Consider the following 57,671-nt stretch of genomic DNA (forward strand, 5'->3'; position numbering starts at 1 on the left):
AGGCCGGCAATGTTGATGAAGCTAAGCGCCTCTACCCCGTCGCCCGTGAGCCCTATGAGCGCATCGAGCCGGTTGCTGAATCCTTCGGTGACCTCGACGCCCGCATCGACCTGCGCGAGGCAGACCTTGAAGATGGCGATTCCTGGAGCGGCTTCCACAAGATCGAAAAGGATCTCTGGGAGAACAACGAGATCACCGACAGCACCAAGAAGGATGCTCAGCAGCTCGCCAAGGACATCGAGGAACTCGCCCAGAAGGTCGATTCCAAGGATTACTCCTTGAGCGCTGAAGACATCGCCGCCGGTGCACAGGAGCTTCTCGACGAAGTCTCCACCTCCAAGATCACCGGTGAAGAAAACGTCTTCTCCCACACCGACCTCTACGATTTCCAGGCCAACGTCGAAGGCTCCAAGGCAGCCATCGATTCGCTTTCCCCGATCATCTCCGAAACCAAGCCTGAGCTCATCGGTGAGATCCAGGCCGAATTTGGCAAGGTGCAAAGCCTGCTTGGTCAGCTCCGCGAAGGCGACGGCTTTGTCAGCTACGACAAGGTCGACGATGCAAAGCGTAAAGAACTCTCCAGCGCCCTTGACGCCTTGACCGCCAAGGTTGCTCAAGCACAGGAGGCCGTGGAGAAGTGAGCCAGCGAGTAAGTCGGCGAGGTTTTATCACCGGGGCTTCAGCACTCGCGGGAGCCGTTGCAGGCGCAGCCGCCATTGGCACGAGCGCGTGCAGCACCGAAGAGAAGAAATCCAAAGATCACGTGGTGGATTTCCATGGTGCCCACCAGGCTGGCATCACCACCAAACAGCAAGACAGACTGCATTTTGCGGCCTTCGACGTGATCAGTGATAGCCGCGAAGACCTCGCCGACTTACTCAAAACCTGGACCGAAATGGCCAGGCGTATGAGCAAGGGGGAACTGGCAGAACCCGGCGCGATGGAAGAAGTAGGACAGGCCTCCGTGCCTGGAGATTCCGGCGAAGCCTATGATCTTCCCGCCTCCAACCTCACCATCACCGTTGGGTTTGGCCCCTCGCTTTTTGATAAACGCTTCGGTTTGGCCTCTGCTAAACCAAAAGAACTCAAAGATCTGCCCCACTTCGCCGGCGATATGACGCGAAGTGAGATCTCCCGCGGCGATCTTTGTATCCAAGCATGCGCCGATGATCCGCAGGTTGCGGTGCATGCGGTGCGCAACCTCGCCCGCGTTGGCACTGGTGTGGTGGAGGTGCGCTGGTCGCAGCTCGGTTTCGGCCACGCCTCGGCAACCACCAAAGGCCAGCAGACCCCGCGTAATCTCTTCGGCTTTAAAGACGGCACCAATAACGTCAAGGCCGAGGATGAAGATGTGTTGGATCAATACATCTGGGTCAATGACAGCAATAGCTGGTTCGATGGTGGCACTTATTTGATTGCTCGTCGCATTCGTATGCTCATTGAGAACTGGGATCGCCAGGTCTTGCGCGAACAGGAGGCCACCTTCGGGCGCGAAAAGCGCACGGGTGCGCCCTTGGGGGCAGAAGATGAATTCGATGCCTTGCCGCTGGATGCCAGCGATGAGCAGGGCAATCCCGTTGTGCCACTGGATGCGCATTCCCGCCTGGCTTCGCCGGTGGAAAACTCCGGCCACCATATGCTTCGGCGTGCCTATAACTTCACCGATGGCTCCGATGGTTTTGGCCACTTGGATGCGGGCTTGTTTTTCATTGCCATCGTGGCCTCGCCTGAGAAGACCTTTATTCCTATCCAGTCGAAGCTGGCCAAGAAGGACAAGCTCAACGAGTACGTGCGCTATGAATCCTCCTCGATCTTTGCGCTGCCCCCGGGGCTTCGCGATGAGAACGACTGGTGGGGGCGCACGCTGTTCGAGCAAACGGCCTAGCGCAAGCGGAATTTCTTCCTTCTCGCTTCTCGACGCTCCTCCTCGTCGAAGTCATCGCTGCTGACTACCCTCCTGCGCCTCGGCGCGGCAGGGACGCTGGCAGCGGGCGTTCCAGCCACCACGAGCGAGGGCTCGATGGCTGCGCCGCTCACGCTGATCCGATCGACTTCGAACATCGCGGAGAGGAAATCGGCGACCCACTGCAACAGGGCTACGTCGCGAAGCTGCTTATCGCTGATATTTGGCCCCTCTTTGGGCATGCTGAGCTGGATGGCCTTCGCTGCTGCGCGATAGGTAGCCGAAGGCACCAAACGCTTGAGCCTGACCTGCTGAGAATCTTTCAGCTCAACCGGGTGGACCTTGATCCGGGTGCCCTGGATGCCAATATCGCTGATGCCAGCGCTGCGGGCCAGCAGGCGCAAACGAGCCACGGCCAAAAGTCGCGACACCGGCTCGGGTACCTGGCCGTAGCGATCTTCCATCTCCTCAATCACGGCCTGGATATCTGCGGTATTGGCCGCTGCGGCGAGCTTTCTATACACCTCAAGGCGCAGGCGCTCCGCGGCGATATAGTCCTCAGGAATGTGCGCATCGACAGGCAGGTCGATGCGGATTTCTTTCGGCCCCTGCTCGCTGGCGTCTACCACCTTGCCGTCGGCCATGGCGCGGAATGCCTCGACGGCTTCGCCCACCAAGCGCACGTATAAGTCAAAGCCCACTCCGGCGATGTGGCCGGATTGCTCGGCACCTAAGACATTGCCGGCGCCGCGCATCTCCAGGTCTTTCATGGCTACAGCCATACCGGCGCCTAAGTCATTGTTCTGGGCGATGGTAGCCAGACGGTCATAGGAAGTTTCGCTGAGCGTCTGGCCTTTGGGGTACAGGAAGTAGGCATAGCCGCGTTCGCGCGAACGACCCACACGACCACGCAATTGGTGGAGCTGCGAAAGACCCATGTGGTGGGCGTTTTCCACGATCAGGGTGTTGGCGTTGGCGATGTCCAGACCCGTTTCGACAATGGTGGTGCACACCAGCACGTCGTATTCACGGTTCCAGAAACCTTGCACCGTTTGTTCGAGTTGCTCCTCACCCATTTGGCCGTGGGCTACCACGATGCGCGCTTCTGGTACGAGATCGCGCAGTTCCCGGGCCTTCTTTTCAATGGAGGCCACCTTGTTGTGAACGAAAAACACCTGGCCGTCGCGGAGCAGTTCACGTCGAATAGCTGCCGCCACCTGCTTTTCTTCATAGGTGCCCACATAGGTCAAGATGGGGTGGCGATCCTGCGGCGGGGTGAGGATCGTCGACATTTCGCGGATCCCTGCCATCGACATTTCCAGCGTGCGCGGAATCGGGGTGGCCGACATGGTGAGCACATCGACGTGGCTGCGCAAGGCCTTGATGTGTTCCTTGTGCTCCACACCAAAGCGCTGCTCCTCATCGACGATGACCAGCCCGAGGTTTTTCCACTGCACACCGGTTTGCAGGAGGCGGTGCGTGCCGATCACGATGTCGATGGTGCCATCGCTTAAGCCCTTGATCGTCGCTTTTGCATCAGCTTGGGAGGAAAAACGGCTCAACCCACGAATGGTCACCGGGAACCCAGCCATGCGTTCTTCAAAGGTGCTCAAGTGTTGCTGCGCAAGCAAGGTGGTTGGCACCAACACCGCAACCTGTTTGCCGTCTTGTACGGCCTTGAAAGCCGCGCGCACAGCCACCTCGGTTTTGCCGTAGCCAACGTCACCAACAACCACGCGATCCATTGGCGAGGATTTCTCCATATCCTCTTTCACCGCATCGATCGCCAGCATCTGATCTTCGGTTTCTACGAAGGGGAAGTTATCTTCCAATTCCCGCTGCCAGGGGCTATCGGGGGCAAAGGCATGCCCGGGAGCAGCCTGACGCTTGGCATAGAGTTCCACCAATTCCCCGGCAATTTCGCGCACAGCCGCGCGTGCCTTCTTCTTGGTGTTCTTCCAATCGGAGCCACCCATCTTGGATAGGGTGGGCTTTTCGCCACCGACATACTTGCTCAGCATGTCCAGGGCATCCATGGGCACAAAGAGCTGATCAGCCGGTTGGCCACGCTTGGAGGGCGCATACTCCAGCACGATGTATTCGCGGCGGCTGGTTTCATCGCCGGTGCTAATGGTGCGCTCAGTCATGGTGACAAAGCGCCCAATGCCATGGGTTTCATGCACCACGTAGTCGCCGGCCTTCAGTGCCAAAGGATCCACGCGATTACGGCGTTTGGCAGGCCTGCGTTTTGCGCCAGCAATATCACCGACGCGATTACCCGTCAGGTCGGTTTCAGTGATCACCACCAGTGGCAGCGCCTCGGATCCTGCCTTCTTTCGTACCTTGGGGAAGATCAATCCGGCATGGCTTAACGCCTGATAGAGCGTGACTTCTCCTACCGAGGGCTCCCAACCAGGGGTGGCTACTTTGGCTGGAATGCCCTGCTCTGCAAAACGCTGCTGCATACGCTTGATTGCGCCTTGCGCCGGGGCGATAAAGGCAGCGCGCCCACCTGCTTGGGTATGAGCAAGCAGTAAGGACATCATCTCCTCGATCTTGCCCAGATCACCGCGTGGGGTTGGACCGGGCTCAAATTCCAGCGGCAGGGTTGCTTGCTCATCGGCACCGAACATCCCGGGTGGGGCAAACGTCCACCACGGCAAAGCGGCGTTGCGGGCTGCTACTTCGAGTGCTTCATAGCTGCGATAGGAGCTTGCCTCCAAGTCCAGGCCCTGGGCAGCCACTGGCCCATCTGCACCCATGGCGGCGGCCTCCCAACCGGCGGCGAGGAATTCCGCGTCGGTGGCCTTGAGGTCTTCGATGCGCCGACGGATGCGCTCTGGATCCATCACCACCACATGGGTTTGTTCCGGCATCAGCTCCGGCAGGCTCAACATCGGCGTATCTACCAGCGCTGGAATCAATGCCTCCATGCCCGCAGCGGGTTGGCCTTCGGCGATGGTGCTCAGTAATTCCTGCAAGGTGGGGTTGCCCTGGTGCTCTAGGGCTAAGGCCTCGGCACGCTTGGCAATGTCTTGGCTAATGAGCAATTCTCGTGCCGGGAAGATCTCAACCGAATCCAGGGTCATGCCCTGGAATGCGCGCTGGTCTGCCACGGAGAATTCGCGGATCTCGCTTACCTCATCGCCCCAGAATTCGATGCGTACCGGCTGCTCAGCGGTGGTGGGGAAAATATCCAAGATGCCACCGCGGGTGGCAAATTCTCCGCGCTTCGCCACGAGGTCTACATGGCTATAGGCACGGTGTACCAACTCATGGCGCAGGGCGTCGAAGTCGTATTCTTGCTCTGCCTGAATCACCAGCGGGCTGCGCCCGGGGTTTTCGGCCAACAGCGGCTGGCAAAAACCGCGCGCTGCGGTCACGACTACCTGCAGCGTGTCCAGGTGGGCTAATACTTTGGCTCTTTGGCCGATGACATCCGCTGCGGGGCTCAGGCGCTCATGCGGCAGTGTTTCCCAGGCAGGAAACCAGGCCACGCGATCTCCGAGCATGGCTTTGAGCTCGGCGGTGAGGTCTTCTGCGTCGCGGCCAGTGGGCGTGACCACCAGCACCGGGGCGCGGTGAGCAAGCGCTGCGACCGCCCAGGGGCGAACCTGCTCTAAGGCGGTGATGTGCAACGTGGGCTCGCCTACATGGGCAAGCATGCCTTTTAGTTTCGGGTCGGTGGCGGCTACTTTGAGTAGGCCTGCAAGCATGGCTGGCTGCTGAGCCACGGGGGATCTCCTCACTTCAAGGACGCTGCATCAAGGGTGCTGATGGGGCGCCTGCAACGGCGCGCTGTTAGGTGGACTGCTTTAGGGTACTAGCTTCTGCCTCGCTGCTTGCAGGGTCGGCTGCGTTGGCCTGATCTGCAGTATGTGCCTGGCCCAGCGTGCTCGGCGTTTGGCCTTGGCCATGTACCCCAAGCTGCGGGTTTGCTTCCATCCCCGCCAGGCCATTCCAGCAGAGGTTCACAATATGGGCTGCAACCTGTTCTTTGGAGTATTCCTGCGCATCGAGCCACCACTGGGCTGTCATCGACACCATTCCCACGAGCGCTTGGCCGTAAAGCACGGCATTGGCGGGGTCGAGTCCAGAGCGTTCGAAGGCTTTGGCCAGGATATACGAGACTTGGTTGACGGCATCGTTGAGCAAGGTGGAGTAGCTGCGCGGGCGCGATTCGCCTTCGGCCGGCACCATGTCTCGCACGAGGATTTGGAAGCCATCGGTGTCGTTTTCCACATAGCTTAGAAGCGCCAGCACGGCCTGTTCGATGCGTGCTCTGGAGCGCCCCTGGGCCAAGGATTCGGTGATAACCCCTTCGAGATACTGCATCTCGCGATCCACCACCACGGCATACAGGCCTTCTTTGCCGCCGAAATGTTGATACACCACAGGTTTGGAAACCCCGGCGCGCGCAGCGACTTCTTCTACGCTGGCTCCCTCAAATCCACGCTCGGCGAATAAACCACGCCCGATGCTGATGAGCTGTTCCCTGCGTTCGCGACCCGACATTCGCTGCTTACTCATGGCCTCTAAGCGTATCGTGTCCTGGGTGTTTCATAAGCATTGATGATTGTTGTATGCTTATGTCCCGTCGCAAGCGCAAGCTTTTCGACGTTTCCCTGTGGTGTAATTGGCAACACTACGGTTTTTGGTACCGTCATTCTAGGTTCGAGTCCTGGCAGGGAAGCTTCTAGTGGTCGTGCTCAGTGGAGCCGGCCGCTTTTTCTTTTGTATAGGCAGTATCCAATTCCGCCTTCTGCCCTGGTCGGATCTTCATAAACTGACCCATCAACCCCTGATCCTCGTGATACAGCATGTGGCAGTGATACATGTACGGGTAGTGGTTATCGCTGTAGTCACCGAACTCCACCAGCAATTTCACCTTGGCCTTCGGCGGCAAGGTCACCGTATCCTTCCACCCCTCGGTATCGAATTCAGCATCGGTGCCATCCACATCGATCACCTTGAATGCACTGTTGTGGATGTGGAAGTTATGGATCCAGTCATTATTGCCATTGCTCACATGCCAAATTTCCGGCTGATCATGGGCGATCACTAAATCCACACGGTCCATGTCCATGCTTTGACCATTGATCTCAAAGCCATTGAGCTCGAAGTGGCGCTCAATGAGCCCATCGCTATTGGGCGCCGGGCGGGCAACAAAACTCGACGCTACTTTCGACGATCCTTTGAGCTTGTCAGCAGCGCGCAGCAATAACAGATCGTGGGAATCCTCTAACCCGAAATCAGGTGCGAACTCATCCTTGGGCACCCCTAAGTTATCTTTGAAGCCCACCGAACGCAGCATGACCTCTTCGCCCTTGTTCAGCTCCACCACGATTTCTGCGCGTTCTCCCGGTCCGAGCATGATGGAATCAACCTCACGGGGTGCGTCGAAAAGCCCGGTATCGGTGGCGATGTGCTGGAAACGCCTGCCATCTTCAAAGGCCAGGCGGTGAAACCTCATCGTGGATCCATCGAGGATACGAAGGCGCAGGCGCTGAGTCGAGGCCTCGAATACCGGGTCGGCGATGCCATTGACGTGGACGATATTGCCCAGGAGTCCCACATCAGGATCTTCCGTCTCATCCAGGCTGCCATCGTCGTTGATATTGGCGTCCATCAACACGACGGGAATGTCATCAACACCGTATTCATTTGGAAGCCCAAGGCTATTGCTGTGTTCATCGTCGATGATCATCATGCCGGCCAAGCCGCGATACGCCTGGACGCCCGTTTTGCCATGAGGGTGCGGGTGATACCAGATGGTGGCGGCAGGCTGATCCACCTCAAAACTGGCCGTCCACTCCTGCCCCGGATCGATGGGCGAATGCGGCCCACCATCGGCCTTGGCCGGCACAAGCGCGCCATGCCAGTGCACCGAAGTGCGTTCAGAAAGATCGCTGCGCACCTTCAAATCCACCTTGTCGCCGCGGCTCATCTTGATGGTCGGCCCGAGATGCGCGCCATTAAAACCCCAGGTGGGTGTGAATACTCCTGGCAAGATTTCCGAGGTTCCCGTTTGGGCTACCAACAGCGTTGTCAGGCGCTCGCCTTCTGTATCAAAGGTGGCTAAAGGAGGAATAGGCAGGCTACGGCGGGCATCGGGCTCAATCTGCGGCGCCGATTGACGCTGGCTTTGGTCTTGGTCTTGCCCAGCACATGCGGCCAGCACCGCCAATGCTCCCACCGAGGTCGCACCGAGGAATTGTCGTCTACTTGCCCGAATAGCCATCTTTATTCCAAACAAATCATTCGAAGGTAGGTGTTTTTATTCATTCAACCATGCGAGGTGGCAGCAGCGTTAGCCTCCAAGCCACGCCACGGCTTGATCAGCCAGGCCACGAAACGAAGCAGCCTGCTTGGCTGAAAAGCCTTGACGCCAGGCCTAAAAGCCCAAGGTGACAGCCCGCGCTCCCCCAATGCAGGGTGAGGGAATGGCGCGCAGTCATTTATTCTCAGACGTAGCTGCAAACGAGCGAGCAGCAAACAAGTAAGCTCGTGAAAGCGAATACCCCCAAACGCAAGGAACATTCCAACACCCGTGACTGAACACACTTCACCCTTGGCTGTGGTGGTGCTTGCCGCTGGCGCCGGCACCCGCATGAAGTCCAAAACTCAAAAGACGCTGCACCGCATCGGCGGGCGCTCCATGTTGGCGCACTGCTTATATGCCGCCGCTGGCATGCAGCCCGAGCGCATCGTCACCGTGATTGGGCACCGCCGCGAACAAGTTGAGCCTGCGGTTGTGGCCGTGGCAGAAGAACTTGCGAGCACCGCACCCCAAACCACCATCGAGACGGTGGTGCAGGAAGAACAAAACGGCACAGGTCACGCCGTGCAATGCGCCATGGCTGCACTCGAAGGCTTCGAAGGCACCGTGGTGGTAACAAACGCCGATGTGCCACTGCTGCGTTCTGAAACGCTCACGCGCCTGGCCGCCGCGCACAACGCCGCGCCGACCGCCGTGACAGTGCTCACGATGGACTTAGACGACCCCACCGGCTATGGCCGCATTGTCCGTTCGGATGATGGCGCAGTAACGGCCATCGTTGAGCAAAAAGACGGCGACGAGGCCACGCTGCAAATTCACGAGGTAAACTCCGGCGTCTTTGCTTTCGATGCCCAGATTCTGCGCAGCGCGCTCCAAGAACTGCGCGCCGATAACGCCCAAGGCGAGCTCTACCTCACCGACGTGCTGGGCATCGCCCGCGAACAGGGCCACCACGTGCGCGCCTACCAGGCAGAAGATGCGGGCGAACTCGCAGGCGTGAATGATCGCGTCCAGCTTGCTGCCGCAGGCTTTGAGCTCAATCGCCGCACCGTTGAAGCCGCCATGCGCGCAGGTGCCACGGTGATCGACCCGAACAGCACCTGGATCGATGTTGAGGTCACCATCGGCCAAGACGTAACCATCTACCCCGGCACCCAATTGCTTGGCCGCACCAGCATTGGCGATGATGCCGTGATCGGCCCCGATACCACCTTGGACAACGTGCAGGTAGCCGAGGGTGCCTCGGTGATTCGCACGCATGGGTTGGATTCGGAGATCGGCAAGCACGCCCAAGTCGGCCCCTTTAGCTATTTGCGCCCAGGCACCAAGCTCGGCGAGGAAGGCAAACTCGGCGGCTTTGTCGAGGCCAAGAATGCCGTGATCGGGCGCGGATCGAAGGTCCCGCACTTGACGTATATCGGCGATGCCACCGTGGGCGAGGAATCCAATATTGGCGCCTCGAGTGTCTTCGTCAATTACGACGGCGTGAATAAGCACCACACCACCATCGGCTCCCATGTACGCACCGGCTCTGACACCATGTTCATCGCACCGGTGAACGTAGGCGATGGCGCCTATTCGGGAGCAGGTACAGTGATCAAAGAAGACGTTCCCCCAGGAGCGCTCGTTGTCTCTGGAGGCAAGCAGCGCAATATCGAAGGTTGGGTCGCACGCAAGCGCCCCGGCACCAAGGCTGCTGAAGCCGCCGAGGCAGCACAGCAGGCATCTGGCCACCACACCAAGGAAGGTTAAAACCCCATGACATGCCAGAACGCGTCCACCAACGAGAAGAACATGATGCTGTTCTCCGGTAGGGCTCACCCCGAGCTCGCCGAGGCAGTGGCCAAGGAACTGGGCACGGAAATTACCCCCACCACCGCCCGGGACTTTGCCAACGGCGAAATCTTCGTCCGCTTCGAAGAATCGGTCCGTGGCTGCGATGCATTCGTATTGCAATCGCACCGCCAGCCGCTGAACAAGTGGCTGATGGAACAGCTCATCATGATCGATGCCCTCAAGCGTGGATCCGCCAAGCGCATCACCGCCATTTTGCCCTTCTATCCTTATGCTCGTCAGGATAAGAAGCACCGCGGTCGCGAGCCGATTTCCGCTCGCCTGGTGGCAGATCTTCTGCGCACCGCCGGCGCAGACCGCATCGTGAGCGTGGACCTGCACACCGACCAGATCCAGGGCTTTTTCGACGGCCCCGTGGACCACATGCACGCCATGCCCATCCTGACCGACTACATCCAGTCCAACTACTCGCTGGACAATATCGTGGTCGTCTCCCCCGATGCTGGTCGTGTGAAGGTGGCCGAGAAGTGGGCCAACACCCTCGGCGATGCACCGATGGCCTTCGTGCACAAGACCCGCAGCGTAGATACCGCCAACGAGGTTGTAGCCAACCGAGTGGTTGGCGATGTAGCAGGCAAGACCGCCGTGCTGCTCGACGACATGATCGACACCGGCGGCACCATTGCCGGCGCCGTCGGCGTGCTGCGTGATGCCGGTGCAGAAGATGTGATTATTGCCTGCACCCACGGTGTGTTCTCCGACCCCGCCCGTGAGCGTCTCTCGCAGTGCGGCGCCAAGGAAGTCATCACCACCGACACCCTGCCCCAAAACACCGAGGGCTGGGAAAACCTCACGGTGCTGTCCATTGCTCCGCTGCTGGCTAAGACGATCCACGAGATCTTCGAAAACGGTTCGGTGACCACCCTCTTTGAGGGTTCTGCCTAACCTCACTCCCTTTTTCTACGCATCCCGGAGCGCTTTGAACACGCGCCCCGGGATGTGCCTTATCTGCACGTTTTCACACCCCTTCCAAGGAACCCCGTTGCCTTCTCAACCTTCTTGGCCTGGTCTGTACGGTTTCCACCTCGGCGCCATCTTGAACCAAGGCTCCACCACCTTCCGCGTGTTCGCCCCGCAGGCACACTCGGTGCACCTCGAGCTCATCAGCGCCGATTCCCTATCGCCTGGCCGCTACCCTGCCGTGGCCTCCGAATACGCCGGTTGCTTTGAGCTCACGCTCGAAGGCGAGCTCGAACACGCCGTCTACCTTTGGCGTATCGACGATCAACCCAGCATCGATCCCTATGCCACGGCCTCATTGGTCAATGCCGAAGCCTCGGTCGTACACCGCAACGCTCCTGTGCCGAGGATGCCGGCCTTTGAGGGCAACCCGGTGATCTATGAGGCACATATCCGCGACCTCACCATCGGTGCCGATAACGGCATCGCGCACAAGGGCAAATTCTTAGGATTGTGTGAATCCGGCACCCGGACTTCCTCCGGGCAGATCACCGGCCTTGATTATCTGCGCTCTTTGGGCATCACACATGTGCAGTTGTTGCCCATCTACGACTTCGGTTCCGTCGACGAACGAGGCGATCTCGGCTGGAATGCCCAGTACAACTGGGGATACGACCCAGTGCAGTACAACGTGCCTGAGGGCTCCTATGCCACCGATCCTTTTGATCCCACCAGCAGGATCGATGAGTTAAAGACCATGATTCGTGCGCTCCACGATGCTGGGCTGCGGGTGATTATGGATGTGGTGTACAACCACGTGTACAAGGTGGATGAATCGAGCCTGCATCACACCGCCCCTGGCTATTACTTCCGCTATCGCGATGGTCATTTGCTCAACGGCACAGGGGTTGGCAATGAAACGGCCTCGGAACAACCCATGATGCGCAAGCTGATCGTGGACTCGGTGATGTATTGGGCCGAAGAATATGGCATCGATGGTTTCCGCTTCGACCTCATGGGCATTCACGATGTGGACACAATGAATGCGGTGCGCGAAGCTCTTGATCGCATCGATCCGAGCATCCTTGTTCTTGGCGAAGGCTGGGAGATGGGGCATCACCCCACAGGGGTGCTTGGCGCCAACCAGCGCAATAGCCACCTCATGCCGCGGATCTTCCACTTCAATGATCGCTTCCGCGATGCCATCAAAGGCTCGGCACTGCACGCCCATTCCTCCGGGGTGCTGTCTGGGGCGCGAAGCGAGCCGTTGATGCGCCAGCTTTTCCAAGAATTATCCGGCCGTGGCTTGCAACAATCGGTGATTTATAACGAGGCGCACGATAACGCCACGATGTTTGACAAGTTCGATGCCACCGTGCCGGGTGTGGATCCCGCGGATCGGGAAGCATCACTGGCCAGGCGCTGCATGTTGGCAACCACCCTGCAGTTTTTTGCCAAAGGCATTGTCTTTATCCACGCCGGCCAAGAAATGATGCGCACCAAAGGCGGCGATGAGAACTCCTATCGCAGCCCCGATAGCGTGAACGCCTTCGATTATGAGCGCGCTGCACGCTTTGAGCAGTACGTTCGACGCTTTCAGCGGCTGTGCACCCTGCGCCAAGACTACGATCCTCAACGCATTGATGCGGTAGAGATCACCGCCTCGCACATGGTGCTCAATATCGACGGCAGGTCGTTATTGATTGATGTTGAACGCTTGGCCATGATCGACTTGGAGCATCCTGATATTGATGTGCTACTCTGATCCAGGTCTCGGCGAGGGCTGGCATCATGCTGGCCGTTATCGACGCGATGCATCGCACTAAGGTGCTGGCTTAATACTTTTTGCCTGCGGTGACTCGACGAGAGTTGGCCGCAGGCGTTTTTCGTCTCGGCCGAGAGCAAATACCAAGAATTTTCTAGGAGAGACAATAATGGCTGGTTACCCCACCGTTTCTGCAAAACAGCGCGATGAATTTGGCAAGGGCGCAGCTCGTCGCCTGCGTCGTGCAGGCTTCGTTCCCGGCGTCATCTACGGTGGCGCTTTGGAGGATCCGATCCACTTCGCCGTGGACATCCTCGAACTGCACGCCCTGATCCGTAACAACGGCACCAACGCCGTATTCGAGCTCGACCTCGAAGGCGAGCCCCACCTGGCCATGGTCAAGCACGTTGATCAGAACGTGATCTCCCTGGATGCCGACCACGTTGACCTGCTCGCCATTAAGCGCGGCGAAAAGGTTGAGGTTGAGGTTCCTGTGGTTCTCGAGGGCGAAGTTGCTCAGGGCGCACAGCTCGTTCAGGATGCTGACGTTGTGCTCGTTGAAGCTGACGTGCTCTCCATCCCCGAAGAGATCGTTCACTCCGTGGAGGGTGCAGAGATCGACACCAAGATCCTGGCTTCCGACCTGCAGATGCCTGCCAACACCACCTTGATCGCCGACCCCGAGACCGTGATCGGTTCCGTGGGCCACGAAGAGGTTGCCGAGGAGCCTGAGGACGCCGAGGAGCAGGCCGCCGAGGAAATCGACGAGACCGACGCTTCCGATGTTGAGGCTACCGAGGAAGACGCTGACTAATAGCTTCTTTCAAGCTCATCGCCCCGCCCCACCGCAAGTTGTGGTCGGGGCGTTTTGCTTTTGATACGCCTGGATAGGATATTGCCATGCACGTGATTGTCGGCCTTGGAAATCCAGGCCCGAAATATGAAGGAACTCGCCACAATATCGGCGCCGCTGCGCTTAAGGAGCTCGCCGAGCGTTATGGCATGGGCTGGAGCAACCACAAGCGCAGCAATTGCGCCATCGCCCAGGGGCGTATTGCCAATAACCCGGTGTTGCTTGCGCGCCCGCGCAGCATGATGAATCTATCTGGCCAGCCGCTGAAAACGCTGATGCAGTTTTATAAGCTCTCCCCGGCGCAGCTTATCGTGCTCTTTGATGATCTTGAGCTCGACTTCGGTGATGTCCGTGCGCGCAGCGGCGGTGGGGATCACGGGCATAAGGGCCTGCGTTCAATTTCGCAGCAGCTCGGCACCAAGGAGTACCACAAGGTAGGCATCGGCATTGGCCGCCCACCTGGTCGGATGGACGTGGCGAGTTTTGTATTGAAGCCGTTTAGCAAGGCAGAACAAGCAAGTGTGCCGATTGTGCTTGCCGACGCTGCCGATGCGGCCGAAGCACTACTGCACCCTTAGCTCTTTGCGCAGCTACTTGCGCCAGCGGGCCTCAAGCACGGCGGCGGCGAGCGCTGCGTCGTCAAGCGAAATGGCATCGGCTTTTCTCAGACGATGCAGCACAACCGGGCAGCGGGTGCAGCGCGGTTTAGATTTACAGCACTTCGACTTAGGGCGGCCTTCTTCTAAAGCGCGACGAACCTTGTCCAGCTTGTCAGGCTTGAGCGCCTTGGCGCCTTTGTACTTCGGCTTGTGCTTTTTGCCATAGAGGCTCTTGTAGACGTTCTTCTTTTTCCCCACGTGCTCCAACTTAGCATGCCCTAATTCATAAAAAGCTCGCTAGGATACATCTCATGGGCATTTTCTCTAAGATTCGTGAACTTTTCGGTGCTTCCCAGGACAAAACAGCACGGCTGGAGGCCGATTACTTAGTCGTTGGACTCGGAAACCCCGGCGCTAAATATGCAAATACGCGCCATAATATTGGCGCCTTGGCCTTAGAGCAGCTTCTCGATGGCGAACAACTGCGCCCCTACCCCGGTGGTGCACCAGCGGAATTCGCCATTGTCGATATCGCCGGCAAACAAGTGGCGCTGGTTCGCTCCACCACCTATATGAATGTCTCCGGCGAAGCCGTCAGCCCACTGGTCCAGCACCTACACGTGCCGTTGGAAAACGTCATCGCACTGCATGATGAGCTCGACTTGCCCCGCGGCACCGTTCGCATCAAGCAGGGCGGCAATGAAAACGGCCACAAGGGCCTATTGTCCATCTCTCAGCACTTAGGCACCCGCGATTACCTGCGGATCCGCATCGGTATTGGACGCCCGGAAGAAGGCACCACCGTTTCCGACTATGTGCTGGACGCACTGCCCTCGGACGCCACCACCCAAACAAGCGTTGAGCGTGCAGCCCAGGCCACTCGTGCCGTTATCGGCAGTGGCGTGGCTCAGGCACAACAAGAATTCCACGGGAAATAAACACCATGCGCACCATTGTGATTACCGGGGCAAGCTCTGGCATTGGCCGCGAGGCCGCGCGCTTGCTTCAGCAAAAAAGCGAAGACAACCTCATCCTTGTTGGCAGGAACGAGGCTAAAACCAAGGCCTTGGCCGATGAGCTGGGTGCGCGAGCACTCGTGGCTGACTTCTCCCAGCTCGACCAAGTTCGCGAGCTTGCCAAAGCACTGCGCGATGAGCCCATTGATGTGCTAGCCAATAACGCCGGTGGTCTATTTGATGGGCCCAAAATTACCGATGACGGCTATGAGCTGAGCTTCCAGGTCAATCACTTAGGGCCGATGCTGCTGGTTCACGAATTGCTTGACACGCTCATGCAGCGCCGGGCGCGCGTGGTGGCAACGGCAAGCATGGCCAACCTCTATGCCCGTCCTTCTTTGGAGGATATTCAAGGCCTGAAGCGCTTTGATCAGCACCGCGCCTATGGCAACGCCAAATTGGCCAATGTGTTGTTCACCCAGGAATTGCATCGCCGTTATCACCCGCGGATCTCGGCCTGCAGTTTCCACCCTGGTGTGGTGGCCACGAGCTTTGCACGCGATGCCGATTCTTGGATGCAGAAATTTTATAAATCCCCCTTGGTCAAAGCGGTCGGCATTAGCGCTGCTGATGGCGGAAGCAATTTGGCCTACTTCATCGACGGCACTCCGGGAATCACCTGGGAATCCGGCCAGTACTACAACTCTCGGCGCAAAAAGGGCAAGGTGCATCCCTTCGCGCGGAAGAAGAATGCCGCGGCGCACTTCGATATTTGTTCCACGCTGCTTGGGACTGAGTGGCCTGCTTAAAGCCCAATTGGACACTGGCAGTATCGTTGTAAGCTATGAGTTCTTCTGCCACTACCGCCCAGGAAGCATCCAGGCGCCGTACCTTCGCCGTGATCGCACACCCGGACGCTGGTAAGTCCACGCTCACCGAGGCACTCGCGCTGCATGCCCACGTCATTTCCGAGGCCGGCGCGGTGCACGGCAAAGCTGGGCGCAAGGCAACTGTCTCCGACTGGATGGAGATGGAAAAAGACCGCGGTATCTCCATTGCATCCTCGGCATTGCAATTCGAGTATGCCCCCGAGGGCCATGAGGGCGAGCCCTACATGATTAACCTCGTTGATACCCCTGGTCACGCGGATTTCTCCGAAGACACCTACCGCGTGCTCACCGCCGTGGATGCCGCCGTGATGCTGATCGACGCAGCTAAGGGCCTCGAACCTCAAACCCTGAAGCTCTTTAAGGTGTGCAAGGCCCGCGGTTTGCCCATTATCACCGTGGTAAATAAGTGGGACCGCCCAGGTCGCACCCCCTTAGAGCTTGTCGACGAAATCGTGGACGAAATTGGGCTGCAACCCACCCCCTTGTACTGGCCGGTTGGCGAGGCGGGAGATTTCCGCGGTCTGGCCCGCCTCGACGTCGATGGCGAAGTCGAAGAATATATCCACTTCCTGCGCACCGCAGGTGGCTCCACCATCGCACCCGAGGAGCACTTCGACCCAGAAGCCGCTGCCGAAAAGGAAGGCGAAGCCTGGGAGGCCGCGGCCGAGGAAGCCGAGCTCCTTGTCGCCGATGGCGCAGTGCATGACCAGGAGTTGTTCTTGCAGTGCGTGACCTCACCGCTGATCTTTGCATCGGCAATGTTGAACTTCGGTGTGCACCAGATCTTGGACACGCTGTGCCAATTGGCCCCGGCCCCTGCAGGGCGTGCCTCTGATCCGCGCGCCGTGGAAGAAGCCACCTCGGCCATGGATGCCGAACGTGATGTCACCGATCCTTTCTCCGGTGTGGTGTTTAAGGTGCAGGCCGGCATGGATAAAAACCACCGTGATTCCCTGGCCTTTATGCGCGTTGTATCAGGTGAATTCGATCGCGGCATGCAAGTCACCCACGCGCAATCCAATCGCAGCTTTTCCACCAAATACGCCCTCACGGTGTTTGGCCGCACTCGCTCGACGGTAGAAACGGCCTTCCCCGGCGATATTGTCGGTTTGGTCAACGCCGGCTCCCTTGCACCGGGTGACACGATTTATGCTGGCCGCAAGGTGCAATTCCCGCCGATGCCGCAATTCGCACCCGAGCACTTCCGCACCCTGCGGGCCAAGAGCCTGGGCAAGTACAAGCAGTTCCGTAAGGCCTTGGATCAGCTTGCCAGCGAGGGCGTGGTGCAGATTTTGCGCAACGATGCCCGCGGCGATGCAGCACCGGTGATGGCGGCTGTAGGCCCCATGCAGTTCGAGGTGATGCAGGCCCGCATGGAAAACGAATACAACGTGGAAACCTCGGCGGATCCTATTCCCTATTCCGTTGCCCGACGCACCACCGCGGCCACAGCCCCTGAGCTTGCAAAGCAGCGCGGGGTAGAAATCTTTACCCGAACCGATGGCGAGCTCATCGCGCTGTTTAGCGATAAGTGGCGCCTGCAGTTCATTGAAAAAGAACATCCCTCCTTCGAGCTCTACCCCTTGGTGGCCGACTAAATGGGCGTTTTGAATTCCCTCCTTGAAGCCACACTGCTCATCGGCGGCGTGCCTATTTTGTGGCGCGAGATCATCGGCAACCTCTTTGGCCTCGCCAGCGCCTATGGAGGCATGAAGCGAGTGGTGTGGGCTTGGCCTGTGGGAATCATCGGCAACCTTTTGCTCTTTACTGTTTTTCTTGGCGGGGTGTTCAATACCCCTCAAAACCTCGATCTGTATGGCCAGGCCGGCCGGCAGGTGATGTTCCTTTGCGTCAGCCTCTATGGCTGGTGGCAGTGGTCTGCCGCCAAACGTCGCGGCCTGCGCGAATGCCAAGACGTTGATCCTTCCCGCTCCATCGTCAGTGAGCCCGCAGCGGTCCAACCCCACTGGGCCAGCAAGCGGCAGCGCCTTGGCATGGCGGTGTTCGCGATCATTGCCACGGTGGTCTTTGCTGCTATCTTCCAGGCACTGGGATCCTGGGGGCCGTGGGCAGATGCGTGGATTTTTGTCGGTTCCATGCTTGCCACCTTCGGCATGGCCAAGGGCTGGACGGAGTTCTGGCTTATTTGGATCGCCGTCGATATCGTGGGCGTGCCCTTATTGCTCAGCGCCGGTTATTACCCCTCGGCAGCGCTGTACGTGTTCTACGGGGCCTTCGTGCTCTGGGGATTCGTTACCTGGCTCAAGGTTCAACGCCAGCAGGATTCCCAGGAAACCCCGTCTGCGCGCTCTGCGCTAAGCAGCCATAACGCTTAGGCGCTGGCCTTTAGAGGTGGCCTAGACCGATCAGGATTAAGACCACCGCAACGAAGTAGCCGGCGCCGGCAGACATTTGTTGGCTATGTTCGCGCGCCCAGGCAAAGCCTCTTCCGGCCAGGCTGCGGGGGCGCCTGCGTACCATGCCCACGGCAATCGCGGCTAAGAACGGAAGGCTCAGCGCTAGGGAGGCATAGAGCACCAGGGCGGTATATCGGATGGCTACCGAAAAGCCACCCACGCTCAAAAAGCCGAGGCCGATATAAAAGGGCACTGAGGTCAGTGATTGCACTGCTCCGAGCACCATGCCTGTGAGCAGCGTGTTCGCGCTTGGTTCTCGCAACCAGCGCATCACCTTGGCCACGATTTGGCTAGAGTCGCCACCTCCGCGCCAGGTGAGCACGGCGCTTAGCGCACCTACCAGGATCAGCACCACCCCGAACCACGGGGATTCAATCGCGTGCCTGATTGGTTCGCCAATGGAATCGAAAAGCAGCAGCACCGGCACGGAGCTTAAGAAGACGCCCAACCAATCACCGCCGACGAGCAGTGCGATGATGCGACGGTATTTCCCACCGGGTGGAAGCACGACGCCGATGGCCACGATCACGCCAATGAGCAGCACGTTAATCGAGTCGAGCAATGCGTAGCTGACTGCTTGAAACATGCAGGCGTACCTTCACTTTCGACCGGGTGAGTAATAGAGACAGACTACCTGCTGGCCTTGGCACTACCCTTGGGGGTATCTCCGCTTGCCCCCAAATCTTGAAACTCGCCCCCACGCTTTCCAAGCGAACTACGATAGATGGGGGTATCAGCGGGCTACCCCTCCCGCACGACATAGATCGCTGTAAAGGACAGGCGCTTCACACATGGCACAGGACTGGAACGACAAGATCGAATCCGCAGGCCGCATGCTTCCACTCATTCACCAACTCCACCGCAATAACAATGTGGTGGTTTCGGTATTCGGCCGCTTGCTTATCGACGTCACCGACATCGATGTAATCAAGGCGCATCGCTATTCCCGCCTTGCAACCGAAGAGGAACTCTCCCCTGCAGACACCCTCCCGGTACTCGAGGCATTAAGCACCCTGGATTTGGGCACAGCCTCCATCGATCTCGGCCGTTTGACTGTTGCCCACCGTGAGCGCGGTGGCGACTTGCTCGAATTCCTCAAAGAGGAGCTCAAGGAAGTTATCGGCACCGAGCAGCAAATGGAATCGACTGATGTGGTGCTCTACGGCTTCGGTCGCATCGGCCGCCTGCTGGCTCGCATCCTGATCCAGCGCGAGGCTGCCTATGGTGGCGTGCGTTTGCGCGCGGTGGTGGTGCGCAAGAATGGTGACAAGGATCTGGTGAAGCGCGCCTCGCTGCTGCGCCGCGACTCGGTGCACGGCGCCTTTAATGGCACCATCACCGTCGATGAAGAAAACGACGTGATCTGGGCCAATGGCACCAAGATCCAGGTGATTTACTCCAATGATCCCGCCACCGTGGATTACACCGCCTATGGCATCAACGACGCCGTGGTGGTGGATAACACCGGCCGTTGGCGCGATCGCGAGGGGCTTTCCCAACACCTGAAGTCCAAGGGTGTGAAGCGCGTGGTGCTCACCGCACCCGGCAAGGGTGATTTGAAGAATATCGTCTACGGCATCAACCACGGCGATATCACCGATGAAGATCAGATCATCACCGCGGCATCGTGTACCACCAATGGCATCACCCCCACCTTGAAGGTGATCAATGATCACTACGGCATCGAGCATGGCCACGTGGAAACGGTGCACTCCTTTACCAATGACCAGAACCTCATTGATAACTTCCACAAGGGCGAGCGCCGCGGCCGCGCTGCTGGTTTGAATATGGTGCTCACCGAAACTGGTGCCGCCAAGGCCGTGTCCAAGGCGCTCCCGGAGCTTCACGGCAAGCTCACCGGCAACGCCATCCGCGTGCCCACCCCGGATGTCTCGATGGCGGTGCTCAACCTCAGCCTGAATCAGGAAGTGACTCGCGACGAGGTCAATGCCCTCATGGATCGTGTGGCACTGCACTCGGATCTGCGTCAGCAGATCACCTACATCCACTCCCCCGAGGTGGTGTCTTCAGATTTCATTGGCACCACCCACGCCGGCATCGTCGATGGTTTGGCCACCATTGCCGATGGCAAGCACTTGGTGCTCTATGTCTGGTACGACAATGAGTTCGGCTATTCAAACCAGGTCATCCGCATCGTCGAAGAAGTAGCAGGCGCTCGCCCCACCGTGCTGCCTGCACGCATTCCTTCTTCTGAGCTCTAAAACGCTCAAGCGCTGCCCCGGGGCCTGCTAGGCAAGCAGATCCCGGGGCATTGTGATGTCTCGGTGTAATACATCGCTGATGATCGGCGCCCACGGCAATTCCAAACCGGCGGCTTCTACGAATGCTTCGTCTTTGAGCATGCTGATATCACCGTGATAGGCCTTGCCCTGGATCAGCACAATCAGCCGGTGAGCCAATAAGGCGGCAACGTTGACGTCGTGAGTAGAAAATAGCAGCGCTGTTCCTGCTTCGGATTTCTTTTCCAACACGTCTAATAGTTGCCGAGTTCCCCGTGGATCCAGCCCGGCTGTGGGCTCATCCAGCAGCAATACCCCAGGGTGCATCGCCAAGGCGCCGGCGAGCGCCACGCGTTTGCGCTGGCCGAAGGAAAGCTGGTGTGGAACATGCTCACGCAAGTGGCTAATACCAGTGGCATCGAGGGCTTCGTCGACGCGCTCACGCACCACGGCTTCCGATAGCCCCAGGTTGATCGGCCCATAGGAGACGTCAGCAGCAACAGAGGTGGCAAAGATCTGGTCATCGGGTTCTTGGAGCACCATTTGTACCCGGCTACGGACCCGATCCCTTCCTTTGCGGTTGTAGGTCACCTCGGAGGCGTCGACAAGCACCCTGCCGGAACTTGGCTGCCACGCACCGGCAAGGATGCGCATGAGCGTCGATTTGCCCACGCCATTGGCACCAAGCAAACCAACCCGTTCCCCTGGGCGGATATCGAGGCTGACGTCTTGGAGGATCTGGCGTTGATCACGGTGAAAAGACACCGATTCTGCACTCAGCATTGGGTTCATCGTGCTCCAATCAATCCGAGGCTTAGCAGCACCACAAGCCAAAGAAGGCTCAGGGCCAAAAACGCTCGATTTAGGGTTCGTGTTTCCACCAAGACATTCATTGCGCTCGGGTCGGCGCGCAGCTCAAGGCCTGCTTCTAGGCGCCTGCCGCGTTCGAAGGCGTGCACAAAAAGGCTCGCCGCCTGGCTGCCGAGGGATCGCATCCAGCGGGACCTATTGCTGTGGCCAAGCCGCATGGCCTGGGCGTCCCACATCGTTTTCGCCGTCATGAGCAGCGTGGCCGTCATGGTGTAGGTCAGGGCAATCACGTGCACCAAATAGGCAGGCACCTTGATTTGGCGCAGCCATTGGAAAATCTCCGGCATTGGTGTGGTGAGCGAAAATACGATGGTGGCGCAGGTTGCCAAGGTTGAGCGAATAATGAGCATGCCCGCGGTGTGCGGACCGTTTGGCACCCACACCAGGCCGTGGGGTGAGATCGCCACGATCATGGGAATGACGCTGACGAAGATGAACACCAAGGGTGCGGCCATGAGGCCGGCGAGGATCTTGAGCGGCACCTTCGCTGCCCAGATCACCCAGAGCAAGGTGCCGGCGATCAACAGCGACACCCACCCGGGGCGAACGATCACGCAGACGATGACCAGTCCGAGCAAAAGCGCCGCCTTTTCGCCTACATGGCGCGTGGCCCAGGGGCTTGAAGCGGCGGCGCGTTCAAGCGGATTCACTTAGGTGCTTTGGCTCGAGTTGCTATTACCTGGGTGGCGTAGCTTTGCTTCACGACGACTGCGCTCGCGGTAGGCACCAAAGACATAGCCGAGAAGGCCGGCGCCCATCGCTGCCTGGAAGGCAAACAGACCGGATTCCACTTCGCCTGGCAACTCCCCTACCAGCGGGTTGAACCAGGCTTCATAACCGGGGTTGGTTTCTTCTACCAAGGTCTCGGCGGTGGCGTCGGTACCTGCGAAGGGTTCTTCCACGTCAGCGCCGTTATTAATCAGCATGGGGGCAGAAACGAGCATGAAGGCCAGAATCAGCAAGGCCCAGGTTGGAATCTTTTTCATTTATGCCACCTCCTGCGGCGTTGCACCTTTGGCTTCGGACTTCTCAGCATCGATCACGCCCAAGCGCAGCATGTCGCTGCGGGCGATAGTGGCCAAGGCGCGGAAGATCAACACCGTGACAATCGCTTCTGCGGCAGCGATGGGAAGCTGCGTTGGTGCATAAAGGCTCAAGAAGGTGATCCAGGCGTTGAAGAACCCTGCGTCGTGGTGAGCTGCGGCAAGCTGCGTGGCGGTGACGACGTAGGTGGAAAGATCAGCAAATAGTGCTGCGAAAAAGACACCGACTTCTGCCGAGACTCCCCAGCCGCGGCAGAGTTTCCAGGCGCCGTAGCCGATCCACGGTCCGACGATGGCCATGGAGAAGATATTGGCACCCAGTGTGGTGATACCGCCGTGGGCGAGCAGGAGGGCTTGGAAGAGCAAGACGATGGAACCTAACAGGGCCATCACCGGGGGTTTGAAGAGCACCGCACCTAGGCCGGTGCCGGTGGGGTGAGAAGAAGAACCGGTAAAGGAGGGCATCTTCAGTGCGCTGAGCACGAAGGTGAATGCGCCGGCAGCACCGAGCAGCATGCCGGTACCTGGTTGTTCTTTGAGTTGAGTTTTGACTGCCTTAGCGCCATAGAGCACAAAGGGTGCCGAGGCCGCACCCCAGGCCACACAGTGGCTCACAGGCAAAAAGCCTTCTGCGATATGCATAGAGCGTTTCGCTTCCTTTTGCTTGTGCACCCGAATCCCCGCAGGTGCGAACGAATAAAAGTTACTAGCACCTCAGCCGGTCTCCTGGCTTCTACGCACCTTCAAAGCTCATGTTCTCAGCCTTCCCACCCCAGCAATGCTGCTATCGAGGGGCAGTGACTCAGAAGCGGTGTGTTCTTCGTAGTTACAGTGGCGGGGTCCGCTGTCGGATTTTCACCGACATTCCCGATTGCTTCGGCACTGCATACAACCCTATCAGCGACGCAGTACCCGGCGAGCCCCTTTGATGGCAAGCACAACAAGGGCACAGAAGAAAGCGCACATCAACACACCACTGACCGAGCCAGTGACGATATTGAGCAAGGCGAGTTTCAACACTTTCGGGTGTGCAAGATTTTGCTGCATGATCAAATACACCGGCGCGAGCACACCACTGATCATGGGCAGCAGCCAGGGCCACCGCAGGAAGTGATATTCGGCGCGGGTGCGTTTCGGGGTGCGCAGCGAAAGATAAATCCAAAACAGCACCCCGATAAGCCCCAGAACAGAAGAACCGTGCTGGAGCAGACGAAAGAGTGAAAGCTTGCCAATGGTGTGATCCAGTGGCCCGCCGGGGCTGGTCAGTGGATAGCCTGCGTGCGTGAAGGAATCCCACAACAGGTGCGTGCAGATACCAAGAATGATCGAAGGAATGGCCCAGGCCATGCGGGATACATCGATAGGCTGCGGATCGGGCAAACGTAGCGCCAGGCTACGCGGCGCGCAGTAGCGATAGGCGGGAGCCAGCACGAACACCCAGCTCATCCACAACGCCATGCCTAGCGGCAGATTGAACAGCCACACCCCGAAAAAGCTGTGGGCGTCTGTATATGTCCAGGGCATGCGGTAGAAGGGGTTAATAAACATCACCGCGTCTGGCACGAGCGCACCGATGACCATCGCCGAGGTGATAAGTCGCAGCTTGGACTGCTGCAAGCACGGTCGCTTGAATGCCGCGACTGCAATGGGATGGGCAAGGGTGTATGGCACCGTCGAAACAATAGTCGATATGCCAGCAACTTTGCTAAGACTACGCTGGAACTCGTGTGCATCGGGGCCGTGGTGTTGCCTCGCGTGTGGAAGAAGAAGGAGCCTGAGATGGAACTGCCTGCACCTACCTCGCTTGAACAGATCTTGGTTGATGGATCAATCGCCCAGGCGGCAAGCAGCTATGCCCTAGCGCAGGCCTGCGATCCCTTACTCGATATCAGCTTCAACCCGGTGCCCGGTGGCTACCAGGTGAAGTTTCGCTCGGAGGCAACGCAGACAGTCCTGTTTGGCGTTACCGCAGCCCGCGTTCACGGCACGCAGTGGGAGTGGTTGCAGGAATATGCCTTCGATATTCCTGAGCTTCGCGGCATCCAAGAAGGCAGCGATGCGCTGGTCAGTGCAGCGCGCACCCTCAATGGCAATGGGCCAAGCTACTTCGTGCCCTTAGCCGATGGTTCCTTTGACCTCATCGTGATCAGTGATGCACTGCCCTCACTGCCTTTGGACACAGCTCTCACGGTCGGCTTAGGGGCAGTTGAACACACCCAAGACCTTCCCCGAGCGCTGATGGCCTTTGCCGCCGAGCATTCCCTGGGCTTTGAGCAACGCGGTGAGGCCATCGTTGTGGAAGATGATCAGCAGCGGGTGCAGGTAGACCTTGGCACGGGCCAGATTGCCTCCAGCATGCAGCTTGTCGACGTCCTCGCCGACGCCTTTTATTACTCCACCGAGCATCAATTGTTTTACGAAGGCCAAGGGCTTCCTCCCATCGTGGAGTACTCCCAGGCCCGTGGGGAGACCCCCTATGGCAAGGCCATGCTCATCGCCACGATCCGCGGTGGGACATTCCGCTTCTGTTTTGATCAAGCACCCGCTAAAGCGCTCCAGCAATTCGCCATTGACCAGCACATATCATCGCTCCTCAAGCCGAGCTGGGACGTGGATCAAGCCGAGGGGCTCTATTTGGAAAATGCCGCCAAACCGGTGCTTTCAAGCTGGACGCACGCATTTTGCCAACTTGATGCCGAGACCATGGGGCTGCTGTACTTCCATCACCCTTCCTCGCCACTGCCTCCTTTAAGCAAGGCGGCGGCCTTGGCCACCTTGCAAACACCGATCCCTGAAGCTTTAAACGCCAGGCGTGCCTTGGAGTTTTATGCCTCCAAGCGCGGTGCGCGCCTGCTTGCCACCGATCAGCACACCGCCGAGTTGGAGTGCGCGGATGGCCGGGTGCTGATTTCTTTTGAAGGTGATCGCATCGTCGCAGTGCACGACGCTTTCAAGATGGGCGCCTAGGCGAAGGTTTGCCCCTGGGCTAGGCCATGGTTCAAGCTGGTTCTATGACTTCTTTGGTGATCGCCAGCGACATGGACGGCACGCTCCTGAACCAACAGCGCCAAATTCCTGAGCGTTTTTGGCCCGTGCTCAAGCAACTGCACTCCCTCGGCGCGGTCTTTGCACCAGCAAGCGGCAGGCAGCTTTATACCCTGCTTGAGCAGTTCGAACCGGCCGGTTTTCCCATGAGCGTGATCGCAGAAAACGGCACCGTGGTGTATCACGAAGGCGAGATCGTCTCACTGTGCACCATCGAGGCCTCCCAAGCCCACGCGGTGATCGAGGCGATGGAGTCGCAAGCAGATCAAATCGACTGGGGCTTAGTGCTCTGCCGTGCCGATGGTGCTTTTGTAACCCGGCGCGATGAGCCTTTCTTGGCGCAGTGCCAGCCCTATTACGCCCGAATGGAGATCGTTGATGATCTCCACGCCTATGTCGATGATCAGGTAGTCAAGCTGGCGATTTATAGCTTCGCGGATGCTGAAAGCATCGCAGCGCCGAAGCTGCGAGCCGCCGCACCTGGGCTCAATGTTGTCGTTTCCGGTGCCCACTGGGTCGACATCATGGATCCTGCGGCCAATAAAGGAAAGGCGCTTGAGGCTTTAGCTCAAGCGCTTGGGGTGCCAATGGAAGACACCATCGCCTTTGGTGATTACCTCAACGACACCGAATTGTTGCAAAGCGCAGGCAAGGCTTATGCCATGGAGAATGCGCACCCTCACATCAAAGAGATTGCCGATGCCCTCGCCCCCAGCAACGCCGATGAGGGCGTTGTGGAGGTGCTTCGTGGGGTCGTCGAAAAGCTAAGAGCTTAACAGCGACCGATAAGCTGCGGCGTCGACCTGCTCATAGCTTTGAGGCTCAAAGTGGGCGTCTTTGGTCTTATCAATGAGCACCGCGCGAACCCCCTCCTGGAAATTCGGGGTTCGGCGTAGAGCATTGCCCATAATCAGCTCATAATCCAGGGCCTGGCGGATGTCCTTTGCTTGTGCCGATGCATGGATCAGCTCCACGGCCGCCACAACCGATGTGGGACAGGTGCCCTGGAGGTGCTTGTGCACCATCTGCACGAATGCTTCATCATCGTGCTGCTGCAGTGCGGCTTCGATCTCGCTCCAATGCGGCTGATCAAATACCGCTTGGATGGAGTCTTCGTAGCGGGCAAGCTCGGATTCCTGATCCGGAACTCCCGCATAGCGCTCGAGGGCTGCGTCAATACCTTCGGCGATGAGCTGCTGGGTGAAAGCCTCAAAGTGTTCCGAAGGCACAAAGTGGGTGGCAAAACCGGCCCAGAGCATATCGGCGGGGCTCATCCTCCAGGCGCTAATGCACAGGAATTTGGCAAGCGCAGAGGATGCGTAGCCTTTTTGGCCAACCATGTCGCTGAGCATCTTGGTGCTGCCGACGTCTGGCACAAACCCGATAAGCATTTCCGGCATGGAGGCAAAGGCACGCTCGCTGACGATGCGGTGGGAGCCGTGGGCACTGATACCGATGCCGCCGCCCATGCACACGCCATCAATAAGCGAGATGATGGGTTTGGGATACGAGGCAAGATGATTATTCATCCGGTACTCATGTGCGAAGTACTCGTCGCCTTGTTCATGCTCGCCTTGGGCATCCAGATCATGGATGGCGCGAACATCACCTCCAGCACAGAAGCCTTTTTCTGAAGTGGAGGTGATCAGTACCTGCTGCACCGAATCATCGTGCTCCCACTGCTGAAGTTCTTGACTCACGATGTCTACCATCGCTTGGTTCAGCGAATTCAGCGCCTTCGGGCGGTTGAGCTCAATATGGCCGGTGCCATGAGTGATATTGCTTAAAACCAGTGATTCGTTCATAGCAATAGTGTTGCACACCACGCCGATCTGTGCAGCAGATCACGATTAATCTTCGCGTTCGAGCTTCGCCGCCACATCGGGAACATAACGGAAATCCTCGCGCGGTGGGCGCTCATAGTTATTGCCCTCTGGGCGCTCAGGAATTTCCGGAAGAGGACGGTCGATCTTCTCATAGGGAATGGTGGAAAGCAGGTGAGAAATCACGTTGATCCTCGAACGCTTCTTATCTTCACTTTCCACGGTGTACCAGGGCGCGGTGGGAATATCGGTGTGCACGAACATCTCGTCTTTTGCTCGCGAGTAGTCTTCCCAGCGAGTAATCGACTGCAGATCCATCGGCGAGAGCTTCCAGCGACGCAGCGGATCATTCCTGCGCGACTCAAAGCGGGCAATCTGCTCCTCATCCGACACAGAGAACCAGTACTTGCGCAGCATGATGCCGTCTTCTACCAGGAGACGCTCAAAAATGGGCGCCTGGTGCAGGAAGCGACGGTATTCCTTCGAGGTACAAAAGCCCATCACGCGCTCCACACCGGCACGGTTGTACCAGGAGCGGTCGAAGATCACGATCTCGCCGGCGGTCGGAAGCTTTTCCACATAGCGCTGGAAATACCACTGGCCTTGTTCGCGGGAGTTCGGCGCAGGCAAGGCTTCAATGCGGCAGGTACGAGGGTTGAGGTACTGCGTGATGCGCTTGATGGCAGATCCCTTACCTGCGGCATCACGGCCTTCCATAATGATCACCACGCGAGCGCCAGTTTCCACCACCCACTGCTGCATATCAACCAGTTCTGCCTGGAGGCGCTTGAGCTCTTTCTCATAGGCCTTTTTATTCAGCTTTTTGGGTTTGACGTGCTGATCTTCCGTCGCATTATTCGACTTCTTGGAATCCTTTTTTGCCATGTTTCCAATCTACCGCGCACCACAGCTCTGCATCGTGGGCATCACTTATGCAATAAAAAGAATGCAGAGCAACAGCAGGCCCTCACCCCAATGCGGGGGCGAGGGCCTGCTGTTAGGCGTTGAAGCTACTTCACGGCAAACTCATTAAGCTTGTCCCACTCGGTCTTGCCCTCGATCAAGGTGTTAATCACATCGGGGGTCTCTACGAGATACTGGGGCATCTCTTCTTGCATCTTCTTAAAGTGGTCCGAATTCACATGGGCCTCAGCGGCGTCGTCCTTGAACGCCTCGACGAGCATGAACACATTCGGCTGCTCCACTGATTGGTGCCAGACAAAAAAGAGGTTGCCCTCTTCTGCGCGGGTGGCTTCGGTGAACTCAGCCACCTTCTCCATAAAGCTATCGACGTACTCGGGTTTGACGGTATGGCGGGCGTTGATCAAAATCATGCCCGCCATGCTAGATCAGAAGTGCGCGACTTGCCCACAATGAACGCAAAGAACACCGCAGATCCTGGAATAATGCCAGAGTATGAGCACCGAAGCTGCACCTGTGCGCCCCCAGCTAGCGATGCTGATTGCCCGCGCGCTTGGCAATGGCGCTTTTATCTTGCCGGGGCTTATCTTCGCCGCCTACGCCTTCGCTCATCCCGGAAGCGTGCACTATCTGCTTCCCTTGGTGCTCTTTGGCACCGCCGCCTATGCAGCGCCTTTTGCCCAACGGGCTTTTCAGCTTATCCACAACCCCATCGCCGGTGCCCGGATCGCTTTAAGTATCGGCGTGGTGGGAGTGCTCGGGATGCTGATTGCCAGCATCGCTGAACCTCATGGCGGGCTGAGTTGGGATATCTGCGCCATCATCATCGGTGCCTCCATGGGACTCATCCATCCCTTGCTGGCCACCATCGCCGATGATGCTGCCCCGCAACAGCAGCAGTGGCATCACCTCATCCTGCTTGCATTGGCAGTGCTGCTCTTATTGCTCCGGGCCACCCACCCAGCCATTGCGTGGGGTGTGCTTGCTGCGGTGCTAGCCTGCGCGCTATTGGCTGTGGCGCGCATCGAGCTCAAACCTGGCATCGATTGGCAGCACCGAGATGCCAGCCCCTTATACGCACTGAGCACCATCGCCATGGTGCTATTTGCCTTAGGGGTGCGCCTGAGCCGCCAAACAACGATGGTGTGGGTGCTGATCGGCTCATTCTTAGCCTTGCTGGTGCTCATCGCTTTTGAAAGAAAGCTCAAAACAAAAAGCATGCCGTTGGCATTGCGCGAATCCATCGTGGCTGCAGGTATTCGCAACTTCGCCTGGTTTTTTCCGACACTGGCCTGCATTGCCATGAATAATGCCGGGCTGCTCCTTGCCGTAATCACCTGCTATGTGGGCGGCCTGGTGCTCGCGCCACGATTTGCCCACACCGGAAGTACTCGCCGCCGCGTGGTGATAGGCACCATCGGGTTCCTCATCCTGGCAGTGGCGATGCCTGGGTGGTGGATGCTGCCTGGAGTATTACTCAGTTCCTTTGGCGCGCAGCTCTTGCGTTTGCGCGCACTGCAGGCACTGGAACAAGACCTCAGCATTCCTCGCAGCGAACGTCGCTTGGTGCTGGCTCGTTGCGAGGCCATTGGAGCACTCGGCCAGCAGTGGCTGAGCCTTGCGCTGCTTGCGCTGGGTTCGGCAGGCCTGATGCAGCAACCTGGCGCCGCCGTGAGCGCTTTTGTGTGGCACGCCGGCATTAGTGAGCAAGTGGCCACTATCTACCAGATCGTCGCGCTGCTGATGGTGCTGTCCTTTGCCGTATGCGCGCGGCTACTACTTAGTCACGGTCGTGCTGATTCTGGCTCTCCCGCACCTGAGCACTAAATTCCTTCGCGGCTTTGCGCGATGCTCCCGAACGGATATGCGCTGCTGCCGGTTCTTGGAAGCGATCAGCATTGGCGGTTTCGAAATCCTTAGCCCACGATTCCGAAGCCGTGCCCTCGAGGAGGGCACAAGGCTCAAGCCATTCGGCAATATCGGCGTAGGTCACCAAGTGGTACTCATCCACGCGGCGAACAACGTGGCGCGGTCCAAGCGCATCGAAATCATCCAAGCCCATGCTGGCTAAAAGGTGCATGGCTGATTCCACCGTGGCCTTTTGGTAGCGATATACGCGCTCGCCTTTATCGTCGATGTCGATGCCGTGGGCGAGCCACTTATTTTGGGTAGCAACACCGGTGGGACAACGATTGGTCTGGCATTTCTGCGCCTGGATACAGCCCACGGCCATCATCATGGGGCGAGCAGCATTGCAATAATCCGCGCCGAGTGCGAGCCGCTTAATAATGTCGTTGCCGGCGGCGACCTTTCCGGCCGCACCAATGGCGATCTTATCGCGCAAACCGCAACCAACCAGGGCGTTTTGCACCACGATTAAGCCTTCGGAAAGGGGTGTGCCCATGTGATCTGCATACTCCCCCGGCGCGGCACCCGTGCCGCCTTCTGATCCATCGACGTGAATGAAGTCTGGGGTGATCCCCGTTTCGAGCATCGCCTTGCACATGGCCAAAAACTCCACGCGCGAACCCACGCAGAGTTTGAAGCCCACTGGCTTGCCACCGGCGAGCTTTCGCACCTTGGCAATAAACTCCATGAGCTCGCGAGGGGTAGAAAATTCCGGGTTCGCCGCCGGGGAGATGACCGACTTTCCAGGCTCAACGCCGCGGGCCTCTGCGATTTCTTCGGTGACCTTCTCGCCGGGCAATTGGCCACCCATGCCAGGCTTTGCGCCCTGAGAAAGCTTGATCAAGATGCCCTTGACGTTTTCATTAGCGGCTTTTTCTTTGAACTGCTCCGGGTCGAAGCGACCATCTTTGGTGCGGGCTCCAAAAAAGCCAGAGCCCAGCTCCCAAATCAGCGGGGCGCCATATTCGAGGTGGTATTTGCTCAGCCCGCCTTCGCCTGTTTCTTGGATAAAGCCGCCCTTTGCGGCGCCTTTATTCATGGCCAGTACGGCTCGCGAAGAAAGAGCACCGAAGCTCATCGAGGAGATATTCAGCAGTGAGGTATCGAAGGGCTGGGTGCAGTCAGGGCCACCAATACGAATGCTTGGGGCTTGTTCCATCACCGGCACCGGTGACACGGTGTGCAGGAGGTGATCGTAGCCAATCGCCTGGATATCGAGTTCTGTACCAAAGGCCGTCACGGAGTGAATACCCTTGGCGCGCTCATAAATCATCGAGCGGGTGACGCGATCGAATGGGCGGCCATCGGTATTCGACTCCACGAAGTACTGCTGGATTTCTGGGCGAATCGACTCCAGCAGATATCGGGCATGCCCAATGACGGGGAAATTTCGCTTGATAGCGTGCTTACGCTGGCTTAGGTCCCAGGCGGCAATAGCCCCGAATGCTCCGGCAACTGTCCCGGCTGTCTTTTTGAATACTCCGGCCATTTCGAGTGCTCTTTTCTACTCCCGAATTTCCTCTCGCCCCGAGGACGAACTCGAAGCGCGAGCTGACACCACCGAGAATACCCAGATTCTTAGTTTTCCTCTTTAAAAGTTATAGCCCCTCGCATCTTCGATAGCCCCCAGTCAAGGGCAAAAAGCACAAGAATGGAAAGGCCAAACAGCGGCGCGATCACGCTATATGCGGCCAAAGCAGCAAGCAGCAGCGCACCTTTCTTTGTGGCGAGCGGACGAAGCGAACGCACCCTCGGGGCGTTGCCAAAGCCTCGGCGATACCAAATCTGATAGCCCCGGATCACTAGGAAGGTGATGCCTAAGGCCAACGCGACAAGTGCCAACTGATTCGGCAGACCAAACAGCGTGCCCATGTGCAATTGGATCAACCACACCGTTGCCTTGGCCGCCAGCGGCCAGGAATCAAAGTGATTGAAGGAAATCACATCACCTTGGCTATCGATGGCCACGGCATCGGTGGCCATGCGATAGGGCTGGCGCAATTCAGTGGCAACCCAACCCTGCTCGGGTGTTTCGGGCAGCATCAGGCGAACCGGAAGCCTGAGCTCCTGGCGCGTTGTGGCAGCAACTGCATCAATATCGGCAATGGGATCGTCGATGGTGATGGTCTTCGACACGGAGGCCTGGGTGCTTGGAGAGGTCCACCCCAGTTCTTTGCGGAGCTTGGCAATATTGTCACCGGCCACCAAGGACCAGGTCAGGCCAGTAACGCATAAGAAGATCAACCCTGCCGCGAGCACAGTTCCCACCACCCCATGCTGGCGGAGGTACTGCAACCTTCTTCCCGATCCTTTAGCTTGAGACCACCTGAGCATAGCTTTGAACTTGGACGTGTCTTTGCCCTGGAGCTGCCACCACAGCACTACGCCGCTGATGGCGAAAAATCCTAGCCAGCTTGCTGCCAGCTCCGAGTAGATGCGCCCTGGGGTGCCAAGCCAGAGGTTCTTATGCCCATAGGATGCCCACCGGGTAAGCGGCAGTGCTGAGGACTTGCCGTATTGCTCTAATTGGCCTTTGATCTCTGCGTTATAGGGATCCACAAAGACGGCGTGGAACACTCCCTCGCCGAGCTTGGGATCTGCAAAAAGTACGCGGGTGTTCTTCTCGGGGTCATCATAAAGCTGCACCCCGGCGAGGGTTCTGTCTCCTGCTACCGCTTTTGCTGCCTGGACTTGTTGCTGAACATCGAGCGCTTGGGCATCTGCTGGGACGGTAGTGGTGATCTCATCGTGATACACCCACTGCTCCAGCGTTGGGCAAAGGGCATAGAACAGGCCGCTGAGTGCAGCTACAACAATCAATGGTGCGATGAGGATGCCGGCAACGGTGTGCATCCGGACCACGATGGGCCTTAAGGCGGGGGATTTTCGCTGCTCACGCGGCTCGTGTTTGAGCGAGAGAGTCATAGTGAGAAGTTCTCCAACAAATTCGGCTCGGCATGGGCTACGCAGCGACAATGCTCAGCATTCAGGTTCAGTGCTGATGCTGGCACAGCTTTGGTAGCTCATGCCGAGAGGGGATGAGGATGAAGAACGCGTTCGGAAAGATTAGTCGTAGAGGTGTAAAAGAAAGTTCCCCCGGAAATGACATTCGTATTTAACGCGAGCTATTGAATTGCTCGCTGTTATCTACGCCGATTTCTTTTTCCGGGCCTTGGCCTTGCATGGCTTGTTCAAGCAGCGGGCGCTGTTGCTCCACAAAGCTTGTGCTAAATCGATCCTCATTGGAAATGGCAGCGAGCCCGTCCATGACGCCGGTGCCGTAGTTATGTCCGTGCCCATTGGGCACATTGGCGGCAACGGGAAGATCAAGGCTGAGTTGGAAGAAGGTGATGAAGGGATACCAGCGCATGGCTGGGCTTCTGTCGAATTGTGCTGGTTCTTTGAGCCAATCCGGTTCTTTGAGCAGCGTCGATGGCGACCACCACACCACCGGGTCGGTGGCGTGCTGGAAATACAGCACGCGGGTGGATCGCCACATCGGCTGCGGTCCGAGATTTTCTTGGACTTCTTGCCTGGTGCCAGCAAAACGCACCACCAACCCGGCGGCGTATTCGGGATCAGCCTCGTAGGTTCCCGGATCGCGGCGGGTAACAAAATCGCGCCAGAGAGTACTGGAATGCGGCGGGCCTACCCACAGCACACCATCGGCGGCTTGGGCAAGGCCATGCAAGCCGGAAAAGGCGCCTTCGCCTGCCACCACGCCCAAGGATTCGCCATAGATGAGCAGCTTCGGCCGCGTTGCCGGATCCAGGTTATTCCACCACTCTTGTACCGCCGAGATCAGTGTTTGTCCTGCTTCTCGTACCACGTCGGTATTGGCAATAAATTGCACGCCAGAGGGCAGGTATGAGTACTGTGCGGCGGCGATGGCGGTGTCTCCGTCGTAAAGCAATTCCAGTGCTTGAGCGGCGGTGGGATTGACCCAGCCGGTGCCCGTGGTGGTGGCGACCATCACCACTTTTCTTTCCTCCGCGTGGGTTCTTTGCAGCTCTGCTACAACCCTTTGGGCGCGCTCGCGATCATCGTGGCCATGCGCCAATCCTGAGTACACGCGGATCGGTTCCTTGGCCTCGCGGCCGGTCAGTGCCGAAAGTTCATCCTTATCCAGGCCCAGGCCAACAAAGCGCGTGCCAAAAGCGCCGAGCCCTTCCCAGTCATTGATGGAATCCGGGCTTCCCGATCGCTCGGGATTGCTGGGCTGTTGGAGGTCTTCGCGGATCTGCTGATTTCGTGGCGCAAAAATCGCTTCGCCCATGCCCACGATGGTTCCTGGCACCACCTGGTTGGCAATCACCAACCCGATAATGCCAACCCCGATCCAGGCGCTGACCGTGCGCACCCCCACATCGAGGCGCTTTGGGCCATGTTCGATGAGGAAGTCGGTGGCGATATTGATACTGCGGCCAAGAAGTACCAGCAGTAGCCAAAGACCAATGCCGATGGGAAACACCAGGAAGTATTCACTGGTAGAAAGCTCGCGGGCATCGGTGTACTGGGCTACTTGGCGTTGCCACCGCACCGAAAACAGCACCATGCCGGCAAGCCACGCCAGGGCGGCAAATAGCAGCGCGCCTTCGATGCGTCGCTTCCAGGTGGTGCTGAGATGTACCCGGCGCTTCTTCCACACCGGCAGGAGGAACTCTTGGACCCAAGCATTCCAATTCCAGCGGGCGAATACTCCAATGAAATACCCGGTTGCAGCGCATAGCCCGCACACCACACCCTGGTAGAGCGCATCGCGCGGCAAAAGTGAGGGGGTGAGTGCAAGGGCGAAAAAGGCCGTGCCGATGAGCAGCCCCACGCTATCTGGGTGGAGGCGATCCCAGAATATTTGTGCCCGGTTGCTGGCTCTTTGCGCAGCGTTTCGGCCTGTTTTTTGCGCCTGCTTGGCCTTCGAGGTGGGCGTGGTGGAGTGACTCACGCCTGCTCCAGTGCTTCTGCTGCCTCCAGCCAGATCATCGTGTGTTCTTCCCGTTCGGCTTCGAGGGCTTCTTTTTCTTCGGCCAGCGCCGCTAGTTGAGCGGTATCGAGTGCCTCCACGTCTTGGGCCAGTGCTGCCATCTTCGCGTCGATGGCGTTGATTTCCTCTTCTAAACGCTCCACTTTTCGCATTGCGGCGCTGAGTTGTTTGTTGAGTTCTCGGTACTGCTTATTGGATAACGCAGGTGCAGTGCTTTCAGGCTCGCTTGTTGCAGGCTCGGAGCTTGGCTTCGCCGGCGTTTGGGCAAGAGCTTTTCGACGTTCCAGGTAGGAGTCAATGCCGCCTGGAAGGTTGCTGAGTTTCCCATCACCGAACAGCGCCCAGGTGGAATCCGCGATGCGCTCGATTAAGTAGCGATCGTGAGAGATCACCACCAAGGTGCCCGCCCAGGAATCAAGCAACGACTCTAATTCTTGAAGGGTGTCAATATCGAGGTCGTTGGTTGGTTCGTCGAGAAGCAAAAGGTTGGGCTCGCTCATCAGCACCCGAGTTAATTGCAGGCGGCGACGCTCACCGCCAGAGAGATCCCCTACCGGGGTGCGCTGGCGTTTTGCGGAGAACCCGAGCCTTTCAGCTAATTGGCTGGCGCTGAGTTCTTTCTTGCCAAGCTGCACATAGCGTGCCACGTCTTCTACGGCATCGAGCAGGCGCTGGTTCGGGTCGAGATCATCGAGTTCCTGGCGCAACCAACCGAGGCGCACCGTTTTACCTTCGATCCTTTTGCCCGCGGCAAGTGGGTGTGCACCGGCAAGCGCGCGCAGGAGTGTGGTTTTGCCTGAACCATTCACGCCCACCAGGCCAATTCTTTCGCCCGGGGCAAGCCGCCAGGTCAAATCCTCTACCAGCACCCTGCCGTCTGGGGTGGTGATGGTGGCGTCTTCGAGTTCCACCACCACTTTGCCTTGGCGCTGTTTGGCAAAGGCCATGAGTTCCACGCTATTGCGCGGGGCCGGTACATCTTTGATCAAGGCCTCGGCGGCTTCGATGCGGTAGCGCGGCTTTGAGGTACGCGCGGGTGCGCCACGACGCAACCAGGCAAGTTCTTTTCTGGCGAGGTTTTGGCGGCGCTGCTCCGCTGCATCTGCTTGGCGTGCGCGCTCTGCACGGGCAAAGGTCCAGTCGTTATAACCGCCTTCATAAATATCAACGGCACCATCGTGGACTTCCCAGGTCAGCGTTGCCACGGTATCGAGGAACCAGCGATCGTGGGTGACCACCACCACGGCGATATTGCGCTGGAGCAGATGCTTGGCAAGCCATTCCACGCCTTCTACATCGAGATGGTTGGTGGGCTCGTCGAGGATCACCAGGTCGAGTTCCTGCACGAGGGCTGCTGCGAGATTTACCCTTCGGCGCTCACCGCCGGATAGGGCACCAACTTTGGCATCAAGCCCTAAAGCATCAACACCGATACCGCTGAGCACCTCTCGCACTTTGGCATTGGAGGCCCACTCATAGGTGGCAAGGCCAAGGGGTGCAAGAACCACGTCACCCACGGTGCTTTCCGGGTCGAGCTCGGCGCGTTGGGTCACCACCGCCATGCGCAATGAGGAATTGTGGCTCACCCTGCCGCTATCTGGGGGTTCAATGCCGGCGAGTACTTCTAGCAGGGTGGTTTTACCACCACCATTAAGACCAACCACACCGATGCGGTCGCCCGATTGCACGCCGAGGCTTACCTGATCTAGGAGCGTTTTCAGCCCGAAAGACTTGGAGACGTTTTCTAAGTTGATCAGATTGACCATGTAGATCCTTCAAGAACGGTTGCCCCGGGTGCGGGGCCTGTGGCGGTAGCGGTGCGATAATACACGCCCAGCTCGGCGGCAACTTCTTCGGCCACGGCAGCATCGGCGCACAGGAATGCGCAGGTAGGCCCAGAACCAGAAACAATGCCACGCAGCGCGCCGGCGCGCTCGCCCATGGCAATTACCTTGCGCAGCTCGGGACGCAACGACAATGCGGCGGCTTGCAGATCATTGTGCAGCGCATCAGCAAGAGCGTGCGCATCGGCCTGCAGCAAGGCCTGGGCTACTGCCTCATAGCTCAGGTGCGCTTCGCGCTGCATGGAGTCGAGTTTGGCAAACACCTCAGGTGTGGAAAGCCCCTGCTTAGCAAAGGCCAAAGCCCAGTGGTATTCACCCCGTGAGAGCAAGGGGGTCAAGGCTTCTCCCCTGCCGGTGCCCACCCGGGTTTCTCCTAGGAGGGTAAAGGGCACATCGGAACCGAGTTCTGCTGCAATCTCAAGCAATACTTCTTGGCTTAAAGGCCGCTGCAATGTGGCGTTTAAGGCCTTGAGGGTGGCAGCCGCATCGGCGGAACCTCCGGCCATGCCTCCTGCCACGGGAATGCCTTTGTGCAGTGCGATATTGATGCGCGGGAGCGTTTCACCAGAACGTCGCGCTAGTGCCTCGGCGGCCTTCCATGCCAGATTCGATTCATCTTCGGGGACTCCCGGTGCATCTGCTTGAAGCGCTGCTACCAGGGATGTTCCAGGTGAGCTCGCCGGGGTGATTTCTACGATGCTTGAAAGCGATAGGGATTGGAACACGCTGACAAGATCGTGGTAGCCGTCCTCACGCAGGTGTCCAACCCCGAGGTGGAGATTGATTTTGGCGTGTGCACGAGCGCGAATGCTATTGCTCACCAGCTACCTCCTGGGCAAGCCGAACATAGTCGGCGGTAGACAGTGTTTCGCCACGAGCAGAGGGTTCGATCCCTGCTCGAAGCAGTGCTGCTTCTGCCGCGGCGGCGGAACCGAAATGCCCCTTGAGCGCGGAGCGAAGGGTTTTTCTTCTTTGGGCGAAAGCGGCGTCGATCAATGGGAAGAGTTGCTTCCTTAACTCGGCATCGCGCGGCCAGGGCTGATCGGGGCTTGCAAAGCAGTCGATGCGCACCAACCCGGATTCGATTTTCGGCGCAGGCCAAAAAACGTTTTTGCCAATCGATCCTGCGCGGCGAACCTCGCCATAAAAGCCCGCCTTCACGCTGGGCACCCCGTAGATTTTGCTGCCTGGTTTGGCCGCGAGGCGATCAGCGACCTCCGATTGCACCATCACCAACACCCTGCGGATGCTGGGGAAAAGCTCCAAGAGGTGAAGCAGCACGGGCACCGAGACGTTATAGGGCAAATTCGCCACCAGCGCTGTGGGGGTTTGGATATCTTCGGCGCGGATCTTAAGCGCGTCGCTGTGGATCAATGCCAGCCGGTGTTCCAGCCCCGGCGCGCGGGTGGCCACCGTGGTAGGCAGCAATTCGGCTAAGCGAGGGTCGATCTCTACTGCAGTGACACGCTCGACTGTTTCGAGCAGGCCGAGGGTCAGCGAGCCGAGCCCCGGACCTACCTCCACCACGTGATCGTCTGGGCGCAGATCTGCGGCGGCAAGAATCATGCGCACGGTATTTGGGTCGTGCACGAAGTTCTGGCCGAGTTTCTTGGTTGGCGTGACGTCGATGCGTGCCGCCAACTCACGAATATCGGCAGGGCCTAGAAGATGCGCGTGGGAGGGATCCATGAAGATCAAATCTACCGCCGGATGAGCAGTGCAAGAAATGCTGCCTTCCGGCCTATCCCTTGAAAGCGTTAGCGAATTCCAAGCTGAGAGGTACACGCCGGCCATGCGCCCCAGCCCTGGGAGGCTTGAACGCGCTCTGCCACCGCGATTTGCTGTTCGCGAGTAGCCTGCGATGCGCGTGGCGCATAGGCGGTTCCGCCGTGTGCTGCCCAGGTGGAATCGGCAAATTGCAGGCCGCCGGAGTAGCCATTGCCGGTATCGATGGCCCAGTTGCCGCCGGACTCACATTGGGCAATCTGATCCCACACGCCACCATTGGCCACTGCCGGTGCCGAAGCCTTCTGCTTCGTGCCTCGGGCGATGGTGGCTGGGCGTGCTGGAAGGAGTTCCTCTTGCTTTTCTGCGGTCTTTTCCTGCTCCTTGCCGTTTACACGCACCACCTTGTAGGTCACTTTGCGCTTACCCGGCACGGCAGGTTCCAACTCGCGCTCTTCGCCTTCAAAGCTTTCTGGATCTTCAACGATCTTGGGTTGCACGTTGAAGGCTTCCTCGACGGTCTGGCGCTGAATATCTACGCGATCGATGGTGATCTCGGTGTCTTCAGTGACCTTGGTGTCTTTAGAGGGAGAAAGGCGATCGTTCTTGCCCAGCTTGATGCCGCGCTGGGAGAGCACATCACCGACGGTGGCTGCAGCGATGCGCACATAGGTGGTCTTTGCGCCATCGTTGAGCTTGACCAGCTTAGGGGTCACAACATCGACTTTTTCGCCTTCGCTAGCAAGCTTGGCGTCTTTTGCTTCGGATACCTCAAGGGCATCCAGCGGCGCACCCACGGTGCCCATCTGCTCAAGCATCTCGCCCACCGTGGCCGCGGTGGTGTTAATGGAGCGTTCCTTGCCATCGACAACGACGGCAACCTGCTTCATGGTGCGAACCTTGACCACGTCGCCGTCGCTGATTGGCTGATCCAGCCCGGGGGCTACGAGGTCTTGATCGCCCAGTTCCACCTTGGCTTGGTTGAGCACACCTTCGACATCGCCACGCAAGGTGACCATGTTGAGCTGCTCGCCGTTGAGATCAACAACAACGTCCTTCTTCTGCTGCGCGATGGCCACACCGCCAACTGCCAGCGATGCAACCACACCGCCTGTAGCAAGGCGCAGTGGCATGGATCGAGTGTTGTTGTTCAAACGTGATTTCTGGTTGATACCCAAGATTCTTAGCTTCCCGCCGGGTGTAGGAGTTGAGAACGCAAGTAACAATACGGTAACGAAGCGCCGATGCCAACCATCTACGCGAAATTCACAGGAGTTTCGGTAGGAAACATTCTCGCAGGTAGAACCACACGAGTCACAACAACACCATCGGAAAGCTTCGCCCTCATACGTCCCAACCGTATAAGGGCAAAAGCCTTAAGCCTCCAGGCCGTACACCCGATCAAAGTTGTGTGCCACGGCCGCTGCGAACTCAGCCGGGTCTTCGCCGCGCACCTGGGCAAGCGCCAAATAGGTATGCCCAATCAGGGAAGGCTCATTGGGCGATCCGCGAAAAGGCTCGGGCGTCATATAAGGAGCGTCTGTCTCCACCAGAATCTGCTCAATCGGCGCAATCCTGGCTGCTTCGCGCAACATTTCATTGCGCTTAAACGTGGCATTGCCTGCAAAACTCAGCACATATCCTCGCCCGAGGGCTTCTTCTGCCACCTCAAGCGGGGATGAAAAGCAGTGCAGGATCGTATGCGGAGGCTTTGGTGCCGCAGCCAGCAGGTCCATCAAGGGCTGATCTGCCTCACGGTTGTGAATCATCAACGCCTTGTTGTGCTTGATAGCAAGATCAATATGCCACTCCAGCGCCGCTTGTTGGGTAGCCAGATCCGCGGTGTTGTCGGGGTCGTGGTGAATCCAGTAGGTATCAAGGCCTGTTTCACCAATAGCCACACACGCCGGGTCGGCTGCCATCGCCTCAAGGCGTGCCCGTGCCTGCTGATCAAGCTGATGCGCCTTGGTGGGATGCACCGCGCAGGCAGCCACCACATTGGGTTGCGCTTGGGCAATCGCAAGCGCCTGGGCAGCTTCTTCTACCCCATCACCCACGGTGCACATGCGCTCAACGCCGGCTTTTTGGGCACGCTCAAGCAGCTTTTCGACGTTATCGCGCGCACTCGTTAAGTGCGTGTGCGCATCGACCATGCCGCCTGGATGATCAGCAGGCACCGGCGTTGGACGTGGCTTCTTCTTGCCCATCGCGCTACTTCACCACCGGAGCCCACTCGGGGCCGGTTTCTGCCAGCTCGGGATCAAGCTTGGCAATCAGCGGCTTCGGCTTCTGCAGCGCGGTGCCAGCCTGCACCTCAATGCGCTGCCAACGCGCCTGCGCGGCTTCGTAGTCACCGGTGATGATCGGATAGTGAGCCCCAGCCTCAGGCAGGCCGGCGCCAACAGGTTGCACGTCCATGTCATCGGCAACTTCTTGGATTTCCGGCATACCGGACCACACACCCTCGCGGCCAAGTGCCTCATGCACACGCTGAGCGGTATGCGGCAGATACGGGGTCAGCAGCGTGTTGCAATCGCTTACTGCCTGCAAAGCCGTCCACAGCACGGTGGCTAGACGCTGGCGCTGCTCGGGATCCTTCGCCAGCTTCCAGGGCTCCTGAGCTGCGATATACGCATTGGTTTCACCCACCACATGCATGGCGTGGGTAATGCCGGCTTTAAAGCGGTTCTTCGACAACGCATCGCCCACCACCTCGAAGGCCTGGGAAGCCAAATCGAGCAGGGCCTGGTCTTCTGCCTCCAATGGGCCGGGCTCGGGTACTTCGCCGAAGTTTTTAAAGGCCATGCTGACGGTGCGGTTGACCAAGTTGCCCCAGCCATTGGCAAGCTCATTGTTATTCCTGCGGACAAACTCATCCCAGGTGAAATCAGTATCCGTGTTTTCCGGACCTGCCACGGCAATGAAATAGCGCAGAGGATCTGGGCCGAACTCTTTGAGGAAGTCCTTAACGTAGATCACCACGCCCTTGGAAGAGGAGAACTTCGAACCACTCATGGTGAGGTACTCGGAAGATACGACCTCGGTGGGAAGCTGCAGTGCGCCAAGCTCGTGTTCATTGCCGCCACGCGCCCCCTTGCCCTGGTAGCCGAGCAACTCAGCCGGCCAGATTTGGGAGTGGAAGGTGATGTTGTCTTTACCCATGAAGTAGTAGCTCACTGCCTCAGGGTTGGTCCACCATTCGCGCCATGCATCGGGGCGGCCTTCGCGATGCGCCCACTCAATGGAGGCGGACAAGTAGCCAACGACTGCGTCAAACCAGACGTAGAGCTTCTTGGCGTTATTGTCTTGCCACCCTTCGATCGGGATGGGCACACCCCAGTCGATATCGCGGGTCATGGCGCGTGGGCGCAGATCATCTAAGAGGTTCAAGGAGAACTTCAGTACATTCGGACGCCACTGCTCACGCCCGCGCAGCCATGCGCCAAGGGCCTCTGCCAGCGAGGGCAGATCGAGCAGGAAGTGCTCTGTTTCTACAAATTCCGGGGTCTCCCCGTTGATTTTAGAAACCGGATCAATCAGGTCTGCCGGGTCGAGCTGGTTGCCGCAGGTATCGCATTGATCACCGCGGGCGCCATCGGCACCACAGATCGGGCAGGTGCCCTCGATATAGCGGTCCGGCAACGTGCGGCCGGTCGAAGGCGAGATCGCACCTTGGGTGGTTTCTTTGAGCATGTAGCCGTTGTCATACAGACCGCGGAAGAGCTCTTGCACCACCGCATAGTGGTTGCGGGTGGTGGTGCGGGTAAAGAGGTCGTAGCTTAAGCCCAACCCAGCCAAATCCTCGACGATCTGGCGGTTGTAGCGATCGGCGAGCTCTCGGACGGTCACGCCTTCTTTATCTGCCTGCACCAGCAAGGGGGTGCCGTGCTCATCGGTACCGGAGATCATCAGCACATCTGCCCCACGCATTCGCTGGAAGCGAGCAAAGACGTCGGAGGGAACACCAAAGCCGGCCACGTGTCCGATGTGGCGAGGTCCATTGGCATAAGGCCATGCAACAGCGACGAGCACAGGAGAATTCATAAGTTCTGAGCTTAATTTACTGTGCACCCCGAATGCGATTCGGGGGTTGGCAATTATTGGCGTTGCTGATGCGCAAGGTAGGCGTCGTAAAGCTGCTTCTTGCTCACCTTATGCACCGTGGCCACCTCGGCTGCGGCGGCTTTGAGGCGCATCCCCGCCTCCACCAGGCGAGCTACTTGCTCAACCAACTGCTCCGGATCACCCTGGGTGTGGCTCGAACCTTCAATCACCACGGTGATTTCACCGCGAACCCCGGATTCGGCCCAGTGGGCGAGCTCCTCAAGCGTGCCCCTGCGCACCTCCTCATAGGTTTTGGTCAGCTCGCGCGCCACCGCTGCTCGACGCTGCGCGCCCAACACCTCTGTTGCGGTTCGCAGTGTTTCTGCAAGTCGGTGAGGAGATTCGAAAAAGCACACCGCGCGAGTCTCATGCTGCAAAGACTCCAACCAGGAACGACGCTGGCCTTGTTTCCTGGGAGCAAAACCATCGAAGATGAATTTGCCAACGCCCAAGCCTGAAAGCGCAAGCGCTGTCGTTACCGCAGAAGGGCCGGGGATGCAGGACACCGGGATGCCAGCATCATGGGCTGCGGCCACCAGAGGCAGGCCGGGGTCGGACACGATAGGCATTCCAGCATCGGTGACCACCAACACCGTCTGCGTCCTGGCGGCCTGGAGTAGCTGCTGGACGCGCTCGGCCTCGTTGTGATCAAAATTGCTAATCACCTTGCCGCGGATCTCCACGCCGAGGGCCTGTGCCAAAGCTCTGGTGCGGCGGGTGTCTTCCGAGGCAATCACCGGCGCGTGTTCGAGAGCGAAGCGGAGGCGTTCGCTTGCGTCTTGGGGGTTGCCAAGCGGAGTTGCTGCTAGCACCACGCCTTTGGGCAGTTGAGCTTCACTATGCATAGCTTTTAGTGTGGCACAGCCAAAAGCCAGCCAGCAGCAAGGGCATGCTGCGCCGGCTCGTTTTTGCGCCTTGGGATATAAAAAACCAGCAGGACACCGCCATGAAGCGATGCCCTGCTGGTAGAAGAAGGCTCTGGTTAGGAGTCTTGCTCCTTGTCCTTCTTTTGTTCTGCTTCTTCACCCAGGTGGTGGTGACCTGCGTGATCCGGCAGCTTCAGCTTGCCCTCATCAGGCACAGCCTCTTCTGCAGTTTCTTGGTCGTGGTCGGAGGCAATGTCGTGCTTGACTTCCTCGCGCACCGACTCTGCAATCTGCTCGGTTTCTAGCACCGACTCTTCGGTGTAGCGCTCCAATTGTCGAGCCTGCTTGGAGCTAAAGCGCATGTTCGGATCCAGCTTGCGGCGCACCAACTCGTGGATCTTTTCGCGGCGATTACGCTCTTCACGGATCTTTGCCAGGCTGCGCATCCAGGCAATACCCACCACGGCAGCCAGGAAGATGCCCATGTAGCCAAGGATTGGGTAGACCAGGCCGACGAGGGTCCTGAAGCCGAGGAAGGAGCAGCCCCAGCCCACCACGCAGCTTGCAGCAAATACTGGATAGAACAGCTTGGTGCGGCTTGAGGTGGCGCGCTTACCAAAGGCGTAGAACATCGAGATCGCGGTGTTGAAGATCATGCCGATGATCACGATGGACATGATCAGACCCAAGGTTGGGTTAATCATGTTCACGATGGTGAGCATGGGCACATCGTCTTGGCCCACGCTATCCACCACGGAGTACAGACCCCAGGTGGAGATGATCATCATGATGCCGTAGATCAGGCCGCCGAGCATGCCGCCAAGACCAGCAGCGCGGGGGTTGAAGTTATTGCCACCGATGATGATGGACATAGAGCAGCCCATCATCAGGGCAAGACCAACGTAGTTCAGCGCAGAAACCAGCCAGTTGGGGGTGGCGGAGTTAATTTCGCTCGATGCCGCGTTGAGTACTTCTGCGTCACCGTTGCTGTTGATAATCGCGTAAACCACGGCCACTGCCACGAAGATGATGATCAGCGGGGTGATCGAACCGATCACGTTGGTGACCTTGTCTACGTTGAGCAGACCGGCCAGCAGCACCAGCACGAGCATCATGAAGGAGCCGGCCCAGATTGGCCAACCGAATTGCTGCTCCATGTTGGAGCCTGCACCAGCGAACATAACGAAGCCGGTACAGAACAAGGTGATGAGCACGCCGACGTCGAGGATGCGGGCAACGATCGGGTGGGCGATGCGGCGCAGCACCACCGAGTGATCATTGGCCAGGAAGTAGCTGCCGAGCTGCAACGCAGCGGTGCCGGCAGCCACCATGACGAGTCCGGAGACAAGTGCGCCCCAGATGCCCATCGAGCCGTGTGAGACGAAGTACTGCAACACCTCCTGGCCGGTAGCGAAACCAGCACCAATCACGATGCCGACGAAAGCCATCGCGGTGCTTAGCGTTCTTTTGAGCATGGGTTAGCTCATCCTTTCTCAAGGTGAAGGTTTCCCGAGCAGCAAGGGTGGTACGCCGTCGGGATGCCAGCGAAGCTGGGAAATCAATGAAAGTTCAATAATGTCAGCGCGCTGCTATCAGTGGAGCCTTGCATGATCGCTGCGTTGCCGACGCAGCGCGCTTAGGAAAAACTCAGGTGAATATCGTGCTCACAACCGCGACCCGATCCATCACAGCGTGTGTCGATGTCCGGGTCGTGGAAGGAAGACTTAAAAGCTAATGCTACTTCTTATGAGCCTTGCGCTCAGCCTGGGCGGCTTTGCGCATCTCACGCATGCCGCTTCGGCGCTGGCGTGCCTGGGCACGCTTTTCACGATCAACGTGGATGCGACGCTCGCGTGCCAGGCGGGCTGCGAAGCGCTGCTGCTCACGATAATCCAGGTAGATCTCGTCATTTCGCAGATCCTTCAGGATGGCGAACATCAAGGCGATGATCACCACGAGGAAGGGGCTCGCCGCGATAATGGTGAGGTTTTGCAGGTTGCTCAGCACGTCGCTGCCGCCGGTAAGCAACATGGTCATACCGATCAGGCCAACCATCAGACCCCAGATGGCGGAGACGTAACGGTTTGCATCAACCTGGCCGGACTGGCTCATTGAACCCATCACCGTGGAGGCGGAGTCCGCCGAGGTGATGAAGAAGGTGGCCAGCAATACCACGGCGATCATGGCGATCACGTGGCCGCCCGGGAAGTGCTGCAGCAGATCAAAGAGCTGGTATTCAGCGTTGCCGTCTCCGAAGATCGACTCGCCAATCTGCTCGAGGTGGATGGCGGTGCCACCGAAGATGGCGAACCACACCACCGATACACCCGAGGGCACGAGCATAACGCCAAAGAGGAACTCACGGATGGTACGGCCGCGGGAGATGCGGGCCAGGAACATGCCCACGAAGGGGCTCCAGGAGATCCACCATGCCCAGTAGAAGATGGTCCAGCTACTCAGCCACTCACCAGCGGTGCCGTCGGAGGACTCCGCGGTGCGGCCAATCATCTCAAAGAAGTTGGACAGGTACGCGCCGATAGAACCCGGGATGAAGTTCAGGATGGTCACGGTCGGGCCAACGACGAACACGAAGATGGCGATCAGCGCTGCCAGCACCATGTTCATGTTGGATACGTACTGAATGCCCTTGCCAACGCCTGACATTGCAGAGATCAGGTATGCCAGGGTGAGCACGGAGACGATCAGGATGATGGTCTTGGTGCCCGGGTTGTCGATCAGACCGGAGGCATCCAGGCCAGCGGAGATCTGCGTTGCGCCAATGCCTAAGGAGCAGGCGGTACCGAAGATCGTGGCCACAATGGCAACGAAGTCGATGAAGTTACCCAGTGCGCCTTTAGCGCGGCGCTCACCGATGAGCGGGATAAACGCCGAGCTCAGAAGCTGGCGACGGCCCAAGCGGAAGGTCGAGTAGGCGATAGCCAGACCGAAGATGCCGTAAATGGCCCAGGGGTGCAAGGTCCAGTGCAGCAAGGTCGTCGACATTGCCTGGGAGACGTTGCGGGGCTCATGGCCTGGGACACCGTTGAGGTAGTCGGTCAGCGGTTCGGCCACACCGTAGAACATCAGGCCGATGCCCATACCGGCAGCGAACATCATGGCGATCCACGAAACGGTGGAGAACTCCGGGGCTTCGTCATTGCGGCCAAGTTTGATGCGGCCGAATTTACTCAGCGCCACACCGAAGCCGAAGACGAGGAACACGGTGCTAAACAGCACGAATGCCCAACCGAAGTTGTCCACCACGAAGGCCAAGGCTGTAGAGGAGAAGCTAGAGAAGCTCTCACGGCCGAAAATGCCCCAGATCACCACGATGAGCGAGACGATCACTGCTGGTGCGGTGACGTGCCAGTTTACTTTGGCAACGCCCTCGCCCTTATAGGAGCGGTCTTCTTCCTTGTAGGTGCTCACACTCTGGTCGACTTCATCCGCCTCGCTGAGCAACGCAGCCAATTGTGCGGTGGCAGATGAGCCTTCGCGCTGCTGCTCAAGCTGCTCATTAGGAGTGGATGAAGCTGCACCAGAGCCCGAAGACTCAGCGCGAGGGACGCCGCCTCCGGATTCTTTCATTTCACCCTGCGCAGGGTTATTTTCGGCAGATTCGTTCATGGTTTCAATGATCCGTATATACCGTGCTAATTCAAATTGAACTCCAAGGTTCTGCCTAAAATTGCCAGTATCTTTCATACAAATGCACATTTTCTGGCGATGTATAAGCGCAGTACGATCCATAAAAGCACCGCATGAACGTAACAAAACTATAACAATTGCAGAATACGGTGCATTTTTCTCCTCTCCGGGCTGGAGGCAGGGCGCCAAAATTGAGCTGCCCGCCCGGCCTTGAAGCCGCCTTTTCCTAGGGCACGAAGGCGACAAAAAGAGGATGGGTAGGCGCTCGGGGGTCGTGTCGTACACTGCTACCCATGGCATTGAAGCAACGCAGCCTCGCCCGTAGGCCTTTCGCACGAACCCCTCGCGGTGCCTTTGCCAGCGATGCTGCCTTGCTTGCTTCTTCTCAATATCGCTGGACTCGCGGCGATACGGTGAGCACCGCCATCATTGCCGTACTGGCGCTGATCACGCGGTTTATCAAACTCGGTGCCATCACCGATCACGGGACACCGATTTTTGATGAAAAGCACTATGTGCCCCAGGCCTACGACATTTATGAGTCCACAGACAACCTGCTCATTGGCGGCAGCGAACTCAACCCGGGTTTTGGCTTGGTGGTCCATCCCCCACTAGCGAAGCAGGTCACGGCCATTGGCGAGGCCATCTTCGGCTACACCCCGCTTGGTTGGCGAGTAATGAACGCCCTCATCGGCGTGGCGGTGGTGTTGCTGATTATGGCGCTGTGCCGCAGGCTCACCCGCTCGCCTTTCGCCGCAACCGTGGCGGGCCTTTTGGCCGTATTCGATGGCGTCTTATTAGTCACGTCTCGTTTTGGCATGTTGGATATTGTGCAGGTGGCCTGCATTGTTGCCGCCGCCTACTTCCTGGTCTTAGACCATCAGCAGCAAAACCGAGCCGTGGCCGCAGCCTGGGCCAAGCAGGTGCCGATGTCGCGTTATGGGTATCGCATTGGTTTTCGCTGGTGGCGTTTTGCCTGCGGCATCAGCCTTGGCCTTGCACTGAGCGTGAAATGGTCGGGGCTGTATTACATGGCCTTTTTCGGGCTCTTAGCTGTAGGCCTCGATGCTTTTCGACGCCACCGCCTAGGTGCCAAACGTCCTATCCTTGGGGCTTTAGGTCTCGATGCCTTTCCGGCTTTTGCCTCGCTGGTGATTGTGCCGGTGGGCGTGTACTTGGCTAGCTGGCGTGCTTGGTTTAGCAGCGAAACCGCGGTGTATCGCCACGCCCTTCGCGATGGCACCATCGCCGCGGATAGCGCCTTGCAGTGGCTCCCCGAATCCATCGCGGGCTTTGTGCACTACCACGTCTCGGTCTTGGAATTTCACTCCACGCTGACCAATTCTGAAGGCCACCACCACCCTTGGGAGTCCAAGCCTTTCGATTGGCTGGTTGCAGCACGCCCCTTGCTGTACTTTTCCTCCACCGATCAGCGTTGCGCCGGTACTACTTGCCAGCAGATGCTCTTCTTATTCGGCACCCCGGCGATCTGGTGGATGACGATCCCGATCGTGGTGTGGGCAGCGTATTCGGTGATCATTCGCAAGCACTATAGCTATGGCATCCCGCTCGTTGCCTTCCTCGCGGGCTTTTTGCCTTGGCTAATCAATTACGACCGCCAGATGTACTTCTTTTACGCCACCGCCCTGGTGCCGTTTAGCATCTGCATGCTGGCGATATGCTGCGATGAATTGGCGCAACCTCACCAAGGATGGCTTGGGCGAGCCAAGCGTGTGCGCTTTGCACCTGCCTGGTGGAATCGACTGAGCAATGGCAGGCGCATCGTGGTGTGCTACCTGGCTTTGGTGCTCGCGATGTTCTTCTACTTCTTGCCCATCTTGTACGGATTTTTAATTCCGAGCAGTTGGTTCGATCAATTGATCTGGTTGCCGAGCTGGTACTAGTTGGTAATAGTTGGTGCTAGCGCTGTGAACGTGGCGTCGCGCTCAGCGATGCCAGCGTCTCTTTGATCAGCACCCAACCTTTTTCGCTTAACCACGCCAACAGCATGCTCAGCAAGGTGGCGAAAAGCAGGAGTAATTGCATCACCATACTGCCGCCAATATTGCCGGTGATCAGGTCGCGCATCGACATACCGAAGGTAAACATCCACAATCCCCCAACCACGGGAAGCAGCCCTGGGATAAAGCGGGGTTGCCAGGCGCTAAACATCAGCCCGAAGGCTAAGGCGCAGCGCAAGGAGACGGCCTCGATCACAAGCTGTGACTCATAGGGGTCGGCATCGACAATGTTGGAGGTAGGACGTAAGAGCACCACCACTGCCCAAATGATCCACGCGCAAGCAACAATCACCATTGCCACGCGCGCGAGTGCGGCTCCTGCGGCTCGACGAGCCGCTTCTTGTTGGAAGGTGGATTCCACGCCATCCAAGATGGCCGCTGAAAGATCGGGGGCTTGGGGTTGTTCCTGGTTGAAGGTGAGCTGCCGGTTGAGCATCGCGGCTTGTTCATAGAAAGCCTGGCATTGCTCGCAGGCATGAACGTGGGCGTCGAGGACGTCTTCGCTAATGCCGGGGTCTTCCCCGTCAAGGCGTGCAGAAAGTGCGGCCTTGACTTGCTCACAATTCAGCACGGCTGAGTACCCCATCAACGCTGGCGCGTCCGCTGCCGAAAATCACCACGATGAATAAGGCGGCGATTAAGACGAGCGGGTATTCGATGCCGCCATCTTCAAGGAAAAATCCCGATCCCATGTGCACAAAGTACATCGCAGCCATCATCAGCAAGGCAAGGGCGCCGGCCACGAAGGTGGTGAGCAGGCCGACGATCAAAAGGGAACCACCGATGAGTTCACTGCTTGCTGCTAACACGGCACTGAGTTTTGGTTGCGGTATGCCAAGGGCGCTGAATTGGCCGGTGACTTCGGTGATTCCTTGAAGGAAGAATTTTTGATAGCCGTGGGCGACAAAGACCACGCCCAATACCAGGCGAAGGATCAATAGCGCCGCGTCGCGTATCGCCGGACGATCCATGGGCAGTCCTTAGCCAGCCCGGCGGGCGTGCAGATCATCAACCTCGACCGTTTCAACTTGCACAGTGTCAAGGTGGCCGAAGTCTGGGCTGTCATCGTCAATTTCTAAGACCACTGCACCTGGGTGGCGCAGGCGATCCGGAACGCCGAGCGCTCCATCGTCTGCATTCCTCACACCCATGCGTGCGCGTCGTAGCTGGCGGATCCTGCGACGGCGCAGTGCTTCTTCTGCAAGCACCTGGCGGCGCAACGCCACCAAATAGGCCGCGAGCAACGCCGCTGCCAAGGCAAACAGTGCCCACACCCAACCGCCGGCAAAGATAGCGGCAACCAAGGTGATCACTGCTGCTGCGCTAAAGCCTGCCACGCATTGTTGGCGGCGGCGCAGGCGCTGTTGGCGATAGGCTCGAGCAGCCTCTGGGTCCCAACCGCCGCGGCCGACGCGACGGGCCGCGAATTCAAGATCGGTCTGGTCGAGTTCTTCAACCTCGTCTACTGGATCTTCGCTGTAGTCATCTGCGGCAACGGGCTCTGCATCCTCTGCTTCAGGGTGCATCCAATCAGCGGGGCCTTCGTAGGCATCGCCATAGGTGTATTCGCTGGCTTCGTCTTCATAGTCGTAGTCGTCTACCACTGGCTGAGCTTCAGGCTCTTGCTCAACGTCTTCGGTAGTTTCGGCTGCTGGTAGCTCGTGAACAACTTCGCCATCGACCACGGCCGGGATTGGCTCTGCCGCTTCGTCTGCACCGCGCTTCTTTTTGAACTTATCCTTGGCATCGCGCAGCAAATCGCCAAGCGTTGCCCCTGGGGCATCCTCGAGCACATCTTCGGTGTCCTCGGCAAGGACTACCTCGTAGTCTTCGTGTTCATCGTGGACGTGAATATCCTCTTTGCGCACGCGGGGTCGACGCTGCTGAGGCAGCTCTTCTTCCCCACCCTGGTACACCACTCGGGTTTCTTCGAAGGCGCCGCCAGCTTTAGAAATGGGTCGATGGCCACGCAGCAGCCACGGGGCGAGCACGAAAAGCCACACCGAGGCGATGAGGATGATTGCGATGGTTCCAGACACGAGCCACTTGCCTTTCTCAATCCACGACCCACAGACTGCGGGCGAGTTTTATCGAAATTCCAATGTAGCCCGCTTCACCACCGCGCTCCTGGAGGCACGCCGTAAAAAGAATGCTAAAAGACCCGGCCAGCGCGCTTTAGGCGTTCGACGGCCGTGGAGGTGTATCGGTCGCGGTTGAGGCCGACACAGAAGTGATCTTGCCAGCGCCCATTGATATGCATATTGCCGCGCAGCAGTCCTTCTTGTTCAAAGCCAACGGATTGCAGCACTGCTCCCGATGCGGGGTTATCGGGCAGGTAGGTCGCTTGGACCCGGTGGACGCCGACACGTCGAAAAGCATGATCGACCGCTAAGGCACACGCAGCGGTGGCAATACCTCTGCCCCACAAAAGAGCGTCCACCCAATAGCCCACCACACAGTCTTGCCACGGCATGCCGCGAAGCTCATCCAAGGTGATCTGACCTGCAAAATGGCCGTCCACCACAATGGCAAAAGGCACAGCACGGCCCTGGTACGCCGCCTGGTTGAGCGGGTAGAAATACTGTTTCCACCCTTGCATGGAATGAGCCTGCTCCCAGGAGCCTTGGATGGTTGGTTCTACTGCTTCTAGTACTGCCTGGTTGCGTTTTCTTTGCTCACTCCACGGTTGAGCATCGCTAAATTCCAAGGGCCGCAAGGTCACTCGGTGAAATTGCGCTGGGCTTCCCACACGAAGGGTTGGGGTGTATTCCTTCCAACCGGGATGCCGTGGATGCCGCGGGCCCGTTGGGGCTTGTGCCGAGGGCTCAAGCCAGTTAAAAAGGCGCTGCATGGTTTAGCGTCCCTGGGATAAGAAGATCACTTCTACAATATCGCCGGGGCGGATCTCGGTTACTTCCTCTGGGATCTGGATCATGGCATTGGCCTCAGACATACCGGCGAGCAAATGCGCAGGAGCACCATTGGCGGCACCGAGGCCTTCTACCAGGTAATCCTGAGTTTCCGCATCGCGCATGAGTCGGGCTCGCACGAAGCCTCTGCGGCCTGCCTTGGAGCCAACATGATTCAACGCCCTCGCCCTGACCGTGCGGCGTTTGGGGTTTCGCTTACCCAAACAGAGTCGAATCATGGGGCGCACGAAGGTTTCAAAGATCACCAGGGAGCTCACCGGGTTGCTCGGCAAGAGGAACACTGGGGTGTCATCGGCGATCATGCCAAAGCCCTGCACCGAACCCGGGTGCATCGCCACGCGGGTGGTATCCACTTCGCCAATCTGCTGCAGCACCTCGCGCACATGCTCAGAACCGGAACCTCCCACGGCACCGGAGATCACGATGATTTCGCTTCGGACGGCCTGGGCCTCAATAATGTCGCGAATTCTTCGGGGCTCGCCGGCTGCAATGCCAACGCGGTGCACATCGGCTCCCGCATCGCGCCCAGCGGCAGCAAGAGCATAGGAATTCACATCAAAGACTTGGCCAAGGCCTGGGTCGCGATCAATATCGACCAGCTCGTGGCCGATAGAGATGATGGAAAGACGCGGGCGCGGGTACACCAATACCTTCGAGCGACCAACGGCTGCCAGCAAGCCAATATGCGCAGGACCAATGATGGCACCGCTGCTAATGGCTACGTCACCAGGGGTGATATCGTCGCCGGCTTTGCGCACGAATTCCCCCGAACGCACCGGGCGGGTGGCAGTCACGCGTTTTTTGCCACGGTCGGACCACTCCAACGGCAATACGGCATCTGCCAGGGCTGGAATGGGGGCACCGGTATGCACCCGAACTGCCTGTTTGGGCTGGAGGCGGAGTGGCTTTTGAGAACCTGCCGCTACTTCGCCAACCACCGGCAAGGAGGTTTCCACCGCAACGGGGCCTGATCCGCGGGCAAGGCCGCGCTCGCCACCGATATCAACGGCGCGGATTGCGTACCCGTCGATCACTGCCTGATCAAAGCCCGGCAAAGGGCGCGTGGCCTGTACTTCCTCGGCGCACATCAGCCCGAGTGATTCCGCAATGGCGATGCGGACAGGCTCAGGAACCACCGCTGCTTGTTCAACGATGGCGAGTTGCTGCTCAACTGAGCGCACTGAGTACTCCTTCCGGGGGTTTGTGCAAGCACCAATCCATCAGCACCGGATGCCGGTGCCCCAAAGTGGCCTGCAACTACCCCTTTATTAACTGCCCTTTTTACTGTAATGCAGCCGCTGGTGCCAGAGGCTGAAGTCACCACAGATTGTGCTGCAGTTTAGACGCCGTGCTCTTCGAGGATGTCTCGCAGCGCCTGGCGCAAACTCGGGCCGTACACCGGGTGCGCGAGCCCAAAGTCCACCACTGCCGGGATATAGCCGCCGGGGTTGCCAAGATCGTGGCGTTTTCCTTCATGCACCAGAATATGCACGGGGTGGCCTTCTTGGATGAGTAGATCGATGGCGTCGGTTAATTGCAGTTCACCGCCGGCACCTGGGGTAATGCGCTTGAGCGCATCGAAGATGGCGCGGTCGAGCAGGTAACGGCCGGTGGCCACAAACGTCGATGGCGCCGCTTCTTTGCTTGGCTTTTCCACCATGCCGCGAACACGTTTGACGGTGTGCGGGCCTTGATAGTCCACTTCTTCGATTTCGAAAACGCCGTACTTTACTACTTCGTCTTCATCTACATCGAAGGCGCACAGCACGCTGCCGCCGAGTTCCTGTCGCACCTCAAGCATCTTTTCCACCGCGCCGGTAGGCAAGACTAGGTCGTCGGGTAGCATGACTGCTACTACGTCTTCTTCGTCATCGAGCACGGATTCTGCAAGGCCTACGGCATGCCCAAGACCCAAGGGTTCTGGTTGCTCCACGGCAACGGCCTCGATCAATTCTGCGGCCCTTCGCACCTTGGCAAGCTGTTCGTCTTTGCCGCGGGATTCCAGGGTCTTTTCCAGGTGTGGGAAGCGCTTGAAGTGTTCGAGAACCTCTTGTTTATTCGGTGCAGTAATCACTGCCAGGCGGGTAGCCCCTAATTGCGCAGCCTCTTCAGCGATCAGCTCGATGCCCGGAGTATCAACTACCGGGAGCAACTCTTTTGGCACGGTTTTCGTGGCCGGCAGGAATCGGGTTCCCATACCTGCTGCGGGCACCACGACGGTTTTCACCGCGCACTTATCGTGTTCGCTGGGAGTGTTCATAGGGGGAAGTGTACAACGCGGTGGGGGTGATTCCGGACTTCGCCACTGTGGCTAGTGCGCATAATTTTCAGCACTTTTGCGGTAGCTTCTTCACCCCTTTTTACCCACGCCATCGCTACCGCCTGAGCTCTCAGCGGCGTTAGCATAAAGCTCATGCAGCCCGAAAGTGCGAACGTAGCAACTCAGAAATCTGAACAGCGCAGGCATTTTTCCTCGGCGCGCCAAGCCATGACTGAACAGCAGCGCGAAAGCGCCAATGCGGCAATCCTGGCACATTTGGATCACCTGTTGCGCTCCACCCAAGCCCAGCGGGTAGCCGCCTATGTGCCAGATGCCGTGGAGCCGGGTGGCAAGGATCTTGTGCCGTTTCTTGCTTCTCGTTGCCAGCAGCTTTGGCTGCCTTGCTGTTTACCCAAGGGCGTGCTCCAGTGGGGGCAATACCAGGGCGATTCGACCCTGCTTCCGGGGCGCTACAACATCCCCGAGCCACCTCAGCCTCATCACTCAAGTGCCATCCTGGAAGATTTGGACTTGATCATCGTCCCGGCCTTGGCCGCTTCTGCACAGGGGATTCGCTTGGGCAAGGGAGCCAGTTTTTATGACCGCGCTCTTACAGGAATCACCACTGCATCGGCCTTGCTGCTGTTTGGTCATGAGTATCCAGTCGACATTGCCACTGAAGCCCATGATGCTGGCTGCGATTGGACCATCACCCCAGATAAACTTTGGCCAAACGAGTGCTGAATTTTTAGCATCCCTATGGAACCTCGGGCCGAGTTTTTCGTCTAAGTATGGTGTGAGCATTTTTCAACGCCTCCGGCACCCAGGTTTTGCCCGTACCCTTTTGCTTCGCCGAATCTTGGCAGTATCCCTACTACTTGCCGCGGTGCTGATCACCGTGAGTTCCCGATCGTCTGACCAGGCTTCGGCCTTCCGCTATACCCGTGATCTCCACGCCGGCGAGGTGCTGCAAGAAGGCGATATTGAGCGCGTCGATGTGCCGGAAGCATTGGCCCAAGAGCTTCGCAAAGATGATCTGCTTGGCAGGATTACGCTGCTGGATCGCAAAAACGGAAGCCTCGCAGCCGTGGGTGATGTGCTCGATCCAGAACTCACGAGCGCCGCTGTGGGCGAAATCTCCTCGACGGCACCGGGGCAGTCGGCTCACATTGTGCCTTTAACGCTTGTCGACGCCACCGTGGCCACCATGCTCGTGCCAGGCGATACCGTCACTGTGCTCAGTGCCGGCGATGAGCACGCACCGGCGCGGATCATTGCCGAAGGAGCGCAGGTCATTTTCGCAGGCCACCAGGCAAAAGCGGGCAATACTGGCACCCAACGTGAGCTCCAAGGAGTGCTGTTGCGCCTCGATGCACAGGCAGCGCAGGCTGTGGCTGCCGCCTCGCTGGCCCAACCTTTGGCGGTGGTGATTACCGGCGCGAGAGCCCAATAAGCCGAGATTCTTGGCCCACAAGGTTGCACGAGGATTCGCACAGTTCTTGCCAAAGCCCCTACCCTTGTCAGGATTGCGCTCATTTTCCCAGATGTGAGCCTGCCTTATATCACTGAGACCTCAAAAGGAATGGAGAACACCCGTGCTCAAGGGCTTTAGAGACTTTATTTTGCGTGGCAACGTTGTTGAGTTGTCGGTTGCCGTGGTGATTGGTTCTGCTTTCACCGCAATCGTTACGTCTTTTTCGGATCATTTGATTAATCCAATGATCGCCTCGCTCGGCGGCGCGGACGTGACTGGCCTCGGGTTTTATATCCGCCAAGGCAATGAAGCCACCTTCATGGACTTCGGCGCCGTGATCACTGCCTTTATTAACTTCCTCATCGTCGCAGCCGTGGTGTACTTCGTACTTATTGTGCCGATGAACAAGCTCAGCCAATTGCAGCTTCTGCGCCGAGGCGTAGATGAGCAAAGCGAAGATGAAGCCCCTGTGTCCATCGAGGCGGAGTTGCTCACCGAAATCCGCGATCTGCTGCGTAAACAAGAAGGTCTGGAACCGCGCCACAGCGACGCCCCCGAGACGAACTAGGTGCTAGCTAAGCCCACACCCCCGCTCACATCATGTTTGTGAACGGGGGTGTTTTTAGCTTTCGCCGCCATAGTGCGGGGGTCGCTGTTCCTTCCAGAATTGCGACTCGCTAAGCTCCGGGGATTCCGCATCAAGTTCGACCACCCTTTGAGCATCAGCGCTGTGGTTTGATTGCACCTCATCGGCGTTGCGGTCATATGCCTCAGGGCAGGTGCGGGTGATTCTTCTGCGTTGTTTTCTTGCGGGCACTAGATATCCATAGAGGCGCGTCGCAGTTGGTCGATCAGGTGATGCACCAAGGGCGGCAGAGTTGCCATGCCATCGCGAATCGCTGCACGCGAGGCAGCAAGATTAACAATCACCGTCGATCCCGACACCCCGGCGATGCCCCTGGAGGTGCAGGCATCAACGGCACCACAGGCAAGACCCGAAGCGCGCAGGGCCTGGGCGATGCCGGGGACGTTCTTATCCAGTAAGTCGCGCGTAACTTCCGGTGTGTGATCGCGAGGGCCAACGCCAGTACCGCCCACGGTGAGTACCAAATCCACACCGCCTGCAACACCGGTTTCAATGGCTTTGCGGATTTCCGAACGGCGCTTCGTTACCTCTACTACCCCATCGACTTTGAAGTCAGCTTCGCTTAAAAGCTCCGCAGTCAAACGATCAGTATCAACGCCTGAGCGCATGGTGTGATCGGTGACGAGCACGATCAATGCGCAGCGTGGGGCGTCGAAAAGCTCCTGCTCCTGGGCTTTGAAGAATTCCTCAGAGGGCTCTTCGATATCGAAGCGCGAATCAACATCACGCTGGTTATTGGAGAAGATCTCAGATGCATTCACGTGGATGAGGCCCTTCCGCGTTGAGCCTAGGGGTGTGCGGCTGAGGCGCGAACACCCTGGCATAGGAGGATGAAGTAGATCGTTGCACTTAAACCTACTCGTTCGTGAGCGTGACCTCTACCTCCCGGGGATTAGCGCCATTTT

The 57,671-nt window shown here is 58.3% G+C and carries 53 protein-coding genes, 1 tRNA gene and 1 riboswitch (2 of these 55 running past the window's edge); of the genes, 20 read left to right on the forward strand and 34 right to left on the reverse strand.

The genetic code is table 11. The annotated features are described in order from the left end of the window. Both efeO and efeB read left to right on the forward strand, forming a co-directional pair. Positions 1–641, forward strand: partial view of an iron uptake system protein EfeO gene (efeO, locus tag IEU99_RS07780; RefSeq protein ID WP_128890135.1) — the 3' portion only. 295 nt of this gene lie to the left of the window's left edge; 641 of the gene's 936 nt are visible here — the last part of the coding sequence; its start codon lies off the left edge, out of view; it ends in the stop codon at positions 639–641. After that, a complete protein-coding gene (gene efeB, locus IEU99_RS07785; RefSeq protein WP_128890136.1) occupies positions 638–1,885 on the forward strand; it encodes an iron uptake transporter deferrochelatase/peroxidase subunit in 1,248 nt (415 codons plus the stop codon). The genes efeO and efeB overlap by 4 nt, the downstream gene beginning before the upstream one ends. Here efeB and mfd read toward each other — a convergent pair. Next, positions 1,882–5,619 carry a transcription-repair coupling factor gene (gene mfd / locus IEU99_RS07790; RefSeq protein WP_128890857.1) on the reverse strand — a complete coding sequence of 1,246 codons (3,738 nt, stop codon included), beginning with the start codon at positions 5,617–5,619 and terminating at the stop codon, positions 1,882–1,884. The genes efeB and mfd overlap by 4 nt on opposite strands. Positions 5,620–5,704: 85 nt before the next feature. Beyond that, on the reverse strand, positions 5,705–6,433 hold the full coding sequence (locus IEU99_RS07795; protein ID WP_128890137.1) for a TetR/AcrR family transcriptional regulator: 729 nt from the start codon (positions 6,431–6,433) through the stop codon (positions 5,705–5,707). 91 nt (positions 6,434–6,524) lie between these two features. Between IEU99_RS07795 and IEU99_RS07800 the strand changes: the two genes are divergently transcribed. Next, positions 6,525–6,596 (forward strand) — tRNA-Gln (locus tag IEU99_RS07800). Positions 6,597–6,599: 3 nt separating this feature from the next. Here the strand turns inward: IEU99_RS07800 and IEU99_RS07805 are convergent. Continuing rightward, positions 6,600–8,144 (reverse strand): multicopper oxidase domain-containing protein, encoded by a 1,545-nt coding sequence (locus IEU99_RS07805; RefSeq protein WP_128890138.1) that lies wholly within the window; start codon positions 8,142–8,144, stop codon positions 6,600–6,602. Positions 8,145–8,453: 309 nt separating this feature from the next. Here IEU99_RS07805 and glmU point away from each other — a divergent pair, with 309 nt between their 5' ends. The 5 genes from glmU (at position 8,454) to pth (IEU99_RS07830) (ending at position 14,133) form a co-directional block, all read left to right on the forward strand. After that, entirely contained in the window at positions 8,454–9,935 is a 1,482-nt protein-coding gene (gene glmU, locus IEU99_RS07810) for a bifunctional UDP-N-acetylglucosamine diphosphorylase/glucosamine-1-phosphate N-acetyltransferase GlmU (protein WP_128890139.1), read from the forward strand. A gap of 6 nt (positions 9,936–9,941) precedes the next feature. Then, entirely contained in the window at positions 9,942–10,922 is a 981-nt protein-coding gene (locus tag IEU99_RS07815; RefSeq protein ID WP_123960525.1) for a ribose-phosphate diphosphokinase, read from the forward strand. Positions 10,923–11,019: 97 nt separating this feature from the next. Further along, positions 11,020–12,702: a type I pullulanase gene (gene pulA, locus IEU99_RS07820; protein WP_164931168.1), complete on the forward strand. Its 1,683-nt coding sequence runs from the start codon at positions 11,020–11,022 to the stop codon at positions 12,700–12,702. Positions 12,703–12,871: 169 nt separating this feature from the next. Then, a complete protein-coding gene (locus IEU99_RS07825; protein WP_128890141.1) occupies positions 12,872–13,516 on the forward strand; it encodes a 50S ribosomal protein L25/general stress protein Ctc in 645 nt (214 codons plus the stop codon). Positions 13,517–13,602: 86 nt separating this feature from the next. Then, positions 13,603–14,133 carry an aminoacyl-tRNA hydrolase gene (pth, locus tag IEU99_RS07830; RefSeq protein WP_128890142.1) on the forward strand — a complete coding sequence of 177 codons (531 nt, stop codon included), beginning with the start codon at positions 13,603–13,605 and terminating at the stop codon, positions 14,131–14,133. 12 nt (positions 14,134–14,145) lie between these two features. Here the strand turns inward: pth (IEU99_RS07830) and IEU99_RS07835 are convergent, their stop codons facing one another. Continuing rightward, a complete protein-coding gene (locus tag IEU99_RS07835; protein ID WP_128890143.1) occupies positions 14,146–14,412 on the reverse strand; it encodes a hypothetical protein in 267 nt (88 codons plus the stop codon). 53 nt (positions 14,413–14,465) lie between these two features. On the opposite strand from IEU99_RS07835, the gene pth (IEU99_RS07840) reads away from it, so the two are divergent. The 4 genes from pth (IEU99_RS07840) to pnuC are packed head-to-tail and all read left to right on the forward strand — an operon-like array spanning position 14,466 to position 18,336. After that, entirely contained in the window at positions 14,466–15,092 is a 627-nt protein-coding gene (gene pth, locus IEU99_RS07840) for an aminoacyl-tRNA hydrolase (RefSeq protein WP_128890144.1), read from the forward strand. Positions 15,093–15,097: 5 nt separating this feature from the next. Further along, positions 15,098–15,919, forward strand: a complete 822-nt coding sequence (locus tag IEU99_RS07845) for an SDR family NAD(P)-dependent oxidoreductase (RefSeq protein WP_128890145.1) — start codon at positions 15,098–15,100, stop codon at positions 15,917–15,919. 35 nt (positions 15,920–15,954) lie between these two features. Continuing rightward, positions 15,955–17,598, forward strand: a complete 1,644-nt coding sequence (locus IEU99_RS07850; protein ID WP_128890146.1) for a peptide chain release factor 3 — start codon at positions 15,955–15,957, stop codon at positions 17,596–17,598. After that, positions 17,599–18,336: a nicotinamide riboside transporter PnuC gene (gene pnuC, locus IEU99_RS07855; protein ID WP_128890147.1), complete on the forward strand. Its 738-nt coding sequence runs from the start codon at positions 17,599–17,601 to the stop codon at positions 18,334–18,336. Positions 18,337–18,346: 10 nt separating this feature from the next. Here pnuC and IEU99_RS07860 read toward each other — a convergent pair whose 3' ends face one another. Beyond that, positions 18,347–19,003 (reverse strand): sulfite exporter TauE/SafE family protein, encoded by a 657-nt coding sequence (locus IEU99_RS07860; protein WP_128890148.1) that lies wholly within the window; start codon positions 19,001–19,003, stop codon positions 18,347–18,349. Between the two features lie 205 nt (positions 19,004–19,208). Between IEU99_RS07860 and IEU99_RS07865 the strand changes: the two genes are divergently transcribed. Continuing rightward, complete coding sequence (locus tag IEU99_RS07865; RefSeq protein WP_128890149.1) at positions 19,209–20,639, forward strand: glyceraldehyde-3-phosphate dehydrogenase; 1,431 nt, start codon at positions 19,209–19,211, stop codon at positions 20,637–20,639. 27 nt (positions 20,640–20,666) lie between these two features. On the opposite strand, the gene IEU99_RS07870 is transcribed toward IEU99_RS07865, so the two are convergent. From IEU99_RS07870 to IEU99_RS07890, 5 genes are all read right to left on the reverse strand, one after another. After that, positions 20,667–21,440 (reverse strand): energy-coupling factor ABC transporter ATP-binding protein, encoded by a 774-nt coding sequence (locus IEU99_RS07870; RefSeq protein ID WP_229718431.1) that lies wholly within the window; start codon positions 21,438–21,440, stop codon positions 20,667–20,669. 5 nt (positions 21,441–21,445) lie between these two features. Beyond that, positions 21,446–22,177 (reverse strand): cobalt ECF transporter T component CbiQ, encoded by a 732-nt coding sequence (gene cbiQ / locus IEU99_RS07875; protein WP_128890151.1) that lies wholly within the window; start codon positions 22,175–22,177, stop codon positions 21,446–21,448. After that, on the reverse strand, positions 22,178–22,513 hold the full coding sequence (locus IEU99_RS07880) for an energy-coupling factor ABC transporter substrate-binding protein (protein WP_128890152.1): 336 nt from the start codon (positions 22,511–22,513) through the stop codon (positions 22,178–22,180). Next, entirely contained in the window at positions 22,514–23,212 is a 699-nt protein-coding gene (locus tag IEU99_RS07885; protein WP_128890153.1) for an energy-coupling factor ABC transporter permease, read from the reverse strand. Between the two features lie 58 nt (positions 23,213–23,270). Then, positions 23,271–23,482, reverse strand: a riboswitch (cobalamin riboswitch). Further along, positions 23,468–24,241: a DUF4184 family protein gene (locus IEU99_RS07890; RefSeq protein WP_164931169.1), complete on the reverse strand. Its 774-nt coding sequence runs from the start codon at positions 24,239–24,241 to the stop codon at positions 23,468–23,470. (Overlaps the previous riboswitch by 15 nt.) Positions 24,242–24,295: 54 nt before the next feature. Here IEU99_RS07890 and IEU99_RS07895 point away from each other — a divergent pair, with 54 nt between their 5' ends. Continuing rightward, entirely contained in the window at positions 24,296–25,537 is a 1,242-nt protein-coding gene (locus IEU99_RS07895; protein WP_128890155.1) for a DUF6882 domain-containing protein, read from the forward strand. A 44-nt stretch (positions 25,538–25,581) separates the two neighbouring features. Next, positions 25,582–26,391: an HAD family hydrolase gene (locus tag IEU99_RS07900; protein ID WP_128890156.1), complete on the forward strand. Its 810-nt coding sequence runs from the start codon at positions 25,582–25,584 to the stop codon at positions 26,389–26,391. Here the strand turns inward: IEU99_RS07900 and IEU99_RS07905 are convergent. The 3 genes from IEU99_RS07905 to IEU99_RS07915 all read right to left on the reverse strand — a co-directional run bounded on the left by IEU99_RS07905 (position 26,380) and on the right by IEU99_RS07915 (position 28,772). Then, positions 26,380–27,420, reverse strand: coding sequence for an enoyl-CoA hydratase/isomerase family protein (locus IEU99_RS07905; protein WP_128890157.1), 1,041 nt, complete (start codon positions 27,418–27,420; stop codon positions 26,380–26,382). The two genes, IEU99_RS07900 and IEU99_RS07905, sit on opposite strands and share 12 nt — an antisense overlap. A 45-nt stretch (positions 27,421–27,465) precedes the next feature. Continuing rightward, positions 27,466–28,323 carry a polyphosphate kinase 2 gene (ppk2, locus tag IEU99_RS07910; RefSeq protein WP_128890158.1) on the reverse strand — a complete coding sequence of 286 codons (858 nt, stop codon included), beginning with the start codon at positions 28,321–28,323 and terminating at the stop codon, positions 27,466–27,468. Between the two features lie 125 nt (positions 28,324–28,448). Then, on the reverse strand, positions 28,449–28,772 hold the full coding sequence (locus IEU99_RS07915; RefSeq protein ID WP_123960545.1) for a putative quinol monooxygenase: 324 nt from the start codon (positions 28,770–28,772) through the stop codon (positions 28,449–28,451). A gap of 82 nt (positions 28,773–28,854) precedes the next feature. On the opposite strand from IEU99_RS07915, the gene IEU99_RS07920 reads away from it, so the two are divergent. Continuing rightward, entirely contained in the window at positions 28,855–30,186 is a 1,332-nt protein-coding gene (locus IEU99_RS07920; protein WP_128890159.1) for a hypothetical protein, read from the forward strand. Here IEU99_RS07920 and IEU99_RS07925 read toward each other — a convergent pair. From IEU99_RS07925 to IEU99_RS07980, 12 genes are all read right to left on the reverse strand, one after another. Next, a complete protein-coding gene (locus IEU99_RS07925; RefSeq protein ID WP_128890160.1) occupies positions 30,140–31,756 on the reverse strand; it encodes an FMN-binding glutamate synthase family protein in 1,617 nt (538 codons plus the stop codon). The genes IEU99_RS07920 and IEU99_RS07925 overlap by 47 nt on opposite strands. 89 nt (positions 31,757–31,845) lie before the next feature. Then, positions 31,846–33,192 carry a PepSY-associated TM helix domain-containing protein gene (locus tag IEU99_RS07930; protein ID WP_128890161.1) on the reverse strand — a complete coding sequence of 449 codons (1,347 nt, stop codon included), beginning with the start codon at positions 33,190–33,192 and terminating at the stop codon, positions 31,846–31,848. Positions 33,193–33,382: 190 nt separating this feature from the next. Continuing rightward, the gene (locus IEU99_RS07935) at positions 33,383–35,209 is read right to left on the reverse strand and encodes an alpha/beta hydrolase (protein ID WP_128890162.1); all 1,827 of its coding nucleotides are present in this window, start codon (positions 35,207–35,209) and stop codon (positions 33,383–33,385) included. Then, entirely contained in the window at positions 35,206–37,014 is a 1,809-nt protein-coding gene (locus IEU99_RS07940) for an ABC-F family ATP-binding cassette domain-containing protein (RefSeq protein ID WP_128890163.1), read from the reverse strand. The genes IEU99_RS07935 and IEU99_RS07940 overlap by 4 nt, the downstream gene beginning before the upstream one ends. Next, positions 37,002–37,916 carry a 4-(cytidine 5'-diphospho)-2-C-methyl-D-erythritol kinase gene (locus IEU99_RS07945; RefSeq protein WP_128890164.1) on the reverse strand — a complete coding sequence of 305 codons (915 nt, stop codon included), beginning with the start codon at positions 37,914–37,916 and terminating at the stop codon, positions 37,002–37,004. Before IEU99_RS07945 ends, IEU99_RS07940 begins: the two co-directional genes overlap by 13 nt. After that, on the reverse strand, positions 37,903–38,781 hold the full coding sequence (gene rsmA, locus IEU99_RS07950) for a 16S rRNA (adenine(1518)-N(6)/adenine(1519)-N(6))-dimethyltransferase RsmA (RefSeq protein WP_128890165.1): 879 nt from the start codon (positions 38,779–38,781) through the stop codon (positions 37,903–37,905). The genes IEU99_RS07945 and rsmA overlap by 14 nt, the downstream gene beginning before the upstream one ends. A 68-nt stretch (positions 38,782–38,849) precedes the next feature. Further along, positions 38,850–39,995 carry a resuscitation-promoting factor gene (locus IEU99_RS07955; RefSeq protein WP_128890166.1) on the reverse strand — a complete coding sequence of 382 codons (1,146 nt, stop codon included), beginning with the start codon at positions 39,993–39,995 and terminating at the stop codon, positions 38,850–38,852. Between the two features lie 198 nt (positions 39,996–40,193). Then, on the reverse strand, positions 40,194–41,024 hold the full coding sequence (locus IEU99_RS07960) for a TatD family hydrolase (protein ID WP_128890167.1): 831 nt from the start codon (positions 41,022–41,024) through the stop codon (positions 40,194–40,196). Between the two features lie 4 nt (positions 41,025–41,028). Continuing rightward, entirely contained in the window at positions 41,029–42,861 is a 1,833-nt protein-coding gene (gene metG, locus IEU99_RS07965; RefSeq protein ID WP_128890168.1) for a methionine--tRNA ligase, read from the reverse strand. A gap of 53 nt (positions 42,862–42,914) precedes the next feature. Continuing rightward, entirely contained in the window at positions 42,915–43,766 is an 852-nt protein-coding gene (rsmI, locus tag IEU99_RS07970) for a 16S rRNA (cytidine(1402)-2'-O)-methyltransferase (RefSeq protein ID WP_128890169.1), read from the reverse strand. A gap of 137 nt (positions 43,767–43,903) precedes the next feature. After that, entirely contained in the window at positions 43,904–45,262 is a 1,359-nt protein-coding gene (locus tag IEU99_RS07975) for a YkvI family membrane protein (RefSeq protein ID WP_188358302.1), read from the reverse strand. A 262-nt stretch (positions 45,263–45,524) separates the two neighbouring features. Continuing rightward, a complete protein-coding gene (locus IEU99_RS07980; protein WP_371869482.1) occupies positions 45,525–47,375 on the reverse strand; it encodes a BCCT family transporter in 1,851 nt (616 codons plus the stop codon). Between the two features lie 353 nt (positions 47,376–47,728). Here IEU99_RS07980 and IEU99_RS07985 point away from each other — a divergent pair, with 353 nt between their 5' ends. Then, the gene (locus IEU99_RS07985; protein WP_128890171.1) at positions 47,729–49,339 is read left to right on the forward strand and encodes a dolichyl-phosphate-mannose--protein mannosyltransferase; all 1,611 of its coding nucleotides are present in this window, start codon (positions 47,729–47,731) and stop codon (positions 49,337–49,339) included. A 16-nt stretch (positions 49,340–49,355) separates the two neighbouring features. Here IEU99_RS07985 and IEU99_RS07990 read toward each other — a convergent pair whose 3' ends face one another. The 6 genes from IEU99_RS07990 to IEU99_RS08015 all read right to left on the reverse strand — a co-directional run bounded on the left by IEU99_RS07990 (position 49,356) and on the right by IEU99_RS08015 (position 54,646). Beyond that, the gene (locus tag IEU99_RS07990; protein ID WP_229718433.1) at positions 49,356–50,027 is read right to left on the reverse strand and encodes a zf-HC2 domain-containing protein; all 672 of its coding nucleotides are present in this window, start codon (positions 50,025–50,027) and stop codon (positions 49,356–49,358) included. Continuing rightward, a complete protein-coding gene (locus IEU99_RS07995; protein WP_128890173.1) occupies positions 50,014–50,427 on the reverse strand; it encodes a DoxX family protein in 414 nt (137 codons plus the stop codon). Before IEU99_RS07995 ends, IEU99_RS07990 begins: the two co-directional genes overlap by 14 nt. A 9-nt stretch (positions 50,428–50,436) precedes the next feature. Continuing rightward, entirely contained in the window at positions 50,437–51,495 is a 1,059-nt protein-coding gene (sepX, locus tag IEU99_RS08000; protein ID WP_128890174.1) for a divisome protein SepX/GlpR, read from the reverse strand. A 113-nt stretch (positions 51,496–51,608) separates the two neighbouring features. Then, positions 51,609–52,307: a GNAT family N-acetyltransferase gene (locus IEU99_RS08005; protein ID WP_128890175.1), complete on the reverse strand. Its 699-nt coding sequence runs from the start codon at positions 52,305–52,307 to the stop codon at positions 51,609–51,611. A 3-nt stretch (positions 52,308–52,310) separates the two neighbouring features. After that, positions 52,311–53,567 (reverse strand): molybdotransferase-like divisome protein Glp, encoded by a 1,257-nt coding sequence (gene glp / locus IEU99_RS08010; RefSeq protein ID WP_128890176.1) that lies wholly within the window; start codon positions 53,565–53,567, stop codon positions 52,311–52,313. A gap of 158 nt (positions 53,568–53,725) precedes the next feature. After that, positions 53,726–54,646 carry a UTP--glucose-1-phosphate uridylyltransferase gene (locus tag IEU99_RS08015; protein ID WP_128890177.1) on the reverse strand — a complete coding sequence of 307 codons (921 nt, stop codon included), beginning with the start codon at positions 54,644–54,646 and terminating at the stop codon, positions 53,726–53,728. 153 nt (positions 54,647–54,799) lie between these two features. On the opposite strand from IEU99_RS08015, the gene IEU99_RS08020 reads away from it, so the two are divergent. The 3 genes from IEU99_RS08020 (at position 54,800) to mscL (ending at position 56,688) form a co-directional block, all read left to right on the forward strand. Continuing rightward, a complete protein-coding gene (locus tag IEU99_RS08020) occupies positions 54,800–55,390 on the forward strand; it encodes a 5-formyltetrahydrofolate cyclo-ligase (RefSeq protein ID WP_128890178.1) in 591 nt (196 codons plus the stop codon). Positions 55,391–55,442: 52 nt separating this feature from the next. Then, positions 55,443–56,099, forward strand: coding sequence for a CpaB family protein (locus IEU99_RS08025; RefSeq protein WP_128890179.1), 657 nt, complete (start codon positions 55,443–55,445; stop codon positions 56,097–56,099). 142 nt (positions 56,100–56,241) lie between these two features. Continuing rightward, positions 56,242–56,688, forward strand: coding sequence for a large conductance mechanosensitive channel protein MscL (gene mscL, locus IEU99_RS08030; RefSeq protein ID WP_128890180.1), 447 nt, complete (start codon positions 56,242–56,244; stop codon positions 56,686–56,688). Between the two features lie 54 nt (positions 56,689–56,742). On the opposite strand, the gene IEU99_RS08035 is transcribed toward mscL, so the two are convergent. From IEU99_RS08035 to IEU99_RS08045, 3 genes are all read right to left on the reverse strand, one after another. Next, the gene (locus IEU99_RS08035) at positions 56,743–56,937 is read right to left on the reverse strand and encodes a hypothetical protein (RefSeq protein ID WP_128890181.1); all 195 of its coding nucleotides are present in this window, start codon (positions 56,935–56,937) and stop codon (positions 56,743–56,745) included. Continuing rightward, a complete protein-coding gene (locus IEU99_RS08040) occupies positions 56,937–57,527 on the reverse strand; it encodes a MogA/MoaB family molybdenum cofactor biosynthesis protein (protein WP_229718434.1) in 591 nt (196 codons plus the stop codon). The genes IEU99_RS08035 and IEU99_RS08040 overlap by 1 nt, the downstream gene beginning before the upstream one ends. Positions 57,528–57,621: 94 nt before the next feature. Beyond that, positions 57,622–57,671, reverse strand: partial view of a S1C family serine protease gene (locus IEU99_RS08045; RefSeq protein WP_128890183.1) — the end only. It continues 1,393 nt past the right edge of the window; 50 of the gene's 1,443 nt are visible here — the last part of the coding sequence; the start codon falls outside the window, past its right edge — the gene reads right to left on this strand; the stop codon is at positions 57,622–57,624.

It is taken from the genome of Corynebacterium pelargi (assembly GCF_014635485.1).
GTDB classification, from domain to species: Bacteria; Actinomycetota; Actinomycetes; order Mycobacteriales; family Mycobacteriaceae; genus Corynebacterium; species Corynebacterium pelargi.

Coding starts and splice junctions, on each gene's coding strand:
- mfd (WP_128890857.1), bottom strand. CDS start 5,619: ATGCTTGCAGGCCTACTCAAAGTAGCCGCCACCGACCCGAAACTAAAA.
- IEU99_RS07795 (WP_128890137.1), bottom strand. CDS start 6,433: ATGAGTAAGCAGCGAATGTCGGGTCGCGAACGCAGGGAACAGCTCATC.
- IEU99_RS07805 (WP_128890138.1), bottom strand. CDS start 8,144: ATGGCTATTCGGGCAAGTAGACGACAATTCCTCGGTGCGACCTCGGTG.
- IEU99_RS07815 (WP_123960525.1), top strand. CDS start 9,942: ATGACATGCCAGAACGCGTCCACCAACGAGAAGAACATGATGCTGTTC.
- IEU99_RS07825 (WP_128890141.1), top strand. CDS start 12,872: ATGGCTGGTTACCCCACCGTTTCTGCAAAACAGCGCGATGAATTTGGC.
- pth (WP_128890142.1), top strand. CDS start 13,603: ATGCACGTGATTGTCGGCCTTGGAAATCCAGGCCCGAAATATGAAGGA.
- pth (WP_128890144.1), top strand. CDS start 14,466: ATGGGCATTTTCTCTAAGATTCGTGAACTTTTCGGTGCTTCCCAGGAC.
- IEU99_RS07845 (WP_128890145.1), top strand. CDS start 15,098: ATGCGCACCATTGTGATTACCGGGGCAAGCTCTGGCATTGGCCGCGAG.
- IEU99_RS07850 (WP_128890146.1), top strand. CDS start 15,955: ATGAGTTCTTCTGCCACTACCGCCCAGGAAGCATCCAGGCGCCGTACC.
- pnuC (WP_128890147.1), top strand. CDS start 17,599: ATGGGCGTTTTGAATTCCCTCCTTGAAGCCACACTGCTCATCGGCGGC.
- IEU99_RS07860 (WP_128890148.1), bottom strand. CDS start 19,003: ATGTTTCAAGCAGTCAGCTACGCATTGCTCGACTCGATTAACGTGCTG.
- IEU99_RS07865 (WP_128890149.1), top strand. CDS start 19,209: ATGGCACAGGACTGGAACGACAAGATCGAATCCGCAGGCCGCATGCTT.
- IEU99_RS07870 (WP_229718431.1), bottom strand. CDS start 21,440: ATGCTGAGTGCAGAATCGGTGTCTTTTCACCGTGATCAACGCCAGATC.
- IEU99_RS07880 (WP_128890152.1), bottom strand. CDS start 22,513: ATGAAAAAGATTCCAACCTGGGCCTTGCTGATTCTGGCCTTCATGCTC.
- IEU99_RS07885 (WP_128890153.1), bottom strand. CDS start 23,212: ATGCATATCGCAGAAGGCTTTTTGCCTGTGAGCCACTGTGTGGCCTGG.
- IEU99_RS07900 (WP_128890156.1), top strand. CDS start 25,582: ATGACTTCTTTGGTGATCGCCAGCGACATGGACGGCACGCTCCTGAAC.
- IEU99_RS07905 (WP_128890157.1), bottom strand. CDS start 27,420: ATGAACGAATCACTGGTTTTAAGCAATATCACTCATGGCACCGGCCAT.
- ppk2 (WP_128890158.1), bottom strand. CDS start 28,323: ATGGCAAAAAAGGATTCCAAGAAGTCGAATAATGCGACGGAAGATCAG.
- IEU99_RS07915 (WP_123960545.1), bottom strand. CDS start 28,772: ATGATTTTGATCAACGCCCGCCATACCGTCAAACCCGAGTACGTCGAT.
- IEU99_RS07920 (WP_128890159.1), top strand. CDS start 28,855: ATGAGCACCGAAGCTGCACCTGTGCGCCCCCAGCTAGCGATGCTGATT.
- IEU99_RS07925 (WP_128890160.1), bottom strand. CDS start 31,756: ATGGCCGGAGTATTCAAAAAGACAGCCGGGACAGTTGCCGGAGCATTC.
- IEU99_RS07930 (WP_128890161.1), bottom strand. CDS start 33,192: ATGACTCTCTCGCTCAAACACGAGCCGCGTGAGCAGCGAAAATCCCCC.
- IEU99_RS07940 (WP_128890163.1), bottom strand. CDS start 37,014: ATGGTCAATCTGATCAACTTAGAAAACGTCTCCAAGTCTTTCGGGCTG.
- rsmA (WP_128890165.1), bottom strand. CDS start 38,781: ATGGATCCCTCCCACGCGCATCTTCTAGGCCCTGCCGATATTCGTGAG.
- IEU99_RS07960 (WP_128890167.1), bottom strand. CDS start 41,024: ATGGGCAAGAAGAAGCCACGTCCAACGCCGGTGCCTGCTGATCATCCA.
- metG (WP_128890168.1), bottom strand. CDS start 42,861: ATGAATTCTCCTGTGCTCGTCGCTGTTGCATGGCCTTATGCCAATGGA.
- rsmI (WP_128890169.1), bottom strand. CDS start 43,766: ATGCATAGTGAAGCTCAACTGCCCAAAGGCGTGGTGCTAGCAGCAACT.
- IEU99_RS07975 (WP_188358302.1), bottom strand. CDS start 45,262: ATGCTCAAAAGAACGCTAAGCACCGCGATGGCTTTCGTCGGCATCGTG.
- IEU99_RS07980 (WP_371869482.1), bottom strand. CDS start 47,375: ATGAAAGAATCCGGAGGCGGCGTCCCTCGCGCTGAGTCTTCGGGCTCT.
- IEU99_RS07985 (WP_128890171.1), top strand. CDS start 47,729: ATGGCATTGAAGCAACGCAGCCTCGCCCGTAGGCCTTTCGCACGAACC.
- IEU99_RS07995 (WP_128890173.1), bottom strand. CDS start 50,427: ATGGATCGTCCGGCGATACGCGACGCGGCGCTATTGATCCTTCGCCTG.
- IEU99_RS08005 (WP_128890175.1), bottom strand. CDS start 52,307: ATGCAGCGCCTTTTTAACTGGCTTGAGCCCTCGGCACAAGCCCCAACG.
- IEU99_RS08015 (WP_128890177.1), bottom strand. CDS start 54,646: ATGAACACTCCCAGCGAACACGATAAGTGCGCGGTGAAAACCGTCGTG.
- IEU99_RS08020 (WP_128890178.1), top strand. CDS start 54,800: ATGCAGCCCGAAAGTGCGAACGTAGCAACTCAGAAATCTGAACAGCGC.